This is a genomic window from Streptomyces peucetius (genome assembly GCF_025854275.1).
In the GTDB taxonomy this organism is placed as follows: domain Bacteria; phylum Actinomycetota; class Actinomycetes; order Streptomycetales; family Streptomycetaceae; genus Streptomyces; species Streptomyces peucetius_A.
The window spans coordinates 5,640,414-5,698,084 of the sequence record NZ_CP107567.1; the positions used below are offsets into that span (position 1 = coordinate 5,640,414).

The 57,671-nt window shown below is 71.7% G+C and carries 44 protein-coding genes and 1 pseudogene (1 of these 45 only partly in view); 34 read left to right on the plus strand and 11 right to left on the minus strand.

From position 1 onward, the window contains the following. The 5 genes from gatC to OGH68_RS25975 form a co-directional block, all read left to right on the plus strand. Positions 1–265 carry the 3' portion of an Asp-tRNA(Asn)/Glu-tRNA(Gln) amidotransferase subunit GatC gene (gene gatC / locus OGH68_RS25955; protein ID WP_005311569.1) on the plus strand. The gene continues 32 nt to the left of window position 1, outside the view, so only the last 265 of its 297 coding nucleotides appear in the window; the start codon falls outside the window, past its left edge; the stop codon is at positions 263–265. A 5-nt stretch (positions 266–270) separates the two neighbouring features. Next, entirely contained in the window at positions 271–1,767 is a 1,497-nt protein-coding gene (gene gatA / locus OGH68_RS25960) for an Asp-tRNA(Asn)/Glu-tRNA(Gln) amidotransferase subunit GatA (RefSeq protein ID WP_264247387.1), read from the plus strand. 127 nt (positions 1,768–1,894) lie between these two features. After that, positions 1,895–2,128, plus strand: coding sequence for a hypothetical protein (locus tag OGH68_RS25965; protein WP_264250298.1), 234 nt, complete (start codon positions 1,895–1,897; stop codon positions 2,126–2,128). Positions 2,129–2,144: 16 nt separating this feature from the next. Then, positions 2,145–3,656, plus strand: a complete 1,512-nt coding sequence (gene gatB, locus OGH68_RS25970) for an Asp-tRNA(Asn)/Glu-tRNA(Gln) amidotransferase subunit GatB (RefSeq protein ID WP_264247388.1) — start codon at positions 2,145–2,147, stop codon at positions 3,654–3,656. Between the two features lie 164 nt (positions 3,657–3,820). Beyond that, positions 3,821–4,108 carry a hypothetical protein gene (locus OGH68_RS25975; protein ID WP_264247390.1) on the plus strand — a complete coding sequence of 96 codons (288 nt, stop codon included), beginning with the start codon at positions 3,821–3,823 and terminating at the stop codon, positions 4,106–4,108. A gap of 115 nt (positions 4,109–4,223) precedes the next feature. Here OGH68_RS25975 and OGH68_RS25980 read toward each other — a convergent pair whose 3' ends face one another. Continuing rightward, complete coding sequence (locus OGH68_RS25980; protein ID WP_264247391.1) at positions 4,224–5,132, minus strand: hypothetical protein; 909 nt, start codon at positions 5,130–5,132, stop codon at positions 4,224–4,226. 347 nt (positions 5,133–5,479) lie between these two features. Between OGH68_RS25980 and OGH68_RS25985 the strand changes: the two genes are divergently transcribed. The 4 genes from OGH68_RS25985 (at position 5,480) to OGH68_RS26000 (ending at position 11,458) form a co-directional block, all read left to right on the plus strand. Next, entirely contained in the window at positions 5,480–7,612 is a 2,133-nt protein-coding gene (locus OGH68_RS25985; RefSeq protein ID WP_264247393.1) for a phosphocholine-specific phospholipase C, read from the plus strand. A 191-nt stretch (positions 7,613–7,803) separates the two neighbouring features. After that, entirely contained in the window at positions 7,804–10,014 is a 2,211-nt protein-coding gene (locus tag OGH68_RS25990) for an MMPL family transporter (RefSeq protein WP_264247395.1), read from the plus strand. Between the two features lie 27 nt (positions 10,015–10,041). Further along, the gene (locus tag OGH68_RS25995) at positions 10,042–10,605 is read left to right on the plus strand and encodes a GNAT family N-acetyltransferase (protein ID WP_264247396.1); all 564 of its coding nucleotides are present in this window, start codon (positions 10,042–10,044) and stop codon (positions 10,603–10,605) included. Between the two features lie 85 nt (positions 10,606–10,690). After that, positions 10,691–11,458 carry a GNAT family N-acetyltransferase gene (locus tag OGH68_RS26000; RefSeq protein ID WP_264247397.1) on the plus strand — a complete coding sequence of 256 codons (768 nt, stop codon included), beginning with the start codon at positions 10,691–10,693 and terminating at the stop codon, positions 11,456–11,458. Here the strand turns inward: OGH68_RS26000 and OGH68_RS26005 are convergent. After that, positions 11,446–12,489 carry an ArsR/SmtB family transcription factor gene (locus OGH68_RS26005; RefSeq protein WP_264247398.1) on the minus strand — a complete coding sequence of 348 codons (1,044 nt, stop codon included), beginning with the start codon at positions 12,487–12,489 and terminating at the stop codon, positions 11,446–11,448. The two genes, OGH68_RS26000 and OGH68_RS26005, sit on opposite strands and share 13 nt — an antisense overlap. Positions 12,490–12,550: 61 nt before the next feature. Here OGH68_RS26005 and OGH68_RS26010 point away from each other — a divergent pair, with 61 nt between their 5' ends. The 3 genes from OGH68_RS26010 (at position 12,551) to OGH68_RS26020 (ending at position 17,209) form a co-directional block, all read left to right on the plus strand. Next, on the plus strand, positions 12,551–13,774 hold the full coding sequence (locus OGH68_RS26010) for an MFS transporter (RefSeq protein ID WP_264247400.1): 1,224 nt from the start codon (positions 12,551–12,553) through the stop codon (positions 13,772–13,774). A 117-nt stretch (positions 13,775–13,891) separates the two neighbouring features. Continuing rightward, positions 13,892–14,071 carry a hypothetical protein gene (locus tag OGH68_RS26015; protein ID WP_264247402.1) on the plus strand — a complete coding sequence of 60 codons (180 nt, stop codon included), beginning with the start codon at positions 13,892–13,894 and terminating at the stop codon, positions 14,069–14,071. 57 nt (positions 14,072–14,128) lie between these two features. Further along, the gene (locus OGH68_RS26020; protein ID WP_264247404.1) at positions 14,129–17,209 is read left to right on the plus strand and encodes a helix-turn-helix transcriptional regulator; all 3,081 of its coding nucleotides are present in this window, start codon (positions 14,129–14,131) and stop codon (positions 17,207–17,209) included. 58 nt (positions 17,210–17,267) lie between these two features. Here the strand turns inward: OGH68_RS26020 and OGH68_RS26025 are convergent, their stop codons facing one another. From OGH68_RS26025 to OGH68_RS26035, 3 genes are all read right to left on the minus strand, one after another. Continuing rightward, complete coding sequence (locus OGH68_RS26025) at positions 17,268–17,615, minus strand: DUF6191 domain-containing protein (protein ID WP_264247405.1); 348 nt, start codon at positions 17,613–17,615, stop codon at positions 17,268–17,270. Between the two features lie 14 nt (positions 17,616–17,629). After that, positions 17,630–18,772 (minus strand): PQQ-dependent sugar dehydrogenase, encoded by a 1,143-nt coding sequence (locus tag OGH68_RS26030; protein ID WP_264250300.1) that lies wholly within the window; start codon positions 18,770–18,772, stop codon positions 17,630–17,632. Between the two features lie 241 nt (positions 18,773–19,013). After that, positions 19,014–20,012 (minus strand): aldo/keto reductase, encoded by a 999-nt coding sequence (locus OGH68_RS26035; RefSeq protein ID WP_264247406.1) that lies wholly within the window; start codon positions 20,010–20,012, stop codon positions 19,014–19,016. A 76-nt stretch (positions 20,013–20,088) separates the two neighbouring features. Here OGH68_RS26035 and OGH68_RS26040 point away from each other — a divergent pair, with 76 nt between their 5' ends. The 8 genes from OGH68_RS26040 to OGH68_RS26075 all read left to right on the plus strand — a co-directional run bounded on the left by OGH68_RS26040 (position 20,089) and on the right by OGH68_RS26075 (position 31,643). Next, positions 20,089–21,039, plus strand: a complete 951-nt coding sequence (locus tag OGH68_RS26040; protein WP_264247407.1) for a 2-hydroxyacid dehydrogenase — start codon at positions 20,089–20,091, stop codon at positions 21,037–21,039. Positions 21,040–21,440: 401 nt separating this feature from the next. Next, on the plus strand, positions 21,441–24,236 hold the full coding sequence (locus tag OGH68_RS26045) for an EAL domain-containing protein (RefSeq protein WP_264250302.1): 2,796 nt from the start codon (positions 21,441–21,443) through the stop codon (positions 24,234–24,236). Between the two features lie 219 nt (positions 24,237–24,455). Further along, positions 24,456–26,324: an acetolactate synthase large subunit gene (locus OGH68_RS26050; protein WP_264247408.1), complete on the plus strand. Its 1,869-nt coding sequence runs from the start codon at positions 24,456–24,458 to the stop codon at positions 26,322–26,324. A gap of 17 nt (positions 26,325–26,341) precedes the next feature. Further along, positions 26,342–26,866: an acetolactate synthase small subunit gene (gene ilvN / locus OGH68_RS26055; RefSeq protein ID WP_264247409.1), complete on the plus strand. Its 525-nt coding sequence runs from the start codon at positions 26,342–26,344 to the stop codon at positions 26,864–26,866. 56 nt (positions 26,867–26,922) lie between these two features. Beyond that, positions 26,923–27,975 (plus strand): ketol-acid reductoisomerase, encoded by a 1,053-nt coding sequence (gene ilvC, locus OGH68_RS26060; protein ID WP_264247410.1) that lies wholly within the window; start codon positions 26,923–26,925, stop codon positions 27,973–27,975. 239 nt (positions 27,976–28,214) lie between these two features. Beyond that, the gene (gene serA, locus OGH68_RS26065; protein ID WP_264247411.1) at positions 28,215–29,807 is read left to right on the plus strand and encodes a phosphoglycerate dehydrogenase; all 1,593 of its coding nucleotides are present in this window, start codon (positions 28,215–28,217) and stop codon (positions 29,805–29,807) included. Positions 29,808–30,140: 333 nt separating this feature from the next. After that, on the plus strand, positions 30,141–30,572 hold the full coding sequence (locus OGH68_RS26070) for an NfeD family protein (protein ID WP_264247413.1): 432 nt from the start codon (positions 30,141–30,143) through the stop codon (positions 30,570–30,572). Positions 30,573–30,575: 3 nt separating this feature from the next. After that, a complete protein-coding gene (locus tag OGH68_RS26075; protein ID WP_264247414.1) occupies positions 30,576–31,643 on the plus strand; it encodes an SPFH domain-containing protein in 1,068 nt (355 codons plus the stop codon). Between the two features lie 80 nt (positions 31,644–31,723). Here OGH68_RS26075 and OGH68_RS36210 read toward each other — a convergent pair whose 3' ends face one another. Then, positions 31,724–31,879, minus strand: coding sequence for a hypothetical protein (locus OGH68_RS36210; protein WP_319020243.1), 156 nt, complete (start codon positions 31,877–31,879; stop codon positions 31,724–31,726). Between the two features lie 376 nt (positions 31,880–32,255). Further along, positions 32,256–33,560: a PucR family transcriptional regulator gene (locus OGH68_RS26085; RefSeq protein WP_264247415.1), complete on the minus strand. Its 1,305-nt coding sequence runs from the start codon at positions 33,558–33,560 to the stop codon at positions 32,256–32,258. A 169-nt stretch (positions 33,561–33,729) separates the two neighbouring features. On the opposite strand from OGH68_RS26085, the gene OGH68_RS26090 reads away from it, so the two are divergent. The 3 genes from OGH68_RS26090 to OGH68_RS26100 all read left to right on the plus strand — a co-directional run bounded on the left by OGH68_RS26090 (position 33,730) and on the right by OGH68_RS26100 (position 36,928). Continuing rightward, positions 33,730–34,710, plus strand: coding sequence for a proline dehydrogenase family protein (locus OGH68_RS26090; RefSeq protein ID WP_264247417.1), 981 nt, complete (start codon positions 33,730–33,732; stop codon positions 34,708–34,710). Between the two features lie 36 nt (positions 34,711–34,746). Next, positions 34,747–36,378, plus strand: a complete 1,632-nt coding sequence (gene pruA, locus OGH68_RS26095) for an L-glutamate gamma-semialdehyde dehydrogenase (protein WP_264247419.1) — start codon at positions 34,747–34,749, stop codon at positions 36,376–36,378. A gap of 133 nt (positions 36,379–36,511) precedes the next feature. Next, positions 36,512–36,928: a hypothetical protein gene (locus tag OGH68_RS26100; RefSeq protein WP_264247420.1), complete on the plus strand. Its 417-nt coding sequence runs from the start codon at positions 36,512–36,514 to the stop codon at positions 36,926–36,928. 156 nt (positions 36,929–37,084) lie between these two features. Here OGH68_RS26100 and OGH68_RS26105 read toward each other — a convergent pair whose 3' ends face one another. Continuing rightward, on the minus strand, positions 37,085–37,810 hold the full coding sequence (locus tag OGH68_RS26105; RefSeq protein WP_264247423.1) for a hypothetical protein: 726 nt from the start codon (positions 37,808–37,810) through the stop codon (positions 37,085–37,087). Further along, the gene (locus OGH68_RS26110) at positions 37,807–38,145 is read right to left on the minus strand and encodes a PadR family transcriptional regulator (protein ID WP_264247424.1); all 339 of its coding nucleotides are present in this window, start codon (positions 38,143–38,145) and stop codon (positions 37,807–37,809) included. The genes OGH68_RS26105 and OGH68_RS26110 overlap by 4 nt, the downstream gene beginning before the upstream one ends. A gap of 289 nt (positions 38,146–38,434) precedes the next feature. Here OGH68_RS26110 and OGH68_RS26115 point away from each other — a divergent pair, with 289 nt between their 5' ends. The 3 genes from OGH68_RS26115 (at position 38,435) to OGH68_RS26125 (ending at position 41,060) form a co-directional block, all read left to right on the plus strand. Beyond that, entirely contained in the window at positions 38,435–38,563 is a 129-nt protein-coding gene (locus tag OGH68_RS26115) for a hypothetical protein (protein WP_264247425.1), read from the plus strand. Between the two features lie 85 nt (positions 38,564–38,648). After that, on the plus strand, positions 38,649–39,692 hold the full coding sequence (locus tag OGH68_RS26120) for a 3-isopropylmalate dehydrogenase (protein ID WP_264247426.1): 1,044 nt from the start codon (positions 38,649–38,651) through the stop codon (positions 39,690–39,692). Between the two features lie 261 nt (positions 39,693–39,953). Next, complete coding sequence (locus OGH68_RS26125) at positions 39,954–41,060, plus strand: branched-chain amino acid aminotransferase (RefSeq protein ID WP_264247427.1); 1,107 nt, start codon at positions 39,954–39,956, stop codon at positions 41,058–41,060. Positions 41,061–41,239: 179 nt separating this feature from the next. Here OGH68_RS26125 and OGH68_RS26130 read toward each other — a convergent pair. Next, a pseudogene (locus OGH68_RS26130) lies at positions 41,240–42,666 on the minus strand (cytosine permease). A gap of 140 nt (positions 42,667–42,806) precedes the next feature. Between OGH68_RS26130 and ureA the strand changes: the two are divergent. The 5 genes from ureA (at position 42,807) to cimA (ending at position 49,651) form a co-directional block, all read left to right on the plus strand. Then, positions 42,807–43,496 (plus strand): urease subunit gamma, encoded by a 690-nt coding sequence (ureA, locus tag OGH68_RS26135; RefSeq protein WP_264247428.1) that lies wholly within the window; start codon positions 42,807–42,809, stop codon positions 43,494–43,496. A 47-nt stretch (positions 43,497–43,543) separates the two neighbouring features. Beyond that, positions 43,544–45,226 (plus strand): urease subunit alpha, encoded by a 1,683-nt coding sequence (locus OGH68_RS26140; RefSeq protein WP_264250303.1) that lies wholly within the window; start codon positions 43,544–43,546, stop codon positions 45,224–45,226. A gap of 11 nt (positions 45,227–45,237) precedes the next feature. Beyond that, a complete protein-coding gene (locus OGH68_RS26145; protein ID WP_264247429.1) occupies positions 45,238–46,254 on the plus strand; it encodes an agmatine/peptidylarginine deiminase in 1,017 nt (338 codons plus the stop codon). A gap of 385 nt (positions 46,255–46,639) precedes the next feature. Continuing rightward, positions 46,640–47,257, plus strand: a complete 618-nt coding sequence (locus tag OGH68_RS26150) for a TetR/AcrR family transcriptional regulator (RefSeq protein ID WP_264247430.1) — start codon at positions 46,640–46,642, stop codon at positions 47,255–47,257. 774 nt (positions 47,258–48,031) lie between these two features. After that, entirely contained in the window at positions 48,032–49,651 is a 1,620-nt protein-coding gene (gene cimA / locus OGH68_RS26155) for a citramalate synthase (protein WP_264247431.1), read from the plus strand. A 43-nt stretch (positions 49,652–49,694) separates the two neighbouring features. Here the strand turns inward: cimA and OGH68_RS26160 are convergent, their stop codons facing one another. Beyond that, complete coding sequence (locus tag OGH68_RS26160; RefSeq protein WP_264247432.1) at positions 49,695–51,569, minus strand: RICIN domain-containing protein; 1,875 nt, start codon at positions 51,567–51,569, stop codon at positions 49,695–49,697. 254 nt (positions 51,570–51,823) lie between these two features. Here OGH68_RS26160 and OGH68_RS26165 point away from each other — a divergent pair, with 254 nt between their 5' ends. The 3 genes from OGH68_RS26165 to OGH68_RS26175 all read left to right on the plus strand — a co-directional run bounded on the left by OGH68_RS26165 (position 51,824) and on the right by OGH68_RS26175 (position 57,665). After that, the gene (locus OGH68_RS26165) at positions 51,824–52,804 is read left to right on the plus strand and encodes a LacI family DNA-binding transcriptional regulator (protein WP_264247433.1); all 981 of its coding nucleotides are present in this window, start codon (positions 51,824–51,826) and stop codon (positions 52,802–52,804) included. Between the two features lie 298 nt (positions 52,805–53,102). Continuing rightward, the gene (locus OGH68_RS26170; protein WP_264247434.1) at positions 53,103–56,195 is read left to right on the plus strand and encodes a glycoside hydrolase family 3 N-terminal domain-containing protein; all 3,093 of its coding nucleotides are present in this window, start codon (positions 53,103–53,105) and stop codon (positions 56,193–56,195) included. 108 nt (positions 56,196–56,303) lie between these two features. Beyond that, the gene (locus OGH68_RS26175) at positions 56,304–57,665 is read left to right on the plus strand and encodes a hypothetical protein (protein ID WP_264247435.1); all 1,362 of its coding nucleotides are present in this window, start codon (positions 56,304–56,306) and stop codon (positions 57,663–57,665) included. The last annotated feature ends 6 nt before the right edge of the window (positions 57,666–57,671 follow it).

Below are 57,671 nucleotides of genomic sequence, written 5' to 3' on the forward strand. Positions count from 1 at the left end.
CCTCGCTCGGCTGGCGCGTCTGGAGCTGTCCGGCGAAGAGCTCGAGCACTTCGCCGGACAGCTCGACGACATCATCGGCGCGGTCGCCCGCGTCTCCGAGGTCGCCGACCAAGACGTACCCCCGACCTCCCACCCGCTGCCGCTGACCAATGTCATGCGCGCGGACGAGGTCCGTCCGTCGCTCACCCCCGAGCAGGCGCTCTCCGGCGCCCCGGCCCAGGAGCAGCAGCGTTTCAAGGTGCCGCAGATCCTGGGGGAGGACTAATCACCATGTCGGACAGCATCATCAAGCTCACCGCCGCCGAGATCGCCACGAAGATCGCCGCCGGCGAGCTCACGGCCGTCGAGGTGACGGAGGCCCACCTGGCCCGCATCGAGGCCGTCGACGAGAAGGTCCACGCCTTCCTGCACGTCGACCGCGAGGGCGCACTCGCCCAGGCCCGCGCCGTCGACGAGAAGCGGGCGAAGGGCGAGAAGCTCGGCCCGCTCGCCGGTGTGCCGCTCGCGCTGAAGGACATCTTCACCACCGAGGGCGTCCCGACCACCGTCGGTTCGAAGATCCTCGAGGGCTGGATCCCGCCGTACGACGCGACGGTCACCCAGCGGCTCAAGGCCGCCGACGTCGTCATCCTCGGCAAGACCAACATGGACGAGTTCGCCATGGGGTCCTCGACCGAGAACAGCGCGTACGGCCCGACGGGCAACCCCTGGGACCTGACCCGTATCCCGGGCGGCTCCGGCGGTGGCTCCAGTGCCGCGCTCGCCTCCTACGAGGCGCCGCTCGCCATCGGCACGGACACCGGCGGCTCGATCCGTCAGCCCGCCGCCGTCACCGCGACGGTCGGCGTCAAGCCCACGTACGGCGGGGTGTCCCGCTACGGCATGGTGGCGTTCAGCAGCAGCCTCGACCAGGGCGGGCCCTGTGCCCGTACCGTCCTCGACGCCGCGCTGCTGCACGAGGCCATCGCCGGGCACGACCCGCTCGACTCGACGTCCATCGACGCGCCGGTCCCGCCGGTCGTCGAGGCCGCCCGCAACGGCAGCGTCCGGGGCATGCGCGTCGGCGTCGTCAAGCAGTTCCGCGGCGAGGGGTACCAGGCCGGTGTCGTGCAGCGCTTCGACGAGTCGGTCGAGCTGCTGAAGGAGCTCGGCGCCGAGATCGTCGAGCTGGACTGCCCGTCCTTCGACCTGGCGCTCTCCGCGTACTACCTGATCGCGCCGTCCGAGTGCTCCTCGAACCTCGCCCGCTTCGACGCCATGCGCTACGGCCTGCGCGTCGGCGACGACGGCACGAAGTCGGCGGAGGACGTCACGGCGCTGACCCGTGAGGCGGGCTTCGGCGACGAGGTCAAGCGACGCATCATGCTCGGTACGTACGCGCTCAGCTCCGGCTACTACGACGCGTACTACGGCTCCGCCCAGAAGGTCCGCACCCTCATCACCCGGGACTTCGAGAAGGCCTTCGAGCAGGTCGACGTGATCGTCTCCCCGACGACGCCGACCACCGCCTTCCCGATCGGCGAGCGTGCCGACGACCCGATGGCGATGTACCTCGCGGACCTGTGCACCATCCCGACCAACCTGGCCGGCAACGCGGCCATGTCGCTGCCCTGCGGTCTCGCACCGGAGGACGGCCTGCCCGTCGGCCTGCAGATCATCGCCCCGGCCATGAAGGACGACCGGCTGTACAAGGTCGGTGCCGCCGTCGAGTCCGCGTTCGTGGAACGCTGGGGACACCCGCTGCTCGAGGAGGCTCCTTCACTGTGAGCGACGCACGCGCGGCCGCCGGGCCGCAGCAGGCGAAGATGCCCGCACCTCTGCGCCGCGTGGGCGGAGATGGGGGAACCTCCCAGGCGTCAGCGCTGGGGGAGAACGGAGAAAAGCTGTGAGTGCCATGGCAAAGAAGGCCAAGAGCTTCAAGAAGTCCAAGACCGGGCTGTATGTGTCGCTCGGCAGCACCGCGTTCGGCGCGATCAGCGTCGCCAAGCAGGCCAAGCTGGCCCGCGAGGACGGCGATGTGCTGCGGCTGATCGACGCCGCGGTGTCCGCCGCCGCCATCGTCACCGGCCTGGCCATCCTCTACCGCGAGCTGAAGCGGCTCGGCGACGACGACGTTCTGCTGGGCTGAGAGGGAAAGTTTCATCGTGACCGTCACTGAACTGGTGTCGTACGAGGACGCCCTCGCGTCCTACGACCCCGTCATGGGCCTCGAGGTCCATGTCGAGCTCGGCACCAAGACCAAGATGTTCTGCGGGTGCTCCACGGAGCTGGGCGCCGAGCCCAACTCGCAGACCTGCCCCACCTGCCTCGGCATGCCCGGCTCGCTGCCGGTCGTCAACGCGGTCGCCGTCGAGTCGGCCGTCAAGATCGGCCTGGCACTGCACTGCGAGATCGCCGAGTGGTGCCGTTTCGCCCGGAAGAACTACTTCTATCCGGACATGCCGAAGAACTTCCAGACTTCGCAGTACGACGAGCCGATCGCCTTCAACGGCTATCTGGACGTCCAGCTCGAGGACGGTGAGGTCTTCCGTGTGGAGATCGAGCGCGCCCACATGGAGGAGGACACCGGCAAGTCGACCCACGTCGGCGGCTCAGGCGGCCGCATCCACGGCGCCTCCCACTCTCTGCTGGACTACAACCGCGCCGGTATCCCGCTGATCGAGATCGTCACCAAGCCGATCGTCGGTGCCGGCGAGCGCGCCCCCGAGGTGGCCAAGGCGTACGTCGCCGAACTGCGCGAGCTCATCAAGGCGCTCGGCGTGTCCGAGGCCCGCATGGAGATGGGCCAGATGCGCTGCGACGTGAACCTGTCGCTGCGGCCGAACGGCACCGAGAAGTTCGGCACGCGCTCCGAGACGAAGAACGTCAACTCGCTGCGCAGCGTCGAGCGTGCGGCCCGGTACGAGATCCAGCGGCACGCCGCGGTCCTCTCGTCCGGCGGCACGATCGTCCAGGAGACCCGTCACTTCCACGAGGACGACGGCTCCACCACGTCCGGCCGGGTCAAGGAGGAGGCGGAGGACTACCGCTACTTCCCGGAGCCCGACCTGGTCCCGGTCGCGCCCTCGCGCGAGTGGGTCGAGGAGCTGCGCGCCACGCTGCCGGAGCCGCCGCGGGTGCGGCGCAACCGGCTCCGTGAGGAGTGGGGCGTCTCCGAGCACGACATGCAGTCGATCCTCAACGCGGGCGCGGTCGACCTGATCGTCGCCACGATCGAGGCCGGCGCGGACGCGGGCGCCGCCCGCAAGTGGTGGATGGGCGAACTGGCCCGCAGCGCCAACGAGTCGGGCAAGGCGCTCGACGAGCTGGCGATCACCCCGGCGCAGGTCGCCCGGGTGACCGCGCTGGTCAAGGAGGGTTCGCTCAACGACAAGCTGGCCCGCCAGGTCATCGAGGGCGTGCTTGCCGGCGAGGGCGACCCGGACACGGTCGTCGAGAAGCGTGGCCTCAAGGTCGTCTCCGACGAGGGTGCGCTGGGCGCGGCCGTCGACGAGGCCATCGCGGGCAACGCGGCGATCGCGGACAAGATCCGCGGCGGTAAGGTCGCGGCGGTCGGCGCGCTGGTGGGCGCGGTCATGAAGACCACGCGCGGCCAGGCCGACGCGGCGCGGGTCAAGGAGCTGATCCTGGAGAAGCTCGGCGTGACCGAGGGCTGACGGCCCGACGTTCCGTTCCGCGAGGGGCGGCGCACACCCCGGGGTGCGCGCCGCCCCTTCGGGGTTCCCGGGACCGGACCAGGCGCCGGGGCCCGTTCCGTGTACGCGCTGGACGGGGGTGGACGGCCCCGTGACCGATCACCCGAGTGGGGCGTTGACACGGCATGACCCATGCAAAGCGTGTACTCGCCGCCATTGCCCTCGCCACCGGCGCCTCCGCGCTCGCAGCCCCCGCTGCGAGCGCCGCCTCTCCCGAGCTTCCCGCCGGGACGCTGTCCGTCATGGACACGGTCGACACGCTCGCCGAGAGCTCCGTCGCGCCGGAGCACCGCGAGCACGTGCCGAACGCGTCCCAGCAGCTGTCCGGGCTCAACCGGCTGACCGAGGTGCCGGGCGAGCTCGACCCGCTGACCGGCCAGGCCGCGCCCGTCACGGGCCTGCTCGGCGCCTAGCCGCGCCTCGCCGGGGGACTGCCGGGCCATGGGTCGGGCAGTCCTCCGCACTGTGCCGGGCGCCGGCCCGGCAGTTGTTCCCGGTCCGTTCCGGAGGCCGGCACGGCAGGTGGCGTCAGTGGCGGATGCCGAGGCCCGGCAGCCACAGTTCGCCGCGGTCCTTGCAGCTCACGTCGCGTGCGCGCAGCTCCTCCGGTGCCCTGGTGCCGCGGGCGTACAACTCGGTGACGACCAGCGCGGCCAGCGCCGCCGCGGATTGGCGTGCCGGGTCGGGGAAGTCGGTCTGCCACCAGCCGCGGTCCCGGCTCTGCCAGCCGCGTGCCAGCATCATCCGGGCACGGTCCTCATTGTTCTCCCCGTCGCGGTCGTCGATCGATGCGTGGAGCCCGTCCTCGACGCTGTAGGACACGAGAAGCTGGCGGCCCCGGTCGGCGGAGCTGGTCAGACAGAAGCTCGCCCAGTCGGTGCCCACCTGCACCGGCAGCTGCTCCACCCAGGCCCCGAGCAGCAGTTCCAGCCCGTACTGGAACTGCACCAGGTCCGCCGCGAGCCGGCTGCCGGGGCCCGCCGTCGGGCGCTCGCCGGGGCCGCTGCGGTCCAGCTGCCAGACGTACGGCAGGAACGCCTGGTCGTAGGGCCGGCCGCCGGACCAGGGGCCGCCCCACTCGAAGGCGCGCCGCTCCTCGCTCTCCAGGGTCAGGGTGTCGTGGACCGACAGCCCCACCTGCTGCGCGTCCCCGGCGAGCAGCAGGATGCGGTGGCAGTCGCGCCAGCGCACGCTCGGGCCGGACGCGGAGCCGCCGTACAGCGTCGGCTCGCCGATCCGGGCCACGATCGCGTCGTACACCACCTGGAGCGCTCCGCGCCGCCCCGCCGGGGTCGTGCCCGGCTCATGGACGAGGACGGGCACGGGGGCGCGGCCCAGATGCGGGCCGGGCGCGTCATGGAGCATGCGGGCGAACTCCGCGGCGTCCGCGGGCGTCAGGGCCGTCTGGTGGATCCCCCTGTATTCCATGTCGGCCATCGTGCCAGCCGGCGCCGACAATTCCCGTGGTCTTGCGGACCACGGCCGATTCCTGTCGCCCGGGGCCGGCCGGGCTCTTCCGGCAGACCCGGTACGGGGGCACGACGCGCGCAGGACCTTGATCCGCCCGGACGGCCCGGGCGGTGCGGGCAGGTGTGGGCCGGTGCGTCCCGGGGCGGACGCCGCCGTCGTGCCGTGGCCGGAACCCGATTGGACTTCCGTCGTGGCCTCTTGGACGTTCACCACGCGGACGTCGTCAGGCCTTCTCGCCGACATCGGCCCTGGCTACCGTCCGAGCCCGGCAATGGATCGACGACGAACCATTGACCGTCGACGGGAGGTCGGTTGTGTCACCGGAGATATCGCGCAGAAGAGTGCTCGCGCTCGGGACCGGCGCACTCGGTGCGGCCGCGGCCGGTTCGCTGCTGCCGCCGTCCCTGCGGGCGGCGCTCGCCGCCGAACCGCCGAGCGGCGGGCTGCGGGCGGTCAGGCACGTGGTGGTCCTCATGCAGGAGAACCGGTCCTTCGACCACTACTTCGGGACACTGCGCGGCGTCTGCGGTTTCGGCGACCGCAACGCCGTCGAACTCCCCACCGGCAGCCCGGTCTACGCGCAGCCCGCGCCGCACAGCGGGACGGTCCTGCCGTTTCCGGTGCGGGACGCCGCAGAGACGCAGAAGAAGGACCTCCAGTACATCGGCGACCTCGACCACTCGTGGGGCGGCGGCGCCAGGGCATGGCGCGACGGCTGGATGGACGGCTGGGTCTCGGCGAAGACCGCCGCGACCATGGCGTACTACGACCGGCGCGACCTGCCGCTGCACTACGAACTCGCGGACACCTTCACCATCTGCGACGCCTACCACTCGTCCGTCCACACCTCGACGAACCCCAACCGCAACCACCTGTGGAGCGGCTGGACGGGATACGAGGTTGACGGCAGCCGCGCCGTCACCAACGCCGCGTACGCCGAGGGCACCCACCCGGGCTATCCGTGGCCCACGTACGCGGAGCGCCTGGAGAAGGCCGGACGCAGCTGGAAGACGTACACGGAGTGGGAGAACTTCACCGACAACAGCATCGAGTTCTTCACCAGCTTCAAGAAGATCGCCCGCAAGGCGCTGGCCAGGACCGGTGACGCGGGAGCCGGTGAATTCACCTACATGGAGGCCTTCTACGCGAAGGTCCGTGGCACGCAGGACCCCGGGGAGCGGGCCGCTCTGCTCGCCGCGCTCGAGGAGGGCGTGGCGACTCTGACGCAGAGCGAGCGGTCGCTGTTCGAGCGCGGACTGCGGCGCGTCGAGACCGGCACCCTCGCCGACAGCTTCCGCGCCGACGTCGCCGCCGGCCGGCTCCCCGAGGTCTCGTACCTGGTGCCGTCCGCCGCCGACTCCGAGCATCCCGGTGCCTCGTCGCCGATCGCCTCCGCCTCGCTCATCTACCGGATCCTCGACGCCCTGGCCTCGCACTCCGAGGTCTGGCGGCACACCGTGGTCCTGATCAACTACGACGAGAACGACGGCTTCTTCGACCACGTCCCGCCGCCCGTTCCGCCCATGGACGACCCGGACGAGCGCTGGCAGGGGCTCCCGACCGGCCTGGGGGTCCGCGTCCCGATGCTCGTCGTGTCCCCCTGGTCCGTCGGCGGCTATGTGTGCTCGGAGGTCTTCGACCACACCTCGGTGATCCGGCTGCTGGAGAAGTGGACCGGTGTCGAGGAGCCTCATATCTCGCCGTGGCGGCGTACCGTCACCGGCGACCTGACCTCCGCCTTCGACTTCGGCCGCGCCGGGCCGCAGCCGGAGGTGGCGCGGCCGGGGGAGATCCCGCCGTTCACGGGCCGCTGGCGGCCGCAGCCGCCGGCGGTGCAGTCCATGCCCGTCCAGGAGCCCGGGAACCGGCCGGCCCGCCCGCTGCCGTACCAGCCCGACGCCGACGCCACGGTCTCGGCGGACGCCGTCACCGTCGCGCTGCGCAACAGCGGCCGGGCGAGCGCGCACTTCGCGCTCTACCCGTACGCCGGGGAGTTCGACGTCCCCCAGCACCGCGATGTAAGGGGCAAGGCGCAATGGACGGTGCCCCTTACCGGTGACGCCTACCGCTTCACGATCACCGGCCCCAACGGCTTCCGCCGGGAGTTCGCCGGTCCGGCGGGCGGCGCGGCGGAGGTCGCCTCCGCCGTCGACCCCCGCGACCGCGACCTGCACCTCACTCTGCGCAACAACGGCAGCGCGCCGCTCACCTTCACCGTGCGGCCCCTTGGCTATGTGGAGGAAGCCGACCTGCACGACTGGACCCGCCGCATCACGGTCAGGCCGGGCCGCAGCCGCACGGTCGTCCACTCGGCGGCCGACGCCCACGGCTGGTACGACATCGAGGTGACCGTCGAGGGGGTGGATCCGGAGCCGGCGGCGGTGCCCGGCTTCAGGCGCCGGCTGATGGGCCACATCGAGAACGGCCGCGCCGGTGTCTCCGGCTGACGTGCGGCCCGTGGCCCGGGGCCGGCGGGACGGTGACCGCGGTCCCCTCGGCCCAGAGCGCACTGTGTGACTAACGCCACGAACAGGACAAATGATCACGATTGGCTGCCAGGGTGTTTCCTTGCAGGTCATGAGTTCTTTGCGGGCCGTTCCCGACCAAAGATCCGTTGAGCCACCCAGGGAGCGGTCCGTTGGCAGCAATCGCCCGGTGGTGCGTCAGGCACCGCTTCGTCGTCGTCCTGCTCTGGCTCGTCACCCTGGTCGGCGCGGCGTCCGCGGCGACCGTCGCGGGGACCTCGTACTCCAACGACTACGAGGTCCCGGGCACGGAATCGGGCCGCGCCACCGCGGTGCTCCAGGAGGGCTTCGACCGGCGGAGCGGGGACAGCGACACCATCGTCTGGCACACGGACAGCGGCACCGTCCGTGACCCCGACATCGAGAAACGCATGTCCGCGATGCTCGACGACGTCGCCGCACTCGACGGCATCGCCCTCGTCGCCGGCCCCTACGGCAGCGACGGCGCCCCGCAGATCAGCGCCGACTCGAAGACCGCGTTCGCGTACGTCACCTTCGACGACCCTGTCGAGGACATCCCACCGGCTCAGGCGCAGGCCGTCGTGGACACGGCGAGAGCGGCCCGGGCCGACGGGGTGGCGGTCGAGCTCGGCGGTGGCGCCGTCGCCCTCACCGAAGGCTCCGGCGGCCATCTCGCCGAGATCGTGGGCGTGGCGGTCGCGGCCGTCGTCCTCTTCCTGGTCTTCGGCTCCCTCGCCGCCAGCGTGCTGCCCATCGCCACCGCGCTCGTCTCCGTCGGCACCGCCTACGCGGGGACAGTGCTCCTCGGCCATGTGATGACCGTCGCCGACTTCGCACCCATGCTCGGCCTGCTGATCGGGCTCGGCGTCGGCATCGACTACGCCCTCTTCATCGTCACCAGGCACCGCCAGGGCCTCAAACGCGGCGTGCCGGTCGACCGGGCGGCGCGCGACGCCGTGACCACCACCGGCCGGGCGGTCGTCTTCGCGGGCGCCACCGTCTGCATCGCGCTGCTCGGCATGCTGATCCTGCGGCTCGGTTTCCTGAACGGTGTCGCCATCGCCGCCTCCCTCACCGTCGTCCTCACCGTGGCCGCCTCCGTGACGCTGCTGCCCGCCCTGCTCTCGCTGATCGGCATGCGTGCGCTGAGCCGTCGCGAACGGCGCCGGCTGGCCGGGCACGGGCCGCAGCCGGAGCTGCCGACGGGCTTCGCCGCCCGCTGGTCCGCCTTCGTCGAACGCCGGCCCAAACTGCTGGGCGCCGTCGCCGCGGCCGTCATGCTGGCGCTCGCCCTGCCGACGTTCTCGCTCCACCTCGGCACCTCCGACCAGGGCAACGGCCCCGACACCGCCACCACCCGGCAGGCGTACGACCTGCTCGCCGAAGGCTTCGGCCCCGGCATCAACGGGCCCCTCACCCTGGTCGCCGGGCTCGAGGGCCCCGACGACCACATGGCCATGGACCGGCTCCGCCACGACCTCCAGGCCACCGACGGCGTCTCGTCCGTCGGCCCCGTCACGTACAACGGCAGCGGCGACACGGCGGTGCTCACCGTCGTCCCCGAGACCGCGCCCCAGTCGAAGGCGACGAGCGAGCTCGTCGACCGCCTGCGCACCGACGTCCTGCCCGTCGCCGAGAAGGGCACCTCGCTCGAGGTGCACGTCGGCGGCGTCACCGCGAGCTACGACGACTTCGCGGAGATCATCGTCGGAAAGCTGCCGCTGTTCGTCGGCGTCGTGATCGCGCTCGGCTGTCTGCTACTGCTCCTGGCCTTCCGCTCCGTCGGCATCCCGCTGAAGGCCGCGGCGATGAACGTGCTCGCCGTCGCCTCCGCCTTCGGCGTCGTCGTGGCGGTCTTCCAGTGGGGCTGGGGCAGCGAACTGCTGGGTCTCGGCAGAGCCGGCCCCATCGAACCGTTCCTGCCCGTGATCATGGTCTCGGTGCTCTTCGGGCTCTCCATGGACTACCAGGTCTTCCTGGTCAGCCGGATGTACGAGGAGTGGCTGGAGACCGGCGACAACCGGCGAGCGGTACGCGTGGGCCTCGCGGAGACCAGCCGTGTGATCAACTCCGCCGCCGTCATCATGATCTCGGTGTTCCTCGCCTTCGTGCTCAGCGGCGACCGGGTCATCGCCATGTTCGGCATCGGACTGGCGGCCGCGGTGGCACTGGACGCGTTCGTCCTGCGGACGCTGCTGGTGCCCGCCCTCATGCACATGCTCGGCGGCGCGAACTGGTGGCTGCCGCGCGGAGTGGACCGGCTGCTGCCGCGGATCAGCATCGAAAAGCCGGCGTCCCGCGAGGCCGCGCATGCGAGGTTCCCGCAGGGGCGCGCGAGCGAGAGCGGCGAGCTCGTGCCGTAACGGCCCGCAGGCCATCGAAGGAGCACTGTGTTCGCGACAGACCTCGGCGACGACGGGGCGGAGCTGCGTCCGCTGGAACCCTGGCAGGCCGAGGAGTTCTTCGACCACATGGAACGCGGCCGCGAGTACATCGGCCGCTACGTGGGCCTGCCGGACATCGTCACGGACGTCGACGCCGCCCGCGGATTCCTCCAGCGGTACGCCGACAAGAAGGCCGCGGACACCGGCCGCATCCATGGCATCTGGCTGGCGGACACCCTTGTCGGGGGCGTCATGCTCCGCACCATGGACGTCGACCAGGGCACCTGCGAGGCGGGCTGCTGGCTCGAGCCCTCGGCGGTGGGCCGCGGCCTGGTCACCCGTGCCGTGACGGTCCTCGTCGACTGGGCGATCGGGACGCGCGGGATGCACCGCGTGGAGTGGATCGTCGCCTCCGCCAACGAGGCGAGCATCAACGTCGCCAAGCGCCTCGGCATGACCCACGCGGGCACCCGGCGGGAGCCGTACCTGTACCGGGGCGAGCGGCACGACGAGCAGATCTGGTCGGTGCTGGCCCCGGAATGGCAGGCGCGGCGGCCTCAGCGCGGGTGAGAAGCCGGCCACGGCGCGGCCAGGCTCACGGCCGGGCGGGGAAAACCGCTGGTGGCCGGTGGACGGCCGGTGCTGGAATGCCCGGATGCACCGACAGGATCACACGGCCGTCCTCGCCCTCTTCGACCGCCAGTTGCGGCGCGACGCCCATCCCGGGGAACGCGACGGTGACGTCGTACGGCAGTCCGGCGACGACGGGGACTGGAGCGGCGTCCTCTGGTCCTCGCTGCGACCGGACACGGCCGACGCCGCGATCGCCCGCCAGGTGCGGCACTTCTCGGCGCTCGGCCGGCCCTTCGAATGGAAGCTGTACAGCTACGACACGCCCGACGACCTCGGCGCACGGCTGCGTGCCGCCGGGTTCGTGCCGGAGGCGCAGGAGACGGTGATGGCCGGCGAGGCCGCGCGCATGGCCGTCGACGTCGAACTGCCCGACGGGGTACGGCTGGAGCCGGTGACCGACGCGGCGGGCGTCGATCTCGTGGTGCAGGTGCACGAGCAGGCGTTCGGCACCTCCGGCGACCGGCTGCGCGCACAACTGCTCGTACAACTGGCCAAGAATGCCGACACGGTCGACATCACGCTGGCCATGGCCGGCGACCTGCCGGTGTGCTCGGCCCGTATGGAGCGCTACCCCGGCACCGACTTCGCCGGCCTGTGGGGCGGCGGCACCCTGGCCGCGTGGCGCGGCCGCGGCATCTACCGCGCCCTGGTCGCCCACCGTGCCCGGCTCGCCGTCGCCAAGGGCGTGCGCCACCTCCAGGTCGACGCGTCCGACGACAGCAGGCCCATCCTCGAACGACTGGGTTTCACGGCGTTGTGCACCACGACGCCGTACGTCTACGAGCCGTGAGCCGGCAGCCGGGCCGGTTCTCCTGACCGCTCCGGGCCCTGGGCGGCGACCAGCACGTCACCGGCGCCGGTGCGGTAGTAGAGCACCGACCGCCCCGCGCGGCGGCGGCCCACCAGCCCGGCGTCCAGCAGCACCTTGAGATGGCGGCCCACCGAACCGAGCCCCTGGCCCGTCACGGCCACCAGGTGCGTGGTGCTCATCGGGGCGTCGAGCAGCACCAGCACGCCCGCACGCCCGGCACCCAGGAGCCTGGCCAGCGCCTCGGGGGCGGCGGCCCGTCCCGGTTCGGCGAGCGCGCCCGAGCACGGGTACACGACGGCGTACCGGTGCACCGTCCCGTCCGGGTCCGGCCGTTCCGTGGAGATCCAGCCCATGCGCGGCGTGACCGGTACGAACAGCAACTGGGCGCCCATCAGCTGCCGGGGCGGGTGGGTGCGGGAGTTGATCCGCAGCCGGCTGCCGCCCAGCCACCGCATCTCCGGATGCATGTCGTCCAGAGCGGCCGCCCAGCCCGCCCGGCTCAACTGGCCGGTGCGCGCCACCACATCGGCCTCTGCGACACGCCGCCGTCGGGGCCAGGAGGGCGCGACGGCCGTGTCCCACACCCACTGGAGCAGATCCGCGACGCGTTCCGGCAGGTCGGGGCGGCACAACGCCGCGGGGAGCGGCCCCCGGTGCGCGACCTCCAGGTCGGCGAGGGCGGCGTCGGCCGGCGTCCCCCGGACCCGGGCCAGCTCCTCGTCGAACGCCGCTGTGCCTCGCGCATCACTGCCGCGGGGCGGCACCGGTGTGACGAAGTCGGCGATCCACCGGTGCCGCCCCAGCGCCACGGGAACCAGCAGCGCGGTGACCAGGTCGGCGGCCAGCCGCTCCCGGTAGGCCGGCCGGTGGGCGTCCAGCCAGCGGCGCTCGGCAGGGTGGGCGGCCGTGCCCTTCTCCAGCAGCATCAGGGCCGCTGCCGTCTCCAGCAGCGGGGACGTGACGAAGCGGCTGTTCGCGAGCGTGTCCGCGTTGACTTCCCACCAGCCCAATGGTTTCGCCTCCCCGCGAAACATTAACGCCGCCCCTCAAGCGCTGCGGAAGCTGAGGCGCATGCGCACCTATCAAGAGCTCTTCAGAACCCCGGAGTTCCTCCCGCTGCTCGCGGCGTCCGCCGCGCACGTGGCGGCGCTGACGGTGAGCAGTCTGGCCCTGGGCACCCTGGTCTACGACGCGACCGGGTCCCCGCTCCTCGCCGCCCTCAGCATGTTCGGCCCGCTGCTGGCCCAGATGATCGGGGCGAGCCTCCTGCTGTCGGCGGCCGACCGGCTGCCGCCGCGCGCCGCGACCGTCGGACTGGCGCTCTGCTTCGCCGCCGGCACCGCGACCCTCGCCCTCCCCGGCCTGCCGGTCGCCGCGGTCTTCGCGATCCTGGCGGTGCACGGCATGCTCGGCTCGGTCGGCGGCGGCGTGCGGTACGGGCTCCTCACCGAGATCCTTCCCGCCGACGGCTACCTGCTCGGCCGGTCGGTGCTCAACCTGTGCGCGGGCAGCCTGCAGATCTGCGGCTACGCCGTCGGCGGCGTGCTGGTCGCCGTGCTGTCGCCGCGCGGCGCGCTGCTCGCCGGCGCCGCCCTGTACGTGGTCGCCGCGGCCGTCGCCCGCTGCGGCCTGGCGGGGCGGCCGCCACGCGCGAAGGGCCGTCCGTCCGCCGCCGAGACCTGGCGGACCAACGCGCGCCTCTGGTCGGCGCGACCGCGGCGCCACGTCTACCTCGCCCTGTGGGTGCCCAATGGTCTCGTCGTGGGCGCCGAGTCCCTCTTCGTCTCCTACGCGCCCCGTCACGCCGGCCTGCTGTTCGCCTTCGCCGCGGGGGGCATGCTCGCCGGTGACACCCTGACCGGCCGCTTCCTGCCGGTGCGGTGGCGCGAACGGTTCGGTGCGCCACCTCTGCTCCTGCTGCTCGCCCTCCCGTACCTGGTCTTCGCCCTGCGACCGGCGCTGCCCGTGGCCCTCGTCGCCGTGACGGTCGCGTCGACCGGCTTCTCGGCAAGCCTGCTGCTCCAGGAACGCCTGATGGCCCTGACCCCGGGCGAGTTGAGCGGGCACGCCTTCGGGCTGCACTCGTCGGGGATGCTCACCATGCAGGGCGTCGCCGCGGCGGTCGCCGGCGGCATCGCGCAGTTCACCACTCCCGCGACGGCGATGACCGTGATGGCCGCCGCCTCTGCAACGGTCACCCTCGCCCTGACCCCGCACCTCAGGCGCCCCCCGGCGGATGCCGTACGTGCCGCGCCGGAGGCCGAGGGGGACCTGAGGCCCACGGACGCCGCCTAAGGCGCTCCGGCTCCCGAAGATGCGGCAGTCGCCCGATGCGGCCGGCCTTCCTGAGGGACGAGTCTGGACAGGCGTCAGGGGCCGGAGGAAAGGCCCCACCGACACAGGAGGAACGACATGTTCGACTACGAGATGCAGCAACTGCGCCGCGCCGACCTGCTCCGTGAGGCCGAGGCGGAGCGCCGTGTCCCCCGGATGCCGCGCACCCGTCGCGCCGGGCGCCGTCCGTCCGCCGGTGACGAAGGGGAGGGGCGGGTGAGCCGTCCGGACCGCCGCCGCTTCACGCGGGCGGCATGACCCCGCGTGACGACGGAAGGACCGATCGGGGCTGCCGTGCCCCGGGACGGTTGTGCGATGCTCGGCGGCGTGGAAACAAGGTCCGTCAGCCCGGTGTTCGTCGGCCGCGCCGGTGAGTTGGGGATGCTCACCGACGCGCTCGGCCGCGCGGCCGGTGGCCCGTCCCCGGCCGCCGCGTCCCGGGGCGAGCCGCAGGGCCTGCTCATCGCCGGTGAGGCGGGCGTCGGCAAGACCCGGCTCATCGAGGAACTGCTGAGCGAGGCGTGCCGCCAGGAGGCTGTCGTCGCTGTCGGCGGATGTGTCGAGATCGGCGCGGACGGTCTGCCGTTCGCCGCCTTCTCGACCGCACTGCGCTCCCTGCACCGCCGGCTGCCCGAGGAGCTGGCCGCGGCCGCCGCCGGCCAGGAGCACGAACTCGCCAGGCTCCTGCCGGAACTCGCTCCGGCGGGTGGCGACCAGGGCCGCCACGACGAGGAGGGCACGGCACGCCTCTTCGAACTCACCGCCCGGCTGCTGGAGCAGGTCTCCGCGGACCACACCGTGGTCGTGGTGCTGGAGGATCTGCACTGGGCCGACGCCTCCACCCGGCACCTGCTCTCCTACCTGTTCCGCACCCTGCGCCGCGGCCGGCTGGTCCTGATCGCCACCTACCGTTCCGACGACGTCCACCGGCGGCACCCGCTGCGCCCCTTCCTCGCCGAACTCGACCGCATGCGCACGGTGCGGCGCATCGAGCTGCCGCGCTTCAACCGGGCCGAAGTACGGCGCCAGATGACCGGCATCCTGGCGGCGGAACCGGCCCCGGCCCTGATCGACCAGGTCTTCGAGCGTTCCGACGGCAACGCGTTCTTCGTCGAGGAGCTCGCCGCGGGCCTCAGCGGCGGCAACTGCCCCGCTCTGCCCGACTCCCTGCGGGGCATCCTGCTCGTGCGCGTGGAGACGCTTCCGGAGGACGCGCAGGGCGTGGTGCGCATCGTGGCCGAGGGCGGATCGACCGTGGAGCACGGCCTGCTGCACGCGGTCGCCGGGCTGCCGGAGGACGACCTCATCGGGGCGCTGCGCGCCGCCGTCGGCGCCAACATCCTGCTCGCCGCACCGGACGGCGACGGCTACCGCTTCCGGCACTCCCTCGCCCGTGAGGCCGTGAGCGACGACCTGCTGCCCGGCGAGCGCTCCCGCCTCAACCGCCGCTACGCCGAGGCACTGGAGGCCGACCCCGGCCTCGTACGGCAGGACGAGCGGGCCACCCGGCTCGCCACGTACTGGTACCGCGCGGGTGACCCCGCCAAGGCGCTGCCCGCCGTGCTCAGGGCCTCCGTGGCGGCGCGGCGGCGCCACGCCTACGCCGAGCAACTCCGGCTGCTGGAACGGGCCATGGAGCTGTGGGACAGCGCCCCCGACGACGTGCGCGCCGGACTGCGCCCCGTGGACCACGCCGAGGCCTACCCTCCGTGCGGCTGCGACCCTGGCACCACTCCACTGCGTTTTCTCGACCTGATGGCGGAGGCGGCGGTCGCCGGCCGGCTCTGCGGCGAACGCGAACGGGCACTGAAGACCGCCAAGCGCGGTCAGCGGCTGGCCGAGGCGGAGAACGATCCGCTGCGTGCCGCCTGGTTCTCCGTCCAGCGCTCCCGGCTCGTGTCCGCCCTCGGCCGCGGCGACGGATGGGCGGAACTGAGCGCCGCGCAGGACCTCGTACGCGGTCTGGCACCGTCCGCCGTGCACGCCGAGGTGCTCGCGGAGGCCGCTGCCTGGAGCAAGATGCACGATCCCGGCGCGGACAGCCTGGCGACGGCCGAGCGGGCCGTGGAGTACGCCCGCATGGTCGGCGCCGAGGACATCGAGCTCCGCGCCCGCCTCACCCTCGGCTCTCTCATGGCCGACGCGGGCGACGTCGCCGGCGGACTGGCGGCCATGTACGCGGTCAAGGAACGGGCCGTCTGCCTCCGGCTGACCGGACACATCGGCCGCATCTACACCAACCTGCCGTCCGTGCTGGAGAGCGTCGGCCGCTCGCACGAGGCGATCCGGGTCCTTGACGAGGGCGTGGACATGGTGGGCCGGTACGGACTGCTGGACAGCCACGCCTGGATCCGCAACAACCTGGCCGAGTCCTGCCTGTCCCTCGGCCGATGGGACGAGGCGGAGAAGGCCGCGGCACATGCCCTCCGGGTGGCGCTGAGTCCCCTGCCGAGCGGGCGTGCCGCAGTGCTGCTCGCCGCGGTCGCCCTCGAGCGCGGGGACATCGTGAAGGCCGCCGACCGTCTCGCGCAGGCGCGGCGGCACTTCGGTACGCACGACCCGATGCCGAAGGCGACGCTCCCGTCGCACACGATCGCCCTGCGGATCGCCGCGGCACAGGGCCGCGTCCTCGACGCCCGCCTCGAACTCGAACACGCCGTGGCGTCCGGCTTCCCGCCCGGCACCCAGCGCTACGCCTGGCCGCTGCTGCGGTCCGCCGCGGTCCTGGAGGCCGACACCCGAGGGCTGCCGGCGGCGGGGCGGGGTCGTGCCGAGGCCGTGCGGTGCATCCTGAAGGCAGCGAAGGGCCTGGTGACGCGGGTGCCGCTGTGGCGGGCCCATGAACTCTGGGTCCGTGCGGAGCTGCGGCGCGTGGAGGGAGCGGACACGGCCGCCGACTGGGCGGAGGCCGCAGCGGCATGGGAATCACTGGACCGCCCGTACGACCTCGCGGGCGTCCGTCTGCGGTGGGCCGAGTGCCTGCTGCGGTCCGCCGGTGCGGGGTCGGGCGACCCGGACCGCCGGCATGCCGGGGAGCTGCTGCGCCAGGCACGGGCCGTCGCCGGGCAGCTGGGCGCCCGTCCGTTGGGTGAGGACGTCGAGTTGCTGGCCAGGCGTGCCCGCCTCACACTCGCGGAGAACTCCGACACCGTGGCGGAGGCCCCCGAGGCCGGGCCGGCTCTCGGGCTGACCCGGCGTGAGCAGGACGTGCTGCGCCTGGTCGCGGCCGGTCACACCAACCGCCGGATAGCCGAGCAGCTCTACATCTCACCGAAGACGGCGAGCGTCCACGTCTCCAACATCCTCGCGAAGATGGGAGTCTCCGGCCGTGGTGAGGCCGCCGCGCTCGCCCATCGTCTCCGTCTCTTCCCGGACCCGAAGGACGTCCCGGCCTGACGGCAGCCGGGACCACCTGACGCCGGAGCCGGAGTCCTCTACGGTCGGGGGGGGCCGCCTACCTCGAGGCCGCCCCGTCCACGTCGTCGTCCCCGTCGCCCGGTCGCCGGGGAGCGGGCGCATCCGGCGCGTCATGGGTCGCGGCGTCCGCCGGCGGCGCGGGCGGCTGCTCGTGGGCCCCGACAGTGCCCTCGGCTCCGGCGTCGGCGGCCGCGTCCGCCGCGACGTCGTCCTCGGGGCCCGGCACCCCCTGCGCCCGGACCGTGACCTTGCCCGAGGCGAGGTCTATCGGGCCGCGGCCCGGGTCCCCGTCAGCGACGTCGACCCGTGTCAGCGCCAGACGGTTGCGCTCGTCGTCGGTGTGCTTACGGCCTGGCGCGAAGATCTCCTCGAAGGCGTTGAACACGGAGCCACCACCCCTTATCGCACCTCCAGCTGGAGGATCTTGTCGTCGCCCGGCTCAGGTGTGCCCCGACCGTCCGTCTCGCTGGTGACGAGCCAGAGCTTGTTTCCGCCCGCGGCGACAACCGTGCGCAGGCGGCCGTACTCCTCATCGAGGAACGCCTGGGGGTCCGCGGAAGGTTCCGCCCCGGACAGCGGGATCCGCCACAGCCGCTCGCCCTGCAGCGCCGCCATCCAGATCGACCCCTGGGCGTAGGCGATACCACTCGGCGACGCTTCCTCCGTCTTCCACTGGGCCACCGGGTCGACGAAGCCGGACCCGCCGCCCTTGCCCTCGGCCTCGGGCCAGCCGTAGTTCTTCCCGGGCTCGATCAGATTCAGCTCGTCCCAGGTCTTCTGCCCGAACTCGGCGGCCCACAGGCGCTTCTCGGAATCCCAGGCGAGCCCCTGCACATTGCGGTGGCCGTACGAGTAGACGACGGAGTCGGGCTCCGGGTTGCCATGGGCCGGCTGCCCGTCCGGGGTCATACGGAGGATCTTGCCGCCGAGGGACTTCTTGTCCTGGGCCAGTCCCGTGTCACCCGTCTCGCCGGTGCCCGCGTACAGCATCTTGTCCGGGCCGAAGGCGATCCTGCCGCCGTTGTGCACGACGCCCTTGGGAATGCCGCGGAGCACCGTGTCCGGGGCGCCGAGCTGCTGGCCGGGCGGCTTCTGCTCGTCGTAGAGCAGGCGCGCGATGCGGTTGTCGGAGGCGGTGGTGAAGTAGGCGTAGACCTGGTGGTCCGAGGCGAAGGAGGGGGAGAGGGCAAGGCCCATCAGGCCGCCCTCCCCGCCCGGTTCCACACCCGGCACGGAGCCGATCTCGGTCTTCTTGCCGCTCTCCACGTCGATCCGGGTGATGGTGCCCTCGTCCCGCGAGGAGACCAGCAGGTCGCCGCCCGGCAGAGCGGCCACGCCCCAGGGCGACTTCAGGTCCTCGGTCAGGGTGGAGAGGACCTTCACCGATCCCTTCGCGGGCGGGCCGGAGGGGCTCGGCGCGGTGCTCGACGCCGTGGCCGACGGGGTGGCGGCGCCCTTGGACGAGCCGGGGGTCCCGTCGGTGGGGCTGTTTTCGCCACCCGACGAGCATCCGGCCGCGAAGAGGAGCACGAGGGCGGCCATCACGGCGGTCACTGCAGGACGCTGCACGGTTCTGATCCCTTCGACGGCGGCTGGTGCTGCTGCCTTCCTGTTCTTCTTACACCGCAGCCGCCGCTCAGGTTCCCGATCTTGCCGAAAACCTCAGTCGGCGCATGCCGCAAACCTCGTCGGCGCCTGCCGGGAATCCCCGTCGGCGCCTGCCGGAAACCCTCGCCGGCGCCCCCGGAAACCCGTCGGCGCCCGCCCAAAACCCCCGCCGCGCTCAGTCCCACGAGCCACGCGCCGCCGGCAGGCCCGCGATCTCCGCCAGGTCGTACGCCGTGAGCTTCAGTTCCCCCGCGCCCGCGTTCTCGACCGCCCACTGGGGCCGCTTCGTCCCCGGCACCGGGACCACGTGCCGCCCCTGGCCGAGGACCCAGGCCAGCGCCACCCGCGCCGGCGTGGCGCCCGCGCCGTGCCGCGCGGCGATCCGGCGCAGGCCTGCCACCACGGGCTGGTTGGCCGCCATCATCTCCGCCGTGAACCGCGGGTGGCGCGCGCGTACGTCGTCGGGTTCGAACCCCTGTCCCGGGGTGAGCGTCCCGGTCAGAAAGCCGTTCCCGAGCGGCATCGCCGCCAGGAACCCCACTCCGCGCGTCTCGCACCAGGGCAGCAGCCGCTCCAGCGCCTCCGGTGACCACACGGACAGCTCCGCCTGCACCGCGCTCACCGGGAACACCTGCTGCATCCGCTCGAGTTGGCGGATCGTTCCCTCGTGCAGATGGCCGCCCGACCGGCGGGACGCCCGCGCACCGACGGCACACATCCCGAGTGCCCGGACCTTGCCGGCGCGCACCAACTCGGCCATGGCGCCCCAGGTCTCCTCGACGGGGACCTCAGGGTCGGCGCGGTGCAGCTGGTAGAGGTCGATCACGTCCGTCTGGAGGCGGCGCAGCGAGGCGTCGCAGGCCCGTCTCACATAGCCGGGCCGTCCGTTGGCGACGATGTGCTGGTCGCCCACGAGCAGTCCCACCTTCGTCGACACGAAGGCGTCCGTGCGCCGTTCCTTGAGCACCCGGCCGAGCAGCAGCTCGTTGGTGAACGGCCCGAACATGTCGGCCGTGTCCAGGAGAGTCGACCCGGCGTCGAGAGCACTGTGGACGGTACGGAGCGAGCGGTCCCCACGCTGCTGGGAGCCGCTGTAGCCCCAGCTCATCGGCATGCACCCGAGCCCCACGGCGCCCACCTCGAGGCCCGCCGCACCGATCGCCCTGCGCTCCAACTCCCCGTACCTCTCCCTCGGCCGCTCCCCAAAACTAACCAATGGCCGGCTGCGGCCTTCGCATAGCCTCCTGAGCATGACTGCTGACGTGTGGCTCCCCATCCCGGCCGACGAGATCGATGGCCTCCCCGTGACCTCCGCGACGGGTCTGCACTACCGCTTCTGGGACGGCGGCCCGGACTATCCGGCCGACCCCGCGGACTGCGCCTTCTACGCCGTGCCGTACATGAAGGGCATGGAGGTGGCCATACGGCCGCTCGCCTCCATGAAGTCCCTGCGGGTCGTCCAGACGCTGTCCGCGGGCATCGACCACGTGGAGCCGGGGCTCGCCTCGATGCCCTCGGGCGTGCGGCTGTGCAACGCCAAGGGCGTGCACGAGGCGTCGACCGCCGAGCTGACCCTGGCCCTGATCCTCGCCTCGCTGCGCGGCATCCCCGGCTTCGTGCGCGGCCAGGACTCGGAGGAGTGGCGCGCGGGCTTCTACCCGGCGCTCGCCGACAAGTCCGTGCTCATCGTCGGGTACGGGTCCATCGGCGCCGCGATCGAGGACCGGCTCGCGCCCTTCGAGTGCGCGCGGGTGGCGCGCGTCGCGCGCTCCGCCCGTACAACGGAGCGCGGCGAAGTGCGCGCACTCACCGACCTTCCCGCGCTGCTTCCCGGCGCCGATGTCGTGATCCTCTCCACGCCGCTCACCGAGCAGACGAAAGGCCTGGTGGGGGCCCAGTTCCTGAGCCGGATGAAGGACGGCGCGCTGCTGGTCAACGTCGCCCGTGGCCCGGTCGTCGACACAAAGGCGCTGCTCGCGGAGGTGGAGAGCGGACGCATCACCGCCGCCCTCGATGTCACCGATCCGGAGCCGCTGCCCGCCGGTCACCCTCTCTGGCATGCGCCGGGGGTGCTGATCAGTCCCCATGTCGGCGGCTCGACCTCGGCGTTCATGCCTCGGGCGAAGCGGCTGCTGGCGGCCCAGGTCACCCGCTTCGCGGCGGGCGAGGCACTGCGGAATGTGGTCGTGACGACCGAATAACGACCCTCGGTAGAACCGCTCCGAACACTCTTCGAAGTCACTCGAATGCACCGCGTGCCTTAATCGTCGCAGGTCGTCACTGAGAGTAGAGGGCCTATGTCCCTGAGTGACGATATTGGTGTATCGTCCCGACCTGGGGGCTGCACTGTGCGAGGGGTGGTGCTGTGGCGCGAACTGATTGCCGATCAGACGTGAGGGGGGCGACGGGCGATGCAGGGTCGATGGACCGAACCGACGCGGCAGGGCAGCCGCCGACGAATCCCGCGGACTCCGCCGCGCAGGGCGACGGTGCCGCGCAGGGCGACGGTGCCGCGCAGCGCGACAGTGCCGCCCGCGATCCAGCAGCCCAACCCTCCGCGGCCGGCCGGCCGGCCCTGGACCGCGCGATGACCGCCCCCGAGATGCTGGTCCTCCGGGACGCGGTGCCGCGCGGCGGCGCGGGGGCGGCCGGCCAGATCGTCCTGGCGTTCGTCTGCGCGGGATACGGGTTGGGCGCGGCCTTCGGCTGGGGATCGGACCGACTGGCGCTGATCATGGGGGACTTCGGGCTCAGTCTCGCCGCCCTGGTCGCCGCCGTCTCCTGCCTGCTCTACGCGCGTACCCCGGCGTGCCGCTTCCGGCCCGCCTGGCTCCTGTTCGCGCTGTCCTCGGCGATGGCGTCGGCGGGGAACGCCGTCTGGGGCTGGTACGAGGTGGTGCTGGGCCGCCCGGTGCCGAGCCCGTCCCTCGCCGACCTGTTCTTCCTCTGCTTCGCGCCGCCCGCCATCGTCGGGCTCCTGGTGCTCGCCAAGCGGCCCGTTTCCAAGGCCGGCTGGGTCTGCCTCGGGCTGGACGCCTGGCTGATCGGCGGCTCGCTTCTCACCCTCTCCTGGAGCCTGGCGCTCGCCCACACCGCCCACGCGCAGGGCGAGAGCGTGGCCCTGGCGGCACTCTCGCTCGCCTACCCGCTGCTGGACATCGTGCTGGTCAGCATGGTCCTGGCACTGCACTTCCGCCGCTCCGCCGACAACCGGTCGGCGGTGAACACGGCGATCGCCGGCCTCGCGCTCACCGTGCTCTGCGACGCCCTGTTCACCTCACCGCTGCTGCGCGAGAGCTACCGCTCCGGCCAGCTGCTCGACGCCGGGTGGTTCGCGGGCTCGCTGGTGCTCGCATACGCCCCCTGGGGAGCGCGCAGGATGTCGGACTCCGCACGGCCGCCACGGGGCATGAGGCATCCGGGCCGGCCCATCACGAGTTCGCTCTCCGCGCTCACCCCGTACCTCGCCGCCGCCGTGTGCACCCTCGGCATTCTCTACAACGTCATCGAGGGCCGCCGCGTCGACCGGGTCGTCGTGCTCACGGGCTGCACCGTCGTCCTCGCCCTCGTCGTACGGCAGGGCATCATACTCCTCGACAACATCGCGCTCACCCACGAACTGGCCCAGAAGGAGAACCACTTCCGCTCACTGGTGCAGGGATCGAGCGACGTCATCATGATCGCCGCGCCGTCGGGGGTGCTGCGCTACGTCTCACCCGCGGCGGCCGGCGTCTACGGGCGGGACGCGGAGGAGCTCGTCGGCTCCGAGCTGGCCACCCTCATCCACCCGGACGACCTGGGGCGGGTGGTCCACGAGTTGCGCCGCTTCCTGGCCGCCGATCCGGCGCGGGAGCCGACCACCCGCATGGAGTGCCGCTTCAGGTCAGGCTCCGGCGACTGGCTCAACGTGGAGTCGACCGTCAGCCGCCACCAGGGCGGTCTGATCCTCAACAGCCGCGACGTCACGGAACGGGTGCGGCTCCAGGCCCAGTTGCAGCACAACGCGGAGCACGACCCGCTCACCGACCTGCCCAACCGCGCCCTGTTCACCGAGCGGGTCAGAGGCGCCCTCACCGGCCGCAGGGTGAGCGACGAGGGCACCGCCGTGCTCTTCATCGACCTCGACGGCTTCAAGGGCGTGAACGACCGGCTGGGCCACCAGGCGGGCGACGAGCTGCTGATCCAGGCGGCGCGGCGGCTGGCCGACTCCGTGCGGGCCGGGGACACGGCCGCCAGGCTCGGCGGCGACGAGTTCGCGGCCCTCATCGTGGGAGACGGCTCCGGCGACCGGGCCGCCCGCGAGTCCCAGGTGCTGGAGATCGCCGACAGGCTGCGGCTCATGCTCTCCCAGCCGTACCGCATCGACGGCGGCGAGGTGCGGGTCGCCGCGTCGATCGGTGTGGCCTTCGCCGAGCCGGCCATGAGCCCCACCGACCTCATGCGCAACGCGGACCTCGCCATGTACCGGGCCAAGGCCGGCGGCAAGGACCGTGTCGAGCTGTACGCGCCCCAGATGCAGGCCGAGGTGGTCCGCCGCACCGAGCTGGCCGCACGGCTGCGCAGCGCCCTGCACGAGGGCGAGTTCGCGCTGCTGCACCAGCCGGTCGTGAGCCTTGCCACCGGCCGCATCGCGGCGGTCTCCGCGCAGGCCCGCTGGCGTTCCGCCCAGGGCATCCTCTTCACGCCCGCCGAGTTCCTGCGGGTCTCCGACGAGGGCGACCGCAGCGCCGAACTCGGCCGCTGGCTGCTCGAGGAGGCCGTCGGCCAGGCGGCCGAGCGGCGGCGCCTGGGCCACGGGACAACGGTGTCGGTGCGCCTGTCGGCCCGGCTGCTTCTGGACAGATCCCTGCCGCTCGGCTCCATCGAGGCGCTGCTCACACGGCACGGCCTGCCGTCCGGCGCCCTGGTCATCGAACTCGCGGACAGTGACCCGCGGATCTCATTCGACGAGCTGGAGCAGCGGCTGACCGCCCTGCGCCGGATGGGGGTGCGGATCGCGCTGGACGGCTTCGGCAGCGGTTACGCGGCGATCAACGCCCTCCGCAGGCTCCCGGTGGACGTGCTGAAACTGGACAGAGGCCTGGTCGAAGGCGTCGTCGAGTCCGCCAGACTGCACAAGATCACCAGCGGGCTGCTCCGTATCGCCGGCGATCTCGGCATGCAGTCGGTCGCGGACGGGGTCGACGTCCCGGAGCAGGTGCTGGCGCTGCGCGCCATGGGGTGCACACACGGCCAGGGCATGGCCTTCTCGGGGCCCCTGGACGAGTACCGGCTGCGGCGCGCCCTGGTCGGAGGCGATTATCCGGTGCCCGCGGCCCTTCCCCTCCCGGTGCTCACGGCAGGCATCCCACCGGCCCGAGACGGCTCAAATAGTGAGACTCGCGTCCCACCCACTTGACAGTGGTGGCGCGCCGGGGGGAGGGTCATTGCCATGCGCACCCGAATTCTCGTACTTGGAAAGCGCGTCGGCTAGCAGGGCCGCACAGTCAGCTCTGCGAACACCCCCGACGCGCTCCCCTCGCTTGCCTCGCGGCACGAGGGGTTTTTTGTTGCACCGGCACGATTCGAATCCGTACCAAACCCTCGCGAAAACCTCAGCTTCGAGAAGAGAACGCCGATGACCGAGCAGGCCTCCGGGGCCCACCATCCGCAGCCGCGGGCCCGTAGCGGTGGACAGCCGTCCGCCACCGTCGAACACGTCACGGGTGCGCAGTCCCTGATTCGCTCTCTCGAGGAAGTAGGGGCCGACACGGTGTTCGGCATTCCGGGTGGTGCGATCCTCCCGGCGTACGACCCGATGATGGACTCCTCGAAGGTCCGCCACGTCCTCGTCCGCCACGAGCAGGGCGCCGGCCACGCCGCCACCGGTTACGCGCAGGCCACGGGCCGGGTCGGTGTCTGCATGGCCACCTCGGGCCCCGGCGCCACCAACCTGGTCACCCCGATCGCCGACGCGCACATGGACTCCGTGCCGCTCGTCGCGATCACCGGCCAGGTCGCCTCCAAGGCGATCGGTACGGACGCCTTCCAGGAGGCGGACATCTGCGGCATCACCATGCCGATCACCAAGCACAACTTCCTGGTGACCCGGGCGGACGACATCCCGCGCACCGTCGCGGAGGCCTTCCACATCGCCTCCACCGGCCGCCCGGGTCCCGTCCTGGTCGACATCGCCAAGGACGCCCTCCAGGCGCGGACGACCTTCAGCTGGCCCCCGCAGACCGAGCTGCCCGGCTACCGCCCGGTCACCAAGCCGCACGCCAAGCAGATCCGCGAGGCCGCCAAGCTGATCACCGGCGCCAAGCGCCCGGTCCTGTACGTCGGAGGCGGCGTCCTCAAGGCCGGCGCCACCGCCGAGCTGAAGGTGCTCGCCGAGCTCACCGGAGCCCCCGTCACCACCACCCTGATGGCGCTGGGCGCGTTCCCCGACAGCCACCCGCTGCACGTGGGAATGCCGGGCATGCACGGTGCGGTCACCGCCGTCACCGCGCTGCAGAAGGCCGACCTGATCGTCGCCCTCGGAGCCCGTTTCGACGACCGCGTCACCGGCAAGCTGGACAGCTTCGCGCCGTACGCCAAGATCGTTCACGCCGACATCGACCCGGCGGAGATCGGCAAGAACCGCACCGCGGACGTGCCGATCGTCGGTGACGCCCGCGAGGTCATCGCCGACCTGGTCCAGGCCGTCCAGGCCGAGCACACCGAGGGCAAGGCCGGCGCCTCCGCCCAGGAGAGGTACGCAGCCTGGTGGAAGGACCTCAACCGCTGGCGCGAGACTTACCCCCTCGGCTACGAGCAGCCCGCCGACGGCAGCCTCGCCCCGCAGCAGGTCATCCAGCGCATCGGCGAACTCGCCCCCGAGGGCACGATCTTCGCGGCGGGCGTGGGCCAGCACCAGATGTGGGCCGCCCACTTCATCGACTACGAGCAGCCGGCCACCTGGCTGAACTCGGGCGGCGCCGGGACGATGGGCTACGCGGTCCCCGCGGCGATGGGCGCCAAGGCCGGCGCCCCGGACCGCACGGTCTGGGCGATCGACGGCGACGGCTGCTTCCAGATGACCAACCAGGAACTGGTCACCTGCGCCCTGAACAACATCCCGATCAAGGTCGCCATCATCAACAACGGCGCCCTCGGCATGGTCCGGCAGTGGCAGACCCTCTTCTACAACCAGCGGTACTCCAACACCGTGCTGCACTCCGGCCCGGAGGCCACCGGCCTGGAGAGGAGCGCCGGCACCCGCGTCCCCGACTTCGTCAAGCTGTCCGAGGCCATGGGCTGCCACGCGATCCGCTGCGAGTCCCCGGACGACCTGGACAAGGTCATCGCCGAGGCCAACGCCATCAACGACCGTCCGGTCGTCATCGACTTCATCGTCCACGAGGACGCCCAGGTGTGGCCCATGGTCGCCGCCGGCACCTCCAACGACGAGGTCATGGCCGCCCGCGGCGTCCGCCCCGACTTCGGCGACAACGAAGACGACTGAGAGAGAGCGATAAGAACATGTCCAAGCACACGCTCTCGGTGCTGGTCGAGAACACCCCCGGCATTCTCGCCCGGATCGCCGCGCTGTTCTCCCGCCGCGGCTTCAACATCGACTCGCTCGCGGTCGGTGTCACCGAGCACCCCGACATCTCCCGCATCACCATCGTGGTGGGAGTCGAGGACCTGCCGCTCGAGCAGGTGACCAAGCAGCTCAACAAGCTCGTCAACGTCCTGAAGATCGTCGAGCTCGAGCCGGCCGCCGCGATCCAGCGCGAGCTCGTGCTGGTCAAGGTCCGCGCCGACAACGAGACCCGCTCGCAGATCGTCGAGATCGTCCAGCTGTTCCGCGCCAAGACCGTCGACGTCTCGCCCGAGGCCGTCACCATCGAGGCCACCGGATCGAGCGACAAGCTCGAGGCGATGCTGAAGATGCTCGAGCAGTTCGGCATCAAGGAGCTCGTCCAGTCCGGAACGATCGCCATAGGGCGTGGCGCCCGTTCCATCACGGACCGGTCGCTGCGCGCCCTGGACCGTTCCGCATAGCCCCCGGTTCTCGCCTGGCGAGACCGTGAAACTTTTCCCGCCTCTCCCGCCGTACGGTGGGACGCAAAGCGTCATTCCAAAGACGTGCACACCAAGGAGACAACCAAGTGGCCGAGCTGTTCTACGACGACGACGCCGACCTGTCCATCATCCAGAACCGCAAGGTCGCGGTCATCGGCTACGGCAGCCAGGGCCACGCCCACGCGCTGTCGCTGCGTGACTCGGGTGTCGACGTCCGCGTCGGTCTGCACGAGGGCTCCAAGTCCAAGGCGAAGGCCGAGGAGCAGGGCCTGCGCGTGGTGACCCCCGCCGAGGCCGCCGCCGAGGCCGACGTCATCATGATCCTGGTCCCGGACCCGATCCAGGCCCAGGTCTACGAGGAGTCCGTCAAGGACAACCTGAAGGACGGCGACGCCCTGTTCTTCGGCCACGGCCTCAACATCCGCTACGGCTTCATCAAGCCGCCGGCCGGTGTCGACGTCGCCATGGTCGCCCCCAAGGGTCCGGGCCACCTGGTCCGCCGCCAGTACGAGGAGGGCCGCGGCGTTCCGTGCATCGCCGCCGTCGAGCAGGACGCCACGGGCAAGGCCTTCGACCTGGCGCTGTCGTACGCCAAGGGCATCGGCGGCACCCGCGCGGGCGTCATCAAGACGACCTTCAAGGAAGAGACCGAGACCGACCTCTTCGGCGAGCAGGCCGTCCTGTGCGGTGGCACCGCGGCGCTGGTCAAGGCGGGCTTCGAGACCCTGACCGAGGCCGGCTACCAGCCGGAGATCGCGTACTTCGAGTGCCTCCACGAGCTGAAGCTGATCGTGGACCTCATGTACGAGGGCGGCCTGGAGAAGATGCGCTGGTCGGTCTCCGAGACCGCCGAGTGGGGCGACTACGTCACCGGCCCGCGGATCATCACGGACGACACCAAGGCCGAGATGAAGAAGGTCCTCGCCGAGATCCAGGACGGCACCTTCGCCAAGAACTGGATGGACGAGTACCACGGCGGCCTGAAGAAGTACAACGAGTACAAGACCCAGGACTCCGAGCACCTGCTGGAGACCACCGGCAAGGAGCTGCGCAAGCTCATGAGCTGGGTCGACAACGACGAGGCGTGAACCTCGGGGTGAGGGGGCCGGTCCACGGCCCCCTCACCCGTACGTCGGACCGCTTCTCCACTTCGTCCAGCCACGGACGGGTGATCCTGCCACCGAGGCGCAAGACGCACCGTGCGGCACCACTACACTCATCAACACACGCGTCAGGCCCACAGTGTCGTGCGTCTTCCACGCGGCTAGCCCCCTCCACCGCTGCGGCCGTCGGGACGGCCGTCTGCACCGGACATGTGAGGACTCACGTGAGCTCGAAACCTGTCGTACTCATCGCTGAAGAGCTGTCGCCCGCCACCGTCGACGCGCTGGGCCCGGATTTCGAGATCCGGCACTGCAATGGCGCCGACCGCGGGGAGCTCATTCCGGCGATCGCCGACGTCGACGCGATCCTGGTCCGCTCGGCCACCAAGGTCGACGCCGAGGCCATCGCCGCCGCCAAGAAGCTGCGCGTCGTCGCCCGTGCCGGTGTGGGCCTGGACAACGTGGACGTGTCCGCCGCCACCAAGGCCGGTGTGATGGTCGTCAACGCCCCGACGTCCAACATCGTCACCGCCGCCGAGCTCGCCTGCGGCCTGCTCGTCGCCACCGCGCGCAACATCCCCCAGGCCAACACCGCCCTGAAGAAGGGCGAGTGGAAGCGCTCCAAGTACACGGGCGTCGAGCTCAGCGAGAAGATCCTCGGCGTCGTCGGCCTCGGCCGGATCGGCGTCCTGGTCGCGCAGCGCATGTCCGCCTTCGGCATGAAGATCGTCGCCTACGACCCCTATGTGCAGCCCGCGCGCGCCGCGCAGATGGGCGTCAAGCTGCTCTCGCTCGACGAGCTGCTCGAGGTCTCCGACTTCATCACCGTCCACCTGCCCAAGACCCCCGAGACCCTCGGCCTGATCGGCGACGAGGCGCTGCACAAGGTCAAGCCGGCCGTCCGCATCGTCAACGCCGCCCGCGGCGGGATCGTCGACGAGGAGGCGCTGTTCTCGGCGCTGAAGGAGGGCCGGGTCGCCGGCGCGGGCCTGGACGTGTACGCGAAGGAGCCGTGCACCGACTCCCCGCTCTTCGAGCTCGACCAGGTCGTCTGCACCCCGCACCTCGGTGCGTCCACGGACGAGGCCCAGGAGAAGGCCGGTATCGCCGTCGCCCGCTCGGTCCGTCTCGCCCTCGCCGGTGAGCTGGTCCCCGACGCGGTCAACGTCCAGGGCGGCGTCATCGCCGAGGACGTACGGCCCGGTCTGCCGCTCGCCGAGAAGCTCGGCCGTATCTTCACCGCGCTCGCGGGCGAGGTGGCGGTCCGCCTCGACGTCGAGGTGTACGGCGAGATCACCCAGCACGACGTCAAGGTGCTCGAGCTGTCCGCGCTCAAGGGCGTGTTCGAGGACGTCGTCGACGAGACGGTCTCCTACGTCAACGCGCCGCTGTTCGCGCAGGAGCGCGGTGTCGAGGTCCGCCTGACGACCAGCTCCGAGTCCCCGGACCACCGCAACGTCGTCACCGTGCGCGGCACGCTCTCGGACGGCGAGGAGGTCGCGGTCTCCGGCACGCTGGCCGGCCCCAAGCACCTTCAGAAGATCGTCGCCATCGGCGAGCACGACGTGGACCTGGCCCTCGCCGACCACATGCTCGTGCTGCGCTACGACGACCGTCCCGGCGTCGTCGGCACGGTCGGCCGCATCCTCGGCGAGGCCGGTCTCAACATCGCGGGCATGCAGGTGTCCCGTGCGGAGGAGGGCGGCGAGGCGCTCGTCGTCCTGACGGTGGACGACACTGTGCCGGCGACGGTGCTCACGGAGATCGCCGAGGAGATCGGCGCGGCGTCCGCCCGCTCGGTGAACCTCACGGACTGACCCGTACGCTCCATCGCCCCGGCCCCCGGTCGCCCGCCTCGTGCCCGCGACCGGGGGCCGGCGCGTGTCCGGACGGCCGAGCGAACGGCCGGCCCGCCGTTCGGGCCGCCGCTCCCGGGGCAGGGCGCGAGCCGGTTCTCGCCCAACGGGTAAAATTACTCAAAAGTGGGCAATAGCCGCCTGAGGTCGCGGCGCCTGCCGTACGACCCCGCTCCTTGCACGGGGTCTCCAGAGGTACGCCGCAGCCCCGTACTGGCGGCCGGGTATCCGGTGTCCGCAGCCAGTCAGCGGTCCGGCCGTTCGCTCACCTGCACAGGTCAGGAGGGGCACGCCATGGACGCATGGCTGATCTGGTTGATCGTCGCGGCGCTGCTGGTCGTGGCGGAGATCTTCACGCTCACCGCTTCACTGGGGCTGCTGGGCGGGGCCGCGTTGGTCACGGCAGGAGCCGCCGCGATCGGCCTTCCGCTGCCCTGGCAGTTGCTGGTGTTCACCGTCGTCGCCACGGCGAGCATGCTCTTCCTGCGCCCCCTCGCGCTGCGCCACGTGTTCCAGCCGCAGAGGGAACGATTCGGCGTGGACGCGCTGGTCGGCAAGGGTGCCTATGTCGTCTCGGAGGTGACGGGCCTGAGCGGCAGGGTTCGCATCGGCGGCGAGGAATGGACGGCCCGCGCGTATGACGAGACGCTGGTGATTCCTCCGGGAACGACCGTCGACGTCATTGAGATCAGCGGCACCACCGCGCTCGTCTACCCCCGGGAGTGATCCATGGAAGCCTCGGCAGCCCTCGTCGCCGGCCTGATCGTCGCGCTGATCGCCGTCTTCACCGTGGTGCGCGCGGTACGGATCGTGCCCCAGGCGCGTGCGCGCAACGTCGAACGACTCGGCCGTTACCACCGCACGCTCCAGCCCGGTCTCAACCTCGTCATCCCCTACATCGACCGTGTTCACCCGGTGATCGACCTGCGGGAACAGGTCGTCTCCTTCAGGCCGCAGCCGGTCATCACCGAGGACAACCTCGTCGTCGAGATCGACACCGTGCTGTACTTCCAGGTCACGGACCCCCGGGCGGCCTTCTACGAGATCGCGAACTTCCTCCAGGCCGTCGAGCAGCTCACCGTCACCACCCTGCGCAACGTCGTGGGGTCCATGGACCTGGAGAAGACGCTGACCTCGCGCGACACCATCAACAGCCAGCTCCGCGGCGTGCTGGACGACGCCACCGGCAAGTGGGGGCTGAGGGTCAACCGGGTGGAGATCAAGGCCATCGACCCCCCGCAGTCCATCAAGGACGCGATGCAGAAGCAGATGCGGGCAGAGCGGGACAAGCGGGCCGCGATTCTCGGTGCCGAAGGGCAACGCCAGTCGCAGATCCTGACCGCGGAAGGCGACAAGCAGTCCGCCGTCCTGCGCGCGGAGGGCAATCGCACCGCCGAGATCCTCAAGGCCGAGGGCCAGGCCCGGGCCATCGACGAGGTGTTCCAGGCGGTGCACCGCAACGACCCCGATCCGAAGCTGCTCGCCTACCAGTACCTCCAGACGCTGCCCCAGCTCGCCCAGGGACCGGGCAGCACCTTCTGGGTGATCCCCGGCGAGGTCACCGCAGCACTGGAGGGGGTGTCCCGCGCCTTCGGCGAGGTGCTGCCCCAGTCGCCGGCCACCCGTGAGACGTCCTCGGACGACAGGTCCGCCCAGGCCGCCGACGACGCGGCGCAGGCGGCGGAAGCCGCCGCCGAGGCGCTCGCCGACGCGGCCAGGGCCGACGAATCCGCCACCGGCCGCCGCCCTTCCGCCGCACAGCGGCGGACCGGTGGTGGCCTGCCGACGGCGGACTGACGCCGCACGGTCCGACGAGGGCGACGCACCGGCCGCTGCCGCTGATCGGGGCCGGTGGGCCGCTCGACCCGCGAAGGGGTTCAGAGCGTCTGCCGCTGGTTCCCGAGTGCCGCCGCCTCCGCCCTCACCGGCTCGGCCCCGCTGTCGCACCGCGCGCCACGTCGGCGCAGCCACACCGCCGCCGGCACCGCCGCCCCGACCAGCACCGCCGCGCCGCCCACCGCTGCCGCGCGCATACCGTTGACGAAGGCCTCGCGGGCGACCGCCAGCAGCGATTCGCCCGCCGCGCCCGGAAGCCGCCCGGCGAGACCGTGCTCGCGCCGCCCAGCGTCTCGCGGGCGGTGTCGAGCGCGCCGTCCGGCAGGCCGGCGGGAGCGCCGTCGGTGACCCCCGGCGGTAGACCGCCGTACCCAAGCTGCCGAGGAACGCCATGCCGACGCGCCGCCGAACTCCTGCCCGGTCTCCAGCACCGAAGCCGCCGAGCCGGCCTTCTCCGCCGGTGCGGCGGCGGACGAACTCGCCGAGGGGCTGCGGCGGGTCACGAGGTCGGCCCGGGACGTCGCGACGGGGGAGTCCTGACCCGGCCGCGCCTCAGGCGCCGGTCCCCGGCGCCTAAAGCCGTGCGGCCTTGAGCGCCATGTGCAGCAGCAGCCGGTGCTCCCCGTCGTCGAGATCCAGGCCGGTGAGCTGCTCGACGCGCGAGAGCCGGTAGTAGAGCGTCTGGCGGTGGATGCCCAGCGCCGCGGCGGTGCGGCCTGCCTGGCCCGCGCAGTCGAGGAACATCTCGGCGGTGCGCGCCAGTTCGGCGTGCGCCGGGACCAGCAGCTCCCGTACGGCAGGGTCCTCCGCCACCGTCACGGGCAGGGCCGTCAGCATGCGGTACGGCCCGAGGTCCGCCCATCGGGCGACCGGTCCCAGCCCTGCCTGCGCATGCGCGGCCCGCGCCGCCGACACCGCCTCCCGCCAGGCGCTGCCGAGCCCGGCGAGGCCGTGCCGGGCCTCGGCCAGTCCCGCGGCCGCCGCGCGCGGCAGGGGGATGCCCGTGTCCGGCTCGCCGGAGGCCGCGCGCGCCGCGGCCTCCCGCAGCCGGGAGGCGACCGTCTCGGCGGGAGCCGGGTTGCCGGCCGAACGCAGCCGGACCAGCGCGGCCACGGCTGCCGACGCCATCGGCGCGGCGGCAGGGCCCGCGGCCGGTGACCCGGCGCCGCCGGAACCGGCCGGCGCGGAGCTCCCGGCCCGTGTGCCGCCGCGCCGTCCGTCCGCCTCGAACGATCCCGCCGCCGGCAGCGTCACCGTGCACAGCGCCGACGCCCCCGGCAGGGCCCGCACCGAAGGCGCGTCGTCGGCGGTCCACGGCGTCACACACACCAGAACGTGCAGGCCCTCCGCGTCCTGGCCCAGTCCGGTGGCCAGCTCCGCCACCGCCATGTCGTACTGCCAGCCCCGCTCCGCCGTGAGGACCGCGCGCAGTTCCCGGGACAGGTCCGCCCCGGCGCGCTCCTCGTCCGCGAGGAGGACGCCGATCCGCTCGGTCACCTCCATGGCGGCCGTCAGCTGCTCCGCGGTCGGCCCGGGATCGGCGTCGAGCAGCCACACGTACCCGAGGGCGACGCCCCGGTGGCGTACCGGCAGGCAGATCCGGTCGCGGTAGACACCCGCCTCCGGGGCGGCCGGGATGCGGACCGGGCCGGTCGCGCGGGTGATGCCGAAGCCCTCGAACCAGGAACGGACCGCCGGGGTCGACTTCCGGGTCAGGATCGAACGGGTGCGGACCGGATCGAGCGTGGTCTCGTCGAAGGCGCTGTCGCTGTCGTGCGCTCCGAAGGCGATCAGCCCGAAGTCGCGGTTCTCCAAAGTCGCCGGCATGGCCAGCAGCGCGGAGATCTCGTCGACCAGATCCTGGTAATCGCCCTTCACGCAGCCATTCTCGCACCCTTCAGACATATGTCTGAGATCCCGGACACGGATGCGTGACAGCTGTCGATGGCAGACGCCCGGCGCCATCCTTAGGTTCAGGGTGGTTCTTCGTGCCGTCTCCAAACGTTTGGTTCCGGCCACTTCAACACCTGTTCCGTGGAGGTGCCCCGTGCTGGGTCCCGTGATCCTCGCCGCTTCGCGCAGCGACAAGATGCGCCGCTTCGTGTCGGCCGCCCCGGGGACCAAACAGGTCGTCGCCCGGTTCATCGCCGGTGAGACGGTCGAGCAGGTCGTCCCGATCGTCAAGGACGCCGCGGCCAAGGGCCTCGAGGTCACCCTCGACGTCGTCGGCGAGGACATCACCACCCCCGAGCAGGCCGCCGCCGCGCGTGACGCCTACCTCGACCTGGTCGAGCACCTGGCGGATCTCGGCCTCGGGGCGAGGGCCGAGATGTCGGTCAAACTCTCCATGTTCGGCCAGTCCCTCCCGTCTCCCGCCGCCACCCTCAACGGAGGGCCCTCCGGGCCCGCCCCCACATTCCCGGGCGGCCACGAGCTGGCGCTCGCCAACGTCCGCCCCGTCGTCGAGGCCGCCGCGGCCATCGGCACGACGGTTACGCTGGATGCGGAGGACCACACCACCCTCGACTCGATGTTTGCCATCCACGAGGAGCTCCGCAAGGACTTCCCGCAGACCGGATGCGTGATCCAGGCCTACCTGTTCCGCACCGAGGACGACGCCCGCCGCCTCTCTGAGGCCGGCAGCCGTGTGCGCATCGTCAAGGGCGCGTACAAGGAGCCCGCCTCCGTCGCGTACCAGGACAAGGCCGAGATCGACAAGGCGTACGTCCGCATCCTCAAGATCCTCATGGAGGGCGACGGCTACCCGATGATCGGGTCGCACGACCCGCGTCTGATCGCCATCACCCAGGAGCTGGCCCACCGCGCCGGCCGCAAGCTCGACGAGTACGAGTTCCAGATGCTGTACGGCATCCGCAGCGACGAGCACCTCCGGCTGGCGGCCGAGGGCCACCGGATGCGGGTCTACACCGCGTACGGGACCGACTGGTACGGCTACTTCATGCGTCGTCTCGCGGAGAAGCCGGCCAACCTGCTCTTCTTCCTCCGCTCGATGATCACCAAGGGCTGAGCCCCTCCCACCCCTCGCTAAGGAGCAACGGAACCCATGGACGCTGTCACCCAGGTCCCCGCCCCGGTCAACGAGCCGGTGCACGGTTATGCCCCCGGCTCGCCCGAGCGCGCCCGCCTCGAGGCCAAGCTCAAGGAGCTGGCCGAGAACCCGATCGAGCTGCCGATGACCATCGGCGGAGTGAAGCGGATGGGCGGCGGCGAGCGCGTCGACGTCGTACAGCCGCACAACCACAAGGCCGTCATCGGCACCTTCGCCACGGCCACCCAGCAGGACGCGCAGGACGCGATCGACGCCGCCCTCGCCGCCGCGCCGGCCTGGCGCGCCATGTCCTTCGACGACCGCGCCGCGATCATCCTGCGCGCCGCCGAGCTGCTGTCCGGTCCGTGGCGCGAGACGCTGGCCGCCTCCACCATGCTCGGCCAGTCGAAGACCGCCCAGCAGGCCGAGATCGACACCCCGTGCGAGCTCATCGACTTCTGGCGCTTCAACGTCAAGTACGCGCGTGACCTGATGGCCGAGCAGCCGGTGGCCAACTCGCCGGGCGTGTGGAACCGCCTCGACCACCGGCCGCTCGAGGGCTTCGTCTACGCGATCACCCCGTTCAACTTCACCGCCATCGCCGGCAACCTGCCGACCGCGCCCGCTCTCATGGGCAACGTCGTCGTCTGGAAGCCGTCCCCGACGCAGACCCACGCCGCCGTGCTGCTGATGCAGCTCCTGGAGGAGGCCGGTCTGCCCAAGGGCGTCATCAACCTGGTGACCGGTGACGGCATCGCCGTCTCCGAGGTGGCCCTCGAGCACCCGATGCTCGCCGGCATCCACTTCACCGGCTCCACCAAGACCTTCCAGCACCTGTGGAAGACGGTCGGCAACAACATCGAGAAGTACCGCTCCTACCCGCGGATCGTCGGCGAGACGGGCGGCAAGGACTTCGTCGTCGCCCACCCGAGCGCCGACCGCGCCGTCCTCAAGACCGCGCTGACCCGTGGTTCGTTCGAGTTCCAGGGCCAGAAGTGCTCCGCGTCCTCGCGGGCGTACATCCCGGCCTCGATCTGGAACTCCGGCTTCAAGGAGGAGTTCGCCGCCGAGGTCGACGCCATCAAGATGGGTGACGTCACCGACCTGACGAACTTCATCGGCGCCGTCATCGACGAGCGGGCCTTCGCCAAGAACAAGGCCGCGATCGACCGCGCCAAGGCCGACCCGACCTGCACGATCGTCGCCGGCGGCAGCTACGACGACTCGACCGGGTACTTCGTCCGCCCGACCGTCGTCGAGTGCGACGACCCGGCCAACGAGGTCTTCACCACCGAGTACTTCGGCCCGTTCCTCGCCGTCCACGTCTACGAGGACGACAAGTACGAGGAGATGCTGGAGCAGATGGAGTCGGTGTCCGCGTACGCGCTGACCGGCTCGATCATCGCCGGTGACCGGGCCGCCGCGGCCGACGCGATGGAGAAGCTCCGCTACGCGGCGGGCAACTTCTACATCAACGACAAGTCGACCGGCGCCGTCGTCGGCCAGCAGCCCTTCGGCGGCGGCCGTGCCTCCGGCACCAACGACAAGGCGGGCGCCCCGCAGAACCTGATGCGCTGGACGCTGACCCGCGCCATCAAGGAGACGCTGGTCGCTCCGACCGACTACACGTACCCGCACATGGGCTGACCCGACCGGTCGCCCCAAGGCTCCGCCCCCGTCCCGGCCCCCACGCCGGAACGGGGGCGGCTTCCATGTGCGACCCGGGCGGGTGTTGACGACGGCTCAGTTTGCGGCGTCGCGTGCCGGATACCCGAGTGGCATGGCTGAGACCAAGAAGAACACGACCAGGGCACGTACGAGCAACGCCGGCACGCGAGCACGGCAGGCCGACGACACCGCGAGGGACACGGCGAAGGACACGGCGAAGAGCACGGCCGGAGCCACCACGGACGGCACCGGCCGGCGGACGGCCGAGTCGGTGCGCGGCATCGGCGACGCCACGACCCGTAAGGCGGCGGACGCCGCGCGGACCGTGCAGCGCACGGCGGCCTCCGCGGCCGGTACGGCCGCGGAGACGGCAGGCGCCGTCTGGACCGTCGTCAAGGCGCGCAAGGCCGTGGTGGCCGGGGCCGGCACGGGTGTCGTCACCGCGGTGGCCGGCTCGTACGCGCTCGGCCGCCGGGTCGGCCTGCGGCAGCGCGGCCCGCTCTCCCGCCTTACCGGCGGCAGGCTCTGAGGCGCCGGTCCTGACGGTGACCGACGGGGCGGTACGACCTCGGTGCGCTCCCGGCGCCCGGCGGCGGGCTCCCGGCTGTCCGCCCCCGCCGCCGGCGCGCTCGTCCTCGACCGGCGTGACGGGGACGTGCTGTGACCGTCCCCGCGCGCGACCCCCTCAGGCGGTGTCGCCGCAGCTCTTGGCGACGGTGCGCCTGACCCAGTAGGTCATGCCGAAGGTGCCGGCCAGCAGCACCGGGAACGCGACGGCGAAGTCGAGGTTGTGGCTGTAGTACGCGGTCAGGATCACGGCTGTGACCGTCAGCCAGCCCACACTCGCGATCCACCCCTTGACGCCGATGTACCAGGAACGTGCGGGGCGGGCGGGCAGCGCGTCGAGTGTGGCGGTCGGTCCCGCGCTCGCCGCCCGCGGGCGTTTGAAATACGCGTAGAAGAACCACTCGCCGCACGGCTCCCAGCCTTCCGGGACGAGCCTGCCGAGCACCTCGTCGCGCTGCTTGCCGCCCACGATCTCGCGGCGGTACTCCCAGCGGAGCGCCGTGCCGCGCGGTCGCCGGCACACGAACCGGCCGAGCGCGTCCAGCCGTTCCACCTCCCAGCCCTGGTCGCCGTGGGCCGAGAGCAGTCTGCGGTCGTTGTAGACGTCCGCCGTCCAGGTCCAGGTCTCCGCCGCCTCGGGCGGTCCGGCCGCCTCGGGCGCGGTGCCGCCCAGAGCCGCCGCGAAGTCGGCGGCCGGGCCGAACTCCTCCTCGGGCGTGGTGCCCGTCTCGGCCAGATACGCGGTCAGATCGACGACGGTTGCGGCTGCCCGGTCCTCGGGGACGTGTGCCGCGCGAAGGGCGGCGGCGAGTTCCTCGAAGTAGCCGGTGTGGTCTGTGGTCATCTCGTTCCCCCTGTGGACAGCTGGATCCTGACGGCGGTGTGGAAGTCGGTCCAGGCCTCGCTCTCGGCTGCGAGGTGCTCCCGGCCCCGGTCGGTGAGCCGGTAGTAGCGGCGCCCGGGTCCGCGCTCGGCGGCCCTGAACTCGCCCACCACGAGCCCGGCTTCCTCGAGACGGTTGAGCACCGGATAGAGCGTGCCGCCCTTGATCTGACCGAGTCCCGCTTCGGCGAGAGCCTTGGAGATCTCGTAGCCGTAGCTCTCGCCCGGCGTGAGGCAGGAAAGGACGAGCAGGTCGAGTACGCCCTTGAGCCAGCTGGATCTGCGGTCTGCGGCCATGGCTGTATTTCATCACCAGCTAGGTAGGAATGCAATCTAGGTGGCTGTGCTGACGCTTCGCCGGTTTCCGCCGGCCCCGGCGATGATCGCGTCTCAGATAGTAGGAAGTCCGAGTAATTGTGGAGACAGCTCGGCCCGACTGTCCTACGTTTGTGGGAGCCGAACGTCTCGCTCGATCCAGCGAATGGCGGTCGCGAGCCCGTGCCCCCGTGCAGGCAACCCCTGCGGCACCGCTCCCCGCCCCTTCCGGCGCCTCGAAATCTCTTCTGATCTCAAGGAGTCGATCACCATGACCGCTGTGACCGTCCGCCGAGTCCGCCACGCCTCCCGCACCACCGAGTCCGACCGCAGGAACGCCGCCGCGGCCCTGCAGCGCGCCCTCGACCGCCGGGACAACGGCGGCTCCACCGGCCACTGATACGAACGCGCGCCGGACACCGGGGCGGTCGTCCGCATCGTGGACATTGCATGTCAATGAATGGGACGGGGAGTAGGGTGCCGACATGTCTCGCAGCATCAATCTCGCAGTTGTCCCCGGTGACGGCATCGGCCAGGAGGTCGTGGCGCAGGGCCTGAAGGTCCTTGCCGCGGTCCTGCCTCAGGATGTGAAGCTGGACACCAAGGAGTACGACCTCGGCGCCCGGCGCTGGCACCGCACCGGAGAGACTCTCCCCGACGCGGAGCTCGACTCCCTCAAGGGCCATGACGCGATCCTCCTCGGCGCCATCGGCGACCCGTCGGTGCCGTCCGGTGTGCTGGAGCGCGGTCTGCTGCTGAAGCTGCGGTTCGCGTTCGACCACTACGTCAACCTGCGTCCGTCGAAGCTGTTCCCGAACACGGCCACCCCGCTGGCCGGCCGGCCGGACATCGACTTCGTCGTCGTCCGCGAGGGCACCGAGGGCCCGTACACGGGCAACGGCGGCTCCCTGCGCACCGGCACCCCCGCCGAGGTCGCCACCGAGGTCAGCCTCAACACCGCGTACGGCGTGGAGCGCGTCGTCCGCGACGCGTACGAGCGGGCGAACTCCCGCCCCCGCAAGAAGCTGACGCTCGTCCACAAGAACAACGTCCTCGTGTACGCGGGCCACATGTGGAAGAACATCTTCGACAAGGTCGGCCAGGAGTACCCCGAGGTCACCACCGACTATCTGCACGTCGACGCCGCGACGATCTTCTTCGTCACCCAGCCGGAGCGCTTCGACGTCATCGTCACCGACAATCTCTTCGGTGACATCCTCACCGACCTCGCCGCTGCCGTGACCGGCGGCATCGGCCTGGCCGCCTCCGGCAACATCAACCCGACGGGTGAATTCCCGTCGATGTTCGAGCCTGTGCACGGCTCCGCGCCCGACATCGCGGGCACCGGCAAGGCCGACCCCACCGCGACCATCCTCTCCGTCTCCCTGCTGCTGCGGCACCTGGGGTACGAGAACGAGGCCGTCCGCATCGAGGACGCGGTCGCCGCCGACCTGGCGGAGCGCACCTCCGACACCGTCCGCACGACGGACGAGATCGGCGACGCTCTCGCGGTACGAGTAGCGAGCTGACCCGCCGGACACCGATTCCGGGGCGTCCCCGGACACCCCAGAAGCCGCCGGGTCGCAATCTCCCACCGCGCCCGGCGGCTTTTCCTGTGCGGCCCCCGGGTGCCACCATCGAATCCTGGGCCGCATTCACGCCGTTCCCTGCACGGTCACCCACGGGCGATAATCGGACGTGGACCGTGGTGGTGCACGGCGATGCTCGGACGTCCAAGCAGTCGGCGTGAGCGCGGTCCGTCACAACAACCGGTGAAGGACACTGCACTCATGACGACGCCCACGATCGAGCTCAAGCCCTCCTCGCACCCGCTGTCCGACGCGGAGCGTGAGGCGATCCTGGCCAATCCGGGATTCGGCCGCCACTTCACCGACCACATGGTGACGATCAAGTGGACGGAGGGGCGTGGCTGGCACGACGGCCAGCTCGTTCCGTACGGGCCGCTGTCCATGGACCCGGCCAACATGACCCTGCACTACGCGCAGGAGATCTTCGAGGGCCTCAAGGCGTACCGCCGCCCCGACGGCTCCGTCGCCACCTTCCGCCCCGAGGCCAACGCCGAGCGCTTCCAGCGTTCCGCGCGCCGCCTGGCGATGCCCGAGCTGCCGGTCGACACCTTCATCGCCGCCTGCGACGCGCTGGTCCAGCAGGACAAGGGCTGGGTCCCGGCCCACGGCGGCGAGGAGTCGCTCTACCTGCGCCCGTTCATGATCGCGAGCGAGGTCGGCCTCGGTGTGAAGCCGGCCAACGAGTACCTCTTCATCGTCATCGCCTCTCCGGCCGGCGCCTACTTCCCGGGCGGCGTCAAGCCCGTCTCGATCTGGCTCTCCGAGGACCGGGTCCGCGCCGTCCCCGGCGGCATGGGCGACGCCAAGACCGGCGGCAACTACGCCGCGTCCCTTCTCGCTCAGGCCGAGGCCGCGCAGCAGGGCTGCGACCAGGTCGCCTACCTCGACGCCGTCGAGCACAAGTGGGTCGAGGAACTGGGGGGCATGAACCTGTGCTTCGTCTACGAGACCGGCTCCGGCGGTGACCTCAGGATCGTCACCCCCGAGCTCACGGGCTCGCTGCTCGCCGGCATCACCCGCGACTCGCTCCTCACCCTGGCCAAGGACCTCGGTTACGGGTCGGAGGAGAGCCGCATCTCCATCGACCAGTGGCAGGCCGACACCGAGAACGGCACGCTGAAGGAGGTCTTCGCCTGCGGCACGGCCGCGGTGATCACCCCCGTCGGCACGGTCAAGTCCGCCCGCGGGGAGTGGCAGCAGTCCGGTGGGCAGCCGGGCGAGGTCACGATGAAGTTGCGCAAGGCGCTGCTGGACATCCAGACGGGCAAGGCGGAGGACGTCCACGGCTGGACGCACGAACTGGCCTGACGCACGGTGGCCTCAAACGCCGGCGAGGCTGCTTTGCGGCCTCGCCGGCGTTTGAGGCGCGGGGTTCGGTGGGGGTCCCCCCAGGCCGCCAGGCCTAGGGGGAGGAGCCCCCGGGAGCGGGTCCGGGCGGAGCCGGGTTCGGGAAGGGGCGGGGTGGGGGAATCCGCGCACCCCCCGGGTCACGTCACGGCGGGCTCCCGCACCGCGTCGCCCTCCGCGCCCACCGCCCCCGCCGCCGGCACGCGAAGCGCGGCGTACGCGAGGCCGCCCACCAGCCCGGACAGGACGAAGCTGCAGTCCACCCCGCCGGTCAGGGCGAGCAGCGGGCCCTCGTAGAGCGGGGTGGAGACGGCCGCCAGCCCCACCGCGGCGCCGAGCGCCCACGAGAGCGTCGCCCGCGGGTTCCAGCCGGCGCGGAACCAGTAGGCGCCGCCCCGTGCGCGGCGGTTGTAGACCTGAAGGGCCTCCGCGTCGTACGCGCCGCCGCAGCGGACGTGCGCGGTCAGCGTGATCACCGCCCACGGCGTGCCGACCGCGGTGAGCAGCAGCACGAACGAGGTCATGACCGACTGCGCGCTCCACACGAAGTGGCCGAGGAAGACGAACGCGGTCGCCACCACGGCCACCACCAGGGTGGCCCGGGTGCGGGTGGCGCGGGGCAGGATGGCGTCGAGGTCGAGCCCCATCGAGTAGAGCATCAGCCCCGCGTTGCCGACCGATCCGGCCGCGGCGGCGAGCAGCAGCGGGACGAGGTACCACGCGGGGGACGCGGCGACCAGGGGCCCGGCGTAGTCGAGCCCGGCGCGGGCCGCCAGGGCCGTGTACGTACCGAAGAGCTGGGGGACGAGGAGCCCGGCCACGAGCCCCAGGCAGGTGGCGCCGAGCACTCGCCGCGAGCTGTGGCGCAGCGGCGAGATGTAGCGGGTGTAGTCGCCGAGGAGGGTGATGAAGGCGATCGGCCCGCTGAGGCCGGCGGCCACGGCGGACAGCACCCAGGTCGGCCAGAACGAGCCGAGCAGGTACGGGGTGTCCGGCGGCGCGGCCGTGGTGAGGCGGGCGCGTAGGCGACGATGCCCAGCAGCAGGAGCGCGGTCATGCCGACGGCCAGGACCTTGCTGAGGCGCAGCAGCAGCCGGTATCCGTACACGGCACCGACGACGGTGCAGGCGGCGAGCAGTGCGTAGACGAGTGTGTGGGCGACGCCGCCGGTGGGCAGGCCGACGAGACGCGCCAGCGTGCCGATCATGACGTCGCCGCCGATCCACAGCGTCAGGGCGGTGTAACCGAGCGAGAGCAGCAGGCCGACGACGGAGCCCACCAGACGGCCGCGCACCCCGAACGCGGCGCCGCTGGAGGTCGACAGGTTGGTCGCGGTGCGCAGCGAGACGAGGGCCAGCGGTGCGGTGACGACCACGCCGACGAGCGTGCCGGCGACGACGGAGGTGACGGACGGCCACAGGCCGAGCCCGAAGGAGACCGGCAGCCAGCCGAAGACGATCACCCCCAGGCAGAGGTTCGACCCCAGCAGGATGGCTACGAGATCTCGCGGACTGCTGGTGCGCTCCGCCTCGGGGATGGTGTCGACTCCGCGCTGTTCCACCGGCATGGGCTGCCCCTACCTTTCGCAGTTTGAGTGACGCTCTAATTGAACGCTGCTCAATGTGAGCCATGCCTCGTCCTAAGTCAATGGTTTCGTTCGCCGGTAAGCATTGTTAGAGTGACGCTCAAATCTGGAGGTGTGGTGACGTGCGACTGACCCCGACCGAGCGCGACCGGTTGCTGCTGTTCGGCGCCGCCGAGCTGGCGCGGGCACGCAGAGCCCGTGGTCTGCGGCTCAATGTCCCCGAGGCGACAGCCCTCATCGCGGACACCGTCTGCGAGGCGGCCCGCGACGGCCGCAGGCTCGCCGAGGCCATCGAGGCGGCCCGCTCGGTCCTCGGGCCGGACGACGTCCTTCCGGGCGTCGCGGACGTGGTGACCGAGGTCCATGTGGAGGCCGTCTTCGACGACGGGTCCCGGCTCGCGGTCGTCTCCGACCCGATCGGCGCGGGCTCGGGGCAGGGCGCCCCCGGCGCGCTGCTGCCCGGACCGGCCCACGACGAGCCCGCCGCCGTTCGTACCCTGACCGTGCGCAACACCGCGACCGTGCCTGTCAGCGTCACCTCGCACTTCCACTTCTTCGAAGCCAATCCGCGTCTCCGCTTCGACCGTGCAGCGGCCTACGGCATGCGCCTCGCCGTCCCGGCCGGCTCCTCGGTCCGCTTCGACCCGGGCGGCGAGGCGGAGGTCGGCCTCGTCCCCATGGGCGGCGACCGGATCGCGATCGGCTTCGCCGGCCTCGTCGACGGACCACTCGACGCCCCCGGCGCCAAGGAAGAAGCCCTCCGCAGGGCCGCCGCCTGCGGCTACCTGGGGACGGAAGGAGCGGCCCGATGAGCAGGCCCACCCGCCACCACGACCACGACCGCCCCATCCCCCGCCGCATGGACCCGCACGAGTACGCATCCGTGCACGGGCCCCGCGCGGGGGACCGGGTCGTTCTCGGCGACTCCGGGCTCGTCGTCCGGGTCGAGTCCGACGCGCAGAAGCCCGGCGACGAGTTCCTCGCCGGCTTCGGCAAGACCGCACGCGACGGCCTGCACCTCAAGGCCGCCGCCGTCCGGGAGACCTGCGACGTCGTCATCAGCAACGTCCTGGTGATCGACGCCGTGCAGGGCATCCGCAAGGTCTCCATCGGCATCCGGGAAGGCCGTATCCACGCGATCGGCCGGGCCGGCAACCCGGACACCCTCGACGGCGTCGACGTCGTCGTCGGCACCGGCACGTCGATCGTCTCCGGCGAGGGCCTGATCGCCACGGCGGGCGCCGTCGACACCCATGTCCATCTGCTCTCCCCGCGGATCATGGAGGCGTCGCTGGCGTCCGGCGTCACCACCGTCATCGGCCAGGAGTTCGGCCCCGTGTGGGGTGTCGGCGTCAACTCGCCGTGGGCGCTGAAGCACGCCTTCAACGCCTTCGACGCCTGGCCCGTCAACATCGGCTTCCTGGCGCGCGGTTCGTCCTCCGACCCGGCGCCGCTCGTCGAGGCCCTCGCCGAGGGCGGCGCGTCCGGGTTCAAGGTCCACGAGGACATGGGCGCGCACACCCGGGCCCTCGACACCGCGCTGCGGGTCGCCGAGGAGCACGACGTCCAGGTCGCGCTGCACAGCGACGGCCTCAACGAATGCCTGTCCGTCGAGGACACCCTGCGCGTCCTCGACGGCCGGACGATCCACGCCTTCCACATCGAGGGCTGCGGCGGCGGGCACGTGCCGAACGTCCTCAAGATGGCGGGCGTGCCGAACGTCATCGGCTCCTCCACCAATCCCACCCTGCCCTTCGGCCGGGACGCCGTCGCCGAGCACTACGGCATGATCGTCTCCGTCCACGACCTCAAGACCGACCTCCCCGGCGACGCCGCCATGGCCCGCGACCGCATCCGTTCCGGGACGATGGGCGCGGAGGACGTGCTGCACGACCTCGGCGCGATCGGCATCACGTCGTCCGACGCGCAGGGCATGGGACGCGCGGGCGAGACCGTACGGCGCACCTTCGCCATGGCCGGGAAGATGAAGGCCGAGCTCGGCCCCATGGAGGGCGACGGGGCGCACGACGACAACGCACGCGTCCTGCGCTACATCGCCAAGCTGACCGTCAACCCGGCCCTGGCCCACGGCCTCGCGAACGAGATCGGCTCCATCGAGGTCGGCAAGATGGCCGACATCGTGCTGTGGCGGCCCGAGTTCTTCGGCGCGAAGCCGCAGCTGGTGCTGAAGTCCGGTTTCCCCGCGTACGGGGTGGTCGGCGACCCGAACGCGGCGACGGACACCTGCGAACCGCTCGTCCTCGGGCCCCAGTTCGGCGCCTATGGGGCCACGCCGGCCGACATCTCGGTCGCCTTCGTGGCACAGGCGGCGGTGGACTGCGGCTCCGACCTGATGCCGACCCGGCGACGCCGGGTCGCCGTACGCGGCACGCGTGGCATCGGGCCCCGCGACCTGCTGCTCAACTCCCGCCTCGGGGACGTGTCCGTGGACGGCCGCAGCGGCCTGGTCACCCTCGACGGGAACCCGATCCGCTCCGAGCCCGCCGAGTCGATCTCCCTCAACCGCCTCTACTTCCTCTGAGGATGCCTTCGATGACCTTCCGCATGCCCCCCGAGTGGGCCCCGCACGAGCGCACCTGGATGGCCTGGCCCGGTCCCAACCCGACGTTCACCGACGACGAGGAGCTGCTGGAGGCCCGTATGGCCTGGGCGTCGGTTGCCCGCGCGGTGCGGCGCTTCGAGCCGGTGACCGTCGTCGCCGGGACAGGCCAGTCCGGCACCGCCCGCGAGCTCCTCGGCCCGGACATCGACATCGTCGAGCGGGACCTGGACGACGCGTGGATGCGCGACATCGGCCCCACCTTCGTCACCGACGGCTCCGCGCTGGCAGCCGTCGACTGGGTGTTCAACGGCTGGGGCGCGGCGGACTGGGCCCGCTGGGAGCACGACTCGAAGATCGCCCGTCATGTCGCGGACCTCGCGGGCGTCCCCGTCCACCCCTCTCCGCTGGTCAACGAGGGCGGCGCGATCCACGTCGACGGCGAGGGCACCGTCCTGCTGACCGACACCGTCCAGCTCGGCCCTGAGCGCAACCCCGGTTGGAGCCGCGCCGAGGTCGAGGCCGAGATCCACGCCCGGCTCGGCACGAAGAAGGCGATCTGGCTGCCGCGGGGCCTGACCGGCGACTACGGCATGTACGGGACCCGCGGCCACGTCGACATCGTCGCGGCCTTCGCCCGCCCCGGCGTCGTCGTCGTCCACACCCAGCCCGACCCGGCCCACCCCGACCACGAACTGGGCAAGGCCAACGTCGCGCTGCTCTCCGCCCAGACGGACGCCCGGGGGCGCCGCCTGGAGGTCGTCGAGGTCCCCGCCCCCACCGTCCTGGTCGACGAGGACGGCGAATGGGTCGACTACTCGTACATCAACCACTACATCTGCAACGGCGGCGTGGTGCTCTGCGGCTTCGACGACCCCCGGGACGAGATCGCGGCGGGCATCTTCCGGCGGCTCTTCCCGGAGCGGACGGTGACGCTCGTCGACGCGAGGGCGATCTTCGCGGGCGGCGGCGGCATCCACTGCATCACCCAGCAGCAGCCGAAGGTCTGACCCGGCCGCCGCCAGGACGAGGCGCGGTACCGGACGGTGTTGCCGTCTTCGGGGAAGGCGACGAGCAGTCCTGCGTCGCGCAGCCGGCGCAGCGCCTCGCGCGCCTGCTTGTCGCGTGCCTTGTCGTCGGCGGCGGTCACACCCGCGTCGCGCAGCACCTGGACGGCACGCGAGGTGTCCCAGGTGCCGCCCGACGCCCGAACGGCACGGGCGAGTATCTCGTGGTGGGCGAGGCGGTGTTCGGGCAAGGGGACTCCTCCATGAGGTGCGCTCGCCGGCACCGTACACCCCGGTGCGGCGCCCCGACGGGCGCGACGGCCGGCCGAAGTCGCGACGGGCGACGGGCAGGGCGGTCCACAGCCGCGGTATCAGGTAGAACGTACGAGTGACCAGCAGCAGCCCGGCCGGCCCCCGCCGCCGCCACCAGTCCGCACCGCCGCGCGAGAGCCTCCTGGCCGCCGCCATGGCCACCATCGCCGAGCACGGGCTCGACGCGCTGACCATGGCAGGGCTGGGCCGGGAGGTCGGCATGAGCAGCGGGCACCTCCTCTACTACTTCGGCAGCAAGGACGAACTGCTGCTCCAGACCCTGGAGTGGAGCGAGGGCCGCCTCGGTGCGGAGCGGAGCGCGCTGCTCTCCCGGCAGGCGCCGGCCCGTGAACGGCTCGACGCGTACATCGACCTGTACGTCCCCGACGGCCCGCGCGACCCGCACTGGACGCTGTGGCTCGAGGTCTGGAACCGCTCGCAGAACGCGGACGCCGACATGCGCGGCCGCCAGGCCGCGATCGAGGGCGCCTGGCACCGGGACCTGGTGGCGCTCCTGGCCGAGGGCATCTCCCGCGGCGAGTTCCGTCCGGTGGACCCGGACCGGTTCGCCGCGAGGCTGCGGGCGCTGCTGGACGGCTTCAGCGTGCATGTCGCCGTGGGCATACCGGGGGCCGGGCGGGAGCAGGTGCTGGCGCATGTGGGGGAGTTCGTGTCGGACGCGCTGCTGAGGTGAGGGCAGGGGCGCGTGCCGCCTGCGGCGCGCGCCGTTTCCCCACCCCGCCCCTTCCCGAACCGGGCTCCGCCCGGACCCGCCACCAGCTCCGCGCGGTGATTCGGGGGCTCCGCCCCCGGACCCCCGCGCCTCAAACGCCGGCGAGGCTGCATGTCAGCCCGGCTGGGGGTACCTCCACGGCCGCCAGGCCGTAGGGGAGCTTGAGACCACCGTTGCGAAGTGCGGTACGCGTCCGGGGTGGAGCTCCGTGACGGGGGCTGGGGCCCCGAACACCGCCCGGAGGGCGGACAGGGGCCCGGGGCCGAGCCCGTGACGGCGCCCGGGTCGGAGCCCTGTGATGGGGCCCGGGGCGGAGCCCCAGAAACACCGCCCGGAGGGCGGACAGGGGCCCGGGGTCGAGCCCCCTGACGGGGTCCGGGGTCTGTCCCGGTTCTGGGAAGGGGCGGGGAGGGGAGCACGCTCCACGCAGCGGCGCCGACCGCATCGTGAGACTCGAGTCCAGCCCCGCACGAACCTGTGGCACACTGCCACCGTGCTCTCGTTCGCCATGATTATCGGCAGGAGCGCGCCGGTCCGCAGTGACCGCTGACCCGTGGACAGCAATCCCGCGGCAGGCGGCATCGTGCCCCAGACCCGCGCGCAGACCTCTCGCACCCGCGAGGGGTTTTTTCGTTTTACGGCCTCACCCTCGGCCGCAGGCGAGCAGCGCGCGATGATGGGGGCAAGTGGAGCCAGACATTTCGGAGCCACTCATCCGACAGGAGTCAGGACAGCATGACCACCAACGCAGGCGCCCAGGATCAGCAGGCCGACGACTGTTTCCATGTCTTCGACACGACGCTGCGCGACGGCGCCCAGCGTGAGGGCATCAACCTCACGGTCGCGGACAAGCTGACCATCGCCCGACACCTGGACGATTTCGGCGTGGGCTTCATCGAGGGCGGCTGGCCGGGGGCGAACCCGCGGGACACCGAGTTCTTCGCCCGCGCCCGGCAGGAGATCGCCTTCCGGCACGCACAGCTCGTCGCCTTCGGCGCGACCCGCCGCGCGGGCGCCAGGGCGAGCGAGGACGCGCAGGTCAAGGCGCTCCTGGACTCCGGCGCGCCGGTGGTCACGCTGGTCGCCAAGTCGCACGACCGCCATGTCGAGCTCGCCCTGCGCACCACCCTGGACGAGAACCTGGCGATGGTCCGCGACACCGTCTCCTACCTGGTCGAGCAGGGCCGCCGCGTGTTCGTCGACTGCGAGCACTTCTTCGACGGGTACCGCGCGAACCCCGAGTACGCCAAGGCCGTCGTGCGGACCGCGCACGAGGCCGGGGCCGACGTCGTCATCCTGTGCGACACCAACGGCGGGATGCTGCCCGCCCAGGTGCAGGCCGTGGTCTCCACCGTCCTCGCCGACACCGGCGCCCGCCTCGGCATCCACGCGCAGGACGACACCGGCTGCGCCGTGGCCAACACCCTGGCCGCCGTCGACGCCGGCGCCACGCACGTCCAGTGCACGGCCAACGGCTACGGCGAGCGGGTCGGCAACGCCAACCTGTTCCCGGTCGTCGCCGCGCTGGAGCTGAAGTACGGCAAGAAGGTCCTGCCCGACGGCGCGCTCGCGGACATGACCCGCATCTCGCACGCCATCGCCGAGGTCGTCAACCTCACGCCCTCCACGCACCAGCCGTACGTGGGTGTCTCCGCCTTCGCCCACAAGGCCGGACTGCACGCGTCCGCGATCAAGGTCGATCCGGATCTGTACCAGCACATCGACCCCGAGCTCGTCGGAAACACGATGCGGATGCTCGTCTCCGACATGGCCGGCCGCGCCTCGATCGAGCTGAAGGGCAAAGAGCTCGGCATCGACCTCGGCGACGACCGGGAGCTGGTCGGCCGGGTCGTCGAGCGGGTCAAGGAGCGCGAGCTCCAGGGCTACACCTACGAGGCCGCCGACGCGTCCTTCGAGCTGCTGCTGCGCGCGGAGGCGGAGGGCAGGGCACGCCGCTACTACCGCACCGAGTCCTGGCGGGCGATCGTCGAGGACCGCCCCGACGGCACCCACGCCAACGAGGCCACGGTGAAGCTGTGGGCCAAGGGCGAGCGGATCGTCGCGACCGCGGAGGGCAACGGCCCGGTCAACGCCCTGGACCGTGCGATGCGGGTGGGCCTGGAGAAGATCTACCCGCAGCTGGCGAAGTTCGAGCTGATCGACTACAAGGTCCGCATCCTCGAAGGCCGCCACGGCACCGGCTCCACCACCCGCGTGCTCATCACGACCGGCGACGGCACGGGCGAATGGGCCACGGTCGGCGTCGCGGACAACATCATCGCCGCGTCCTGGCAGGCCCTGGAGGACGCGTACACCTACGGTCTGCTGCGCGCCGGCGTCGAACCGACCCAGTAGCCGCAAGCGGGGCGGCCCGGCGCACCGGACCGCCCCGCGCAGGTCATCCCGTCAGGTGCCACTTCTGGTTGGCGGCACCCGTGCACGACCAGATCTGGGCCCGGGTGCCGTTCGCCGACGTGTGGCCGGAGGCGTCCAGGCACTTGTCGGCCGGGACGTTCACCAGGTCCGCGCTGCCGGACTCGTACCGCCACTGCTGTGCCCCCGAGCCGTTGCAGCTCCACAGCTGGACCTTCGCGCCGTCCGCCGTCGAACCCGAGGTCACATCCAGGCACTTGCCGAGCGCCTGCACCGAGCCGTCGGAGCGCAGCGTCCAGCGCTGGGCCGCCGAGCCGTTGCAGTCCCACAACTGGACCGCCGTACCGTCGGCGGACGAACCGCCCGCCACGTCCAGGCACTTGCCGCCCGTACCCACCAGCGTGCCGGACCGCTCAGAGCCGCCCGACTGGGTGCCCGACCAGGTGAAGGTGGCCGACGTCCTGCCGGGCAGGGAGTACGTGTAGTGCCCGCCGCCCCAGTTGACGGTCATCGTCCGTGCGCTCGCCGAGTCGTTGTACGCGATGAGCGCCTTCGAGCCGTCGGGGTTGCGCCAGGCCACGTTCGGGACCGTGGAGCTCGCGGTGGACGCGATCCGGTGCGCGCCGGGCTTCACGAACTTCGTGAGGTGGCCCATCGTGTAGTACTCGATCGTGTAGTCGACCTGGCCGTGCCGTGAGTCGCCGTTGTGGACGGTGATCAGGCCGTCGCAGGTGCCGCAGCCGCCGTTGTGCGGGCCCCGGTTCTGGTCGACCGCGAGGGACCACTTGGTCACCGACTTCGCCCAGTGACGGGTGTAGTCGATGATGTTCATCATGTCCTCGCGCTGCTGGTTCGCGATCCAGGTGCCGCCGGAGTGCTCGGTCTGGAAGGCGTCCAGCTGCGGGTACCGGTGGTGGACGTCCGTCTGCTTCGAGACGTCACCGCCGTAGCCGTGCCAGGCGACGCCCCCGAAGTTCGGGTGGCTGCGCACCTCCGCGTCGTCCACCGTCTGCGCCGCGTACGCGTCGTAGGTGTCCCAGTTCCAGTCGTGCGCCAGCACCTTGGCAGGCAGACCGGCGTTCGCCAGCTTCGGCAGCAGTTCGTTCTTGGTGAAGTACGCGAGCCCGGAGGCGTTCCAGCTCATCGACGGGTAGCCGGAGCAGCACGTCGGCTCGTTCTGCGCGGTGACGTAGTCGACCGGGACGCCCTGGTCACGCCACGCCTGGAGGTACTTGACGAAGTAGTCGGCGTACGTGCCGTAGTTCTCGGCCTTCAGCCAGCCGCCGTTCAGCTGCCCGCTGTCCTTCATCCACGCGGGGGCCGTCCACGGTGAGGCGACCAGCGTCATGTCGGGGTTCAACTGCCGTGCCTGCCGGGTCAGCGGAAGCACGTCCTGCAGATCGTGCGCGATCGAGAACTTCGACAGGGTGGGGTCGCTCTGCCCGGCCGGCAGATCGTTGTACGTGTAGCCGAAACGCGCCAGGTCCGAGCCGCCCATCGGATTGCGCACGAAGGACAGACCGATGCCGTCGGTGGGGGAGAAGAGCTTGCGCATCGTCTCGTCCCGGGTGGCCTGCGACAACGCGCCGCTGCCCTTCATCAGCCAGGCCGCGGTGTCGGTGAAGGACGCGCCCCCGCCGCTGAAGGTCTGGTAGCGGGTGTTCTCGTCGACGCCGATGACGGTGCCGCCACTGCCGTTCCCGGACTGGAAGCTGATCGGTGTCTGCTGCTGGAGTCCGCGGGTGACATGGCGGCCACCGCTGTCGTCGGTCGTGGTGAGCCAGATGCCGATTTGCTCGCCGGCCGCCTGAGCGGTACCGGCGGTCAGGCCGGTGAGCCCGGCCGCGGCGAGCGCGCCGGCCAGCAGGATGCGGACGGTTCTCATCGGTCGTGGTGCCATGGGGCGGCCCTCTCGACTGAGGTGTGGGGGACGGGGCGTGAGTGAACTCCCGCCGGGGGCACCCGTCAAGACCTCGCGCATTCATATCCTGAACGCACAACTCCCCGCGCTGCGTGGAGACTTGGGATTCCGTCGATTTCGACGTGAAGTATTGACGGCGGCGTGGCCCGGCGGTTGACTCACCGCACATCGCCGGAACCGGTTCCGGCAGCGGTTCCGGTACCGGTACCAGAGCTCGACGCGGAGGCCCTTCGATGCGTGTCACCATCGCCGACGTCGCACGTGAGGCGGGGGTCAGCAAGACCACCGTCTCCCGGGTGCTGAACACCAAGGCGGATGTCGACGCCGGTACGGCGGCGCGTGTTCGCGAAGTGATCGACACCCTCGGCTATGTGCCCAGCTCCGGCGCGGTCGGCCTGGCCCGTGGACGCAGCCGTACGGTCGCGATGCTGACACCGCCGCTCACCTGGCCGTGGATGGGTGAGGTGCTCCAGGGGGTGGTGGACACCGTCGAGGCGGCCGGATACGGGCTGCTGCTGTTCACCTGCAACCGGGGCGCCGAGTCCGTGGACCACTTCACCGGTCAGGTCTCCGCCCGGGCGTTCGACGGCTTGCTGGTCATCGAACCGGAGAACACCCTCGACACGATCACGGCGATGCACCGGCGCGGACTGCCCGTGGTCCTCATCGACGACCGCGGGCACCACCCCGAGTTCCCGTCCGTCGCCACCACCAACCGGGCGGGCGGGGCGTCGGCCGCCCGTCATCTGCTCACCGCCGGACGCACCCGGCCCCTCCTCGTCACCGGACCGGCCGCCTTCGGGTGCGTACGGGAGCGGACCGAGGGATTCACGGGTGTCCTGCCCACCGGCCTCGTCGTCGAGGGCGAGTTCACGGAGGCGTCCGGCCGGCACGCCGTCGAGCAGGCGCTGGCGGCCGGCATGTCCTTCGACTCCGTCTTCGCGCACAACGACCTCATCGCGGCAGGTGCGCTGCGGGCCCTGCGCGACGCGGGCCGCCGCGTCCCGGAGGACATCGCCGTCGTCGGCTTCGACGACATTCCCATGGCCCGGCACACCGCACCCCCGCTGACCACGGTGCGCCAGCCGATGCGGCAGATGGGCGAGACGGCGGCGGGGCTGCTGCTCGCCCGGCTCGCGGGGGAGCCGATCGGGGACGAGCCGGTCGTGCTGCCCACCGAACTCGTCGTCCGCGGCTCCGCGCCGGGCGGCTGACCCCGCCCGGCCGAGCGTCCCGGGGACGGGTGTCCCGCGGCCGGTGTCGCGAGGAGCCGGTGCCCCGTGGACCCCGGTGCCCCGTGGACCACTGTCGCGAGGACCGGTGAGTGCCGACGGACCGATCCGGTTCCCGGACCGCCGGCAGAGCCGCGCCCCAGTGCCGTGGGCACAGGCGCCGGATCGAGCGCACCACCCGCACCAGCCCCGGGGCTCAGGCGGCCCCGGTGCCACGGCCGTCGACGGCCGCACGTCCACCCCGCCCCGGCGGGACCGTCCCGTACAGAAGGAGCCGCACATGCCAGGAACCCGCCGGCCGAGACCACGGCCCGGACCGCGTCGGGCCGGTACGGCGCTGGTCGCAGCCACCGCCGTACTCGGGTCACTGCTCGCCGGAGCGCTGCCGAGCGCGGCCGCCGCCGACGAGCCCGCGCCCGTCCCCGTCGACCGGTTCGAGGGAGAGGTGCCCTTCGCCGACCCGCCGGCGGACGGCATCTTCACCTGGGGCAGCGACGCCGACGACCCGCCCACCCTGCGGATCCAGGAACGGGAGGATGCCCCCGAGGGCGGCAAGGCCCTCGAAGGCAGCTACGACATCAGCGGCTGGGGCGGCCTCAGCCACGAGTTCGCCGTCGACGAGCCACCCAGGGACTGGACCGCCCACAAGGGCATCCGCTTCTGGTGGTACGGCCAGAACACCGCGCCGCTGCCGCCCGGTTCGGGCAGGCGCGTCAACTTCGAGATCAAGGACGGCGGCACGTCCGGCGGCGCGTCCGAGCTGTGGACGACGTCCTTCACCGACGACTGGGAGGGCTGGCACCTCGTCGAGATCCCGTTCTCCGACTTCGTCTACCGCGCCGACTACCAGCCGGTCGGCGGCATCGACCAGATCCTCGGCCTGAACGAGATGTGGGGCTGGGCGCTCACCCTGCCGACCGGCGCCCCCGGCACCTTCGCCATGGACGGCATGGAGCTGTACGGCAGGGCCGACCCCGCGCTCAAGGCCAAGGTCGTCACCGGCGCCGCCGTCCACCCGGTCGACGAGGGCGGCACCGCGCAGGTGGAGATCGCCGTCGCCACCACCGGATCCGGCCCCATCGACGAGCCCGTCACCGTCGGCTACGCGACGGACGGCGGCAGCGCCGAACCCGGCGAGGACTACGAACCGGTCACCGGCTCCGTCACCTTCCCGGCCGGTACCGCCTCCGGCACCTCCCGCACGGTCTCTGTCGCCACGAAGAAGGACCGGGCCGCCGAGTCCGCCGAGACGATCCCGCTCACCCTGACCGTCACCGGCGCCAAGGCACCCGCGGAGACGCCGCAGGTCGTCGTGAACGCCCACGGCCTGCCGTACCAGAACCCCAGGCTGCCGGTGAAGAAGCGCGTCGCCGACCTGCTCTCCCGGATGACCCTCGCCGAGAAGGCCGGCCAGATGACGCAGGCCGAGCGCAACGCGCTCAGGTCGCAGGGCGACATCGCCTCCTACGACCTCGGCTCCCTGCTGTCCGGCGGCGGCTCCGTGCCCGCCCCGAACGCGCCAGAGGCGTGGGCGAAGATGGTCGACGCCTACCAACTGCGGGCGCAGGCCACCCGGTTCCAGATCCCGCTGATCTACGGCGTGGACGCCGTCCACGGCCACAACAACGTCATCGGCTCGACGATCATGCCGCACAACATCGGCATCGGCGCCGGACGCGACCCGGAGCTCGCCCGGCGGACCGGCCGGGTCACCGCCAAGGAGGTGCGGGCCACCGGCATTCCGTGGGACTTCGCGCCCTGCCTGTGCGTGACCCGCGACGAGCGCTGGGGCCGCTCCTACGAGGCGTTCGGCGAGGACCCGGCCCTGGTGGCCGCCATGGAGACGGTGATCCAGGGCATGCAGGGCGCCCGCAACGGCAAGGACCTGGACCGCAACGACAAGGTGCTGACCAGCGCCAAGCACTTCGTCGGCGACGGCGGCACGGAGTTCGGCTCGTCGACGACCGGGTCGTACACGATCGACCAGGGCGTCACCAGGGTCACCCGCGAGGAGCTGGAGGCCGTGCATCTCGCGCCGTTCGCGGAGGCCGTCAAGCGCGGCACCGGCACCGTCATGCCCTCCTATTCGTCGCTCGACATCATCGGTGACGGCGCGGGCCCGGTGAAGATGCACGCCCACGCCGAGATGATCAACGGTGTCCTCAAGGACCGCATGGGCTTCGACGGCTTCGTCGTCAGCGACTGGCAGGCCATCGACCAGATCCCCGGCGACTACCCGAGCGACGTGCGCACCTCCGTCAACGCCGGTCTCGACATGATCATGGTCCCGACGAACTATCAGGAGTTCACCAGGACGCTGCAGGACGAGGCCCGGGCCGGGCGCATCAGCGAGGCGCGGATCGACGACGCGGTCTCCCGCATCCTGACCCAGAAGTTCAAGCTGGGCCTCTTCGAGCAGCCCTACGCCGACACCACCCACCTCGACGAGATCGGCTCCGCCGAGCACCGGGCGGTGGCCCGCGAGGCCGTTGCCAAGTCCCAGGTGCTGCTGAAGAACGACGGCGCCGTGCTGCCGCTGAAGAAGTCGCAGAAGGTGTACGTCGCCGGGTCCAACGCCGACGACCTCGGCAACCAGGCCGGCGGCTGGACCATCAGCTGGCAGGGCTCCTCCGGCGCGATCACCACCGGCACCACGATCCTCGAAGGCATGAGGAAGGCCGCGCCCGACGCCACGATCGACTACTCGAAGGACGCCTCCGCCGCCACCGACGGCTACGACGTCGGCGTGGTGGTCGTCGGCGAGACCCCGTACGCCGAGGGTTTGGGCGATGTCGGCAACGGCCACGACCTGGAGCTGACCGCCGCGGACAAGGCAGCCGTCGACACGGTGTGCGCGGTGATGGAGTGCGCCGTCCTGGTCGTCTCCGGCCGGCCGCAGCTGCTCGGCGACCGGCTCGCCGGAATCGACGCGCTCGTCGCGTCGTGGCTGCCGGGCACCGAGGGCGACGGCGTCGCGGACGTCCTCTACGGCAAGCGTCCCTTCACCGGCCGGCTCCCGGTGACCTGGCCGAAGTCCGAGGCACAGCTGCCGGTCAATGTCGGCGACGCCGAGTACGACCCGCAGTTCCCCTACGGCTGGGGCCTGACCACGCTGCAGCACATCCCCGGCGGCGGTGAACGGACCCTCAAGGCGCTCGCCCTCGCGGCGAAGATCCTCCAGGCGACCGGTCAGGGCCGTTCCGAGCAGGCCGAAAAGGTGGTCGGCACGGCACGGCTGATCGTCCAGCAGAAGATCGGCCAGGACATCGCCCAGGCCTCGGCGAAGCCCTTCGCCGAGGCGGACCACCTGCTGCTCACCGGCAGGCCCTCGGACGCGGTCGCCAAGCTGACCGCCGCCCACCGAGCGGGCTGATCACACGCTCGGCGGCGGCATCCGGCAGGGCGGATGCCGCCGCCGAACCGCGTCTCCGGGTGGCGGCTCATATACCCCGCTTAACCCGATTGGGGTAACTTCGGTGGTATGAGGAAACGGCCGTTCACTCTTGTGTCGGCCCTCGCGGGGCTGACCCTGTTGGTGCTCCTGATCTTGACCCCGGCGTCCGGCGCCGCGGTCAAGGCTTCGGGACTGTCGGATGCCGCCGACGCCCTGAAGCAGGGCCCGGTCTATGTCCACCCGGCCATGGCCGATCAGCTGCCGCAGTCCGAGGCGGACGCCCTGGCGAACCGGATCGAGGAAGCGGACAAGCCCGTCTTCGTGGCGGTGCTGCCGGAGACCTCGGAGTTCCCGCCCGACGACCTGCTGCGCAATCTGCGCACCGAGACCGGTATCACCGGTCTGTACGGCGTGCGGCTCGGTGACGGTTTCGACGCCGGGGCCGACTCCGTCGTGATGTCCAACCGAGCGGTCGACAACCTGACCAGCGCGGTGAAGGGCGGCGGACCGGTCGACGCCCCGACCCAGCTCGAGAACTTTGTCGACCAGGCTCTCACCCAGGTCAGGGGCAGCGCACCGGCCTCCTGGGATGCCGGCTCCGGTGAAGACGACGTCGACGTGGCCTCCCTGATCGTCCTCGGGGGCGTCGTGGCCGCCGGCGGTGCCGGCGCCTACGCGGTCGTCCGCACCAAGCGCCGCCGGAAGGCGGAGGAGGAGCGCGCGGCCCTCGAACGGCTCCGCGTCGTCGTCGACGAGGACATCACCGCCTTCGGCGAGGAACTCGACCGGCTGGACTTCCACCCCTCCGAGAAGGGCGCGGACGACGCCATGCGCGCCGACTACGAACGGGCGCTCGACTCGTACGACACCGCGAAGTCCCGGATGGGCGCCGCACAGCACCCGGGCGATGTCCGAGGTGTCACCGAAGCGCTGGACGACGGCCGGTTCTCGCTCGCCGTCCTGGCCGCCCGCCGTGAGGGCCGGCCCGTCCCGGAGCGCCGCGCGCCCTGCTTCTTCGACCCGCGCCACGGCCTCTCGGTCAAGGACATCTCCTGGGCGCCGGCCGGCGGCACCGTCCGTGACGTCCCCGTGTGCGCGGCGGACGCGGCCCGGATCGAGGAGGGCCAGGACCCGATGGCCCGCACCGTGGAGACCGGCTACGGCCGCCGCCCTTACTGGGAGGCGGGTCCGGCGTACGGCCCCTGGGCCGGTGGTTACTTCGGCGGTGGCATCCTGCCCGGTCTGCTGATGGGCACGATGCTCGGCCACATGCTCGCCACCCCCGCCTACGCAGCCGAATACGGCGCCGGCGAGTTCGGCGGCGGTGAATACGGCGGCGGCGACTTCTCGGGCGGCGACTTCGACGCCTCCGACTTCGGCGGCGGCGGTGGCGGCGACTGGGGCGGTGGCTTCGGTGGCGGTGGCTTCGACGGCGGAGGCGGTTTCTAGCCGCGC

Excerpts from the sequence above, each read along its gene's own strand:
- gatA (WP_264247387.1), top strand. The coding sequence starts at position 271 with ATGTCGGACAGCATCATCAAGCTCACCGCCGCCGAGATCGCCACGAAG.
- OGH68_RS25965 (WP_264250298.1), top strand. The coding sequence starts at position 1,895 with ATGGCAAAGAAGGCCAAGAGCTTCAAGAAGTCCAAGACCGGGCTGTAT.
- OGH68_RS25975 (WP_264247390.1), top strand. The coding sequence starts at position 3,821 with ATGACCCATGCAAAGCGTGTACTCGCCGCCATTGCCCTCGCCACCGGC.
- OGH68_RS25980 (WP_264247391.1), bottom strand. The coding sequence starts at position 5,132 with ATGGCCGACATGGAATACAGGGGGATCCACCAGACGGCCCTGACGCCC.
- OGH68_RS26000 (WP_264247397.1), top strand. The coding sequence starts at position 10,691 with ATGCACCGACAGGATCACACGGCCGTCCTCGCCCTCTTCGACCGCCAG.
- OGH68_RS26010 (WP_264247400.1), top strand. The coding sequence starts at position 12,551 with ATGCGCACCTATCAAGAGCTCTTCAGAACCCCGGAGTTCCTCCCGCTG.
- OGH68_RS26015 (WP_264247402.1), top strand. The coding sequence starts at position 13,892 with ATGTTCGACTACGAGATGCAGCAACTGCGCCGCGCCGACCTGCTCCGT.
- OGH68_RS26020 (WP_264247404.1), top strand. The coding sequence starts at position 14,129 with ATGCTCGGCGGCGTGGAAACAAGGTCCGTCAGCCCGGTGTTCGTCGGC.
- OGH68_RS26030 (WP_264250300.1), bottom strand. The coding sequence starts at position 18,772 with ATGGCCGCCCTCGTGCTCCTCTTCGCGGCCGGATGCTCGTCGGGTGGC.
- OGH68_RS26040 (WP_264247407.1), top strand. The coding sequence starts at position 20,089 with ATGACTGCTGACGTGTGGCTCCCCATCCCGGCCGACGAGATCGATGGC.
- OGH68_RS26045 (WP_264250302.1), top strand. The coding sequence starts at position 21,441 with ATGCTGGTCCTCCGGGACGCGGTGCCGCGCGGCGGCGCGGGGGCGGCC.
- OGH68_RS26050 (WP_264247408.1), top strand. The coding sequence starts at position 24,456 with ATGACCGAGCAGGCCTCCGGGGCCCACCATCCGCAGCCGCGGGCCCGT.
- ilvN (WP_264247409.1), top strand. The coding sequence starts at position 26,342 with ATGTCCAAGCACACGCTCTCGGTGCTGGTCGAGAACACCCCCGGCATT.
- OGH68_RS26070 (WP_264247413.1), top strand. The coding sequence starts at position 30,141 with ATGGACGCATGGCTGATCTGGTTGATCGTCGCGGCGCTGCTGGTCGTG.
- OGH68_RS26075 (WP_264247414.1), top strand. The coding sequence starts at position 30,576 with ATGGAAGCCTCGGCAGCCCTCGTCGCCGGCCTGATCGTCGCGCTGATC.
- OGH68_RS36210 (WP_319020243.1), bottom strand. The coding sequence starts at position 31,879 with ATGCGCGCGGCAGCGGTGGGCGGCGCGGCGGTGCTGGTCGGGGCGGCG.
- pruA (WP_264247419.1), top strand. The coding sequence starts at position 34,747 with ATGGACGCTGTCACCCAGGTCCCCGCCCCGGTCAACGAGCCGGTGCAC.
- OGH68_RS26100 (WP_264247420.1), top strand. The coding sequence starts at position 36,512 with ATGGCTGAGACCAAGAAGAACACGACCAGGGCACGTACGAGCAACGCC.
- OGH68_RS26105 (WP_264247423.1), bottom strand. The coding sequence starts at position 37,810 with ATGACCACAGACCACACCGGCTACTTCGAGGAACTCGCCGCCGCCCTT.
- OGH68_RS26110 (WP_264247424.1), bottom strand. The coding sequence starts at position 38,145 with ATGGCCGCAGACCGCAGATCCAGCTGGCTCAAGGGCGTACTCGACCTG.
- OGH68_RS26115 (WP_264247425.1), top strand. The coding sequence starts at position 38,435 with ATGACCGCTGTGACCGTCCGCCGAGTCCGCCACGCCTCCCGCACCACC.
- OGH68_RS26120 (WP_264247426.1), top strand. The coding sequence starts at position 38,649 with ATGTCTCGCAGCATCAATCTCGCAGTTGTCCCCGGTGACGGCATCGGC.
- OGH68_RS26125 (WP_264247427.1), top strand. The coding sequence starts at position 39,954 with ATGACGACGCCCACGATCGAGCTCAAGCCCTCCTCGCACCCGCTGTCC.
- OGH68_RS26140 (WP_264250303.1), top strand. The coding sequence starts at position 43,544 with ATGGACCCGCACGAGTACGCATCCGTGCACGGGCCCCGCGCGGGGGAC.
- OGH68_RS26145 (WP_264247429.1), top strand. The coding sequence starts at position 45,238 with ATGACCTTCCGCATGCCCCCCGAGTGGGCCCCGCACGAGCGCACCTGG.
- cimA (WP_264247431.1), top strand. The coding sequence starts at position 48,032 with ATGACCACCAACGCAGGCGCCCAGGATCAGCAGGCCGACGACTGTTTC.
- OGH68_RS26160 (WP_264247432.1), bottom strand. The coding sequence starts at position 51,569 with ATGGCACCACGACCGATGAGAACCGTCCGCATCCTGCTGGCCGGCGCG.
- OGH68_RS26165 (WP_264247433.1), top strand. The coding sequence starts at position 51,824 with ATGCGTGTCACCATCGCCGACGTCGCACGTGAGGCGGGGGTCAGCAAG.
- OGH68_RS26170 (WP_264247434.1), top strand. The coding sequence starts at position 53,103 with ATGCCAGGAACCCGCCGGCCGAGACCACGGCCCGGACCGCGTCGGGCC.
- OGH68_RS26175 (WP_264247435.1), top strand. The coding sequence starts at position 56,304 with ATGAGGAAACGGCCGTTCACTCTTGTGTCGGCCCTCGCGGGGCTGACC.